We start from the raw sequence: 54,700 nt of genomic DNA, 5'->3' as shown, positions 1-54,700 counted from the left end.
ATGGGTTCGTGCGGTCGATTGCTTGTCGCACCAGGTTGGCCTCGTAGCGGGGCGTATACTCTTTGGCAGGTTTCGGAGCCTCCTTCAGTCCATCTAAAACAGAGGGCTCGTAGTTGATATGCTTGTTCTGGCCAGGGGCGAAGTCTGTTTTGAAAGACATCTTGCCACCGCGCTGGTTAGTGTATACTTTATTTTTTGGTGCATTAATTGGCAACTGCAGGTAGTTCGCCCCCACACGGTAGCGCTGTGTATCGGAATAGGAGAAGGTACGGCCCTGCAGCATCTTATCGTCTGAGAAGTCCAAACCGTCTACCAGCACCCCTGTCCCAAAAGCAGCTAGCTCTACTTCGTTAAAGTAGTCCTCAGGATTTCTGTTCAGGGTCATTTTACCCACCGGATGCCATGGGAACTGTTCTCTTGGCCAAAGCTTGGTATCGTCGAGCGGGTCGAAATCCAACTCGGGGTGCTCATCATCGCTCATGATCTGCACATTCAGTTCCCACTCCGGGTAGTCGCCGCGCTCGATGGCCTCATACAGGTCCTGGGTAGCATGGTTGAAGTTCTTGGCCTGGATTTCCATCGCCTCCTTCTTTGTCAGGTTACGAATGCCCTGCTTGATTGGCTCCCAATGGTATTTCACCAGTACCGCTTCGCCGTTCTCGTTCACCCATTTGTAGGTGTTCACGCCGGAGCCCTGCATCTGACGGTAGTTGGCCGGAATGCCCCATGGCGAGTACAGGAACGTGACCATATGTGTTGCCTCCGGAGTACCTGAGAAGAAATCAAAGATACGCTCTGCACTCTGTATGTTCGTGATCGGGTCTGGTTTCTGTGAGTGGATCAGGTCCGGGAACTTCATGGCATCCCGGATAAAGAAGATCTTCAGGTTATTGCCTACTAAGTCCCAGTTCCCGTCTTCTGTGTAGAATTTCACAGCAAAACCGCGCGGGTCACGGAGCGTTTCAGGAGAACCAGAGGGGTGACCTACCGTAGAAAAGCGCACAAACACCGGTGTTTGCTTTCCTTTTTCCTGGAACAGCTTCGCACGGGTGTACTTCGAGATAGGCTCATCACCTACTTTGCCGTAGGCCTCGAATACGCCGTGGGCACCGGCACCCCTGGCATGCACTACGCGCTCCGGTACACGCTCACGGTCAAAGTGCGAGATCTTTTCAATGAAGTGGTAGTTCTCCATCGTGGCAGGCCCGCGGTTGCCGACAGTCCGGATGTTCTGGTTGTCTCTTACCGGGTGGCCCTGTCGGGTCGTGAGGATCCTTTCCTCCTGGCCATTGTTGCCTGACTTGGACGGGCTGCCGTTAGCGCCCTGCGGGTTTTTGTTGTTTTCAATCATTAGTACTCCTACTTATGTTAAAAATGGGGACAGTCTTTACACCTTTACTCTATTAATTTCTAATAGGTTATAGGGATATTTATAACTATTATCTATCCCTTATAGAGAAATACAATGAAGCGTGAGGATAGACAACAGTTGCTGAAGTGTGGCAGGCGTGTATAGCTTTTTTCGAAATCTTTGTGGGGTGCGCTATGCCTGCCTCTACTTAATTAACGGGTTTGCTATGAATAAGTTGAAGCGATGCGGGGAAAGGTGAAAGGAGAAGCACTTGTACAATCCGGCCCCAACACTGTAGCGAAAGAATCAGGGCGAAAAGAAAGACAGAGAAGGAGGTGCTAAATTAAAGAGGAGCGTTTAAAAGTACAGCCTGAAGACGGTGCCTACGCCCTCGGCTGACTCTACTTGTATGCTGCCTTTGTGTAGCAGCATGATGTGCTTGGCCAGGCTGAGGCCAATACCGGAGCCATCTTTATGGGAGGTGAAGAAGGGAATGAAAATGCTTTCCTGCAGTTCCTCCGGTATGCCGGTTCCGTTGTCCTGTACCTCAATGAGGGTTTTGCCGTTCTCGCGGCTGGCTGTAAGGGTAACCTTTGGTTCCGGACGCCCCTGCACAGCTCGCTTCGCGTTCAGGATCAGGTTAATAAGCACCTGCTCCAGCAGGTTCACATCGCCGTTTAAGGTGAGGTTAGGCGGTGTTACGTTGCAGCTTAAGGTAATGCCCTGCTCCTCCAACTGCGGGCGCATCAGGCCATTGATGCTTTTAAACAGCTCCTGCACATATACTGTCGTCATCATCAACTCCTGCGACTTGTTCAGGTTGCGGTAGAAGTGAGCAAAGCGCAACAGCCCCTCGCTCCGCTTTTTAATGATGGAGATCCCTTCTTCGGTATCCTGCAGCAGCTCCGGGTCTGGTGTGGCCTCGGGGTCCTGTTCGCACTTTTCCCGTTCCAGGTGCAGGTGGCGGCCAAGGGTATCGGCCAGCGAGGCGATGGGCGCAACAGAGTTCATAATTTCGTGCGTCATCACGCGCAGCAGCTTTTGCCAGGCCTCGGTTTCAGTGGCATCCACGGTGGCACTCACGTTTTTGAGCGCAATAAGCAGCAGGTGGCGCCGCTGCATGGTAAAAGCCGTGGCAGAGAGCAATAGCTGTGACTGCCCCGTCTGTAGCTTTAGTTTCAGGAGTTTGCTTTCGCCGGCTTTTATGAGGGTCAGTGCTTCATACAGTACGGGGTAACGCGGGGCCAGGCTGTCGATGCTTTTCAGGTAGGGCAGGCTCAGTAGCTTTTGAAAAGCCTCGTTCACCCACTCCACTTCTTTCGTTTCTTCATCCACGGCCATAATGCCGCTGTCGATCATCTGCAGGATGGTCTGCATGTACTGGAACTGGGCCTCTTTCTCGATATGGAGCTGCTTATACGTATCGTTGATGAGGTTAAAGGCTACGTGCAGCTGCCGTAAAGAGCTGTTCGTGGTGCACTCATTGAAACGCTGTGAGAAGTCCCGCTGCTTCACGGCCTGCAGGAACTTGGCCAGTTCGTTGTTGCTGCGGGTGACGTACATGGCCAGTTCCCAGACCTGCCCTAGCATGACCAGTATGCCCGAAGTTATCTGTAGCCAGGTATACTGCGTCAGGTAGTGCAGGGTCACGTACATCATGCCCAGCAACAGCACAAACCGGACAAACAGTCCGAACTCGAGGCGCTTAAATATCATGCTTGTTCAGTCGGCGGTAAAGGGCGGTACGGGTCAGGCCCAGTTCTTTAGCGGTTCTCGAAATATTGCCTTTGTTCTTCTCCAGCACCCGGACGATGGTTTCACGCTCGATCTCGCTCAGGGGCACCGGCGTTTCCGGTATGTAGGCAGCGGCAGGGGTAACAGGCGCCATTTCCATGGGCGAGAAGCTAAAGTCCTGTGGCTGCAAAACATTGTTCTCGGCCAGAATAATAGCCCGCTCCACGGCATGCTGCAGTTCCCGCACGTTGCCCGGCCAGTTGTGCTGCTTCAGTTTCTGCAAGGTTTCGGGGGCAAAGTCGGGGGCAGCTTTGTGGTTCTTCTGGGCATAGACGGCCGCAAAATGGCGCGCCAGCAACTCCACATCACCGTGGCGCTGGCGTAGCGGAGGCAGCGTGATCTCTACGGTGTTGATGCGGTATATTAGGTCTTTGCGGAACTGGTTGTGGGCTGCCAGTTCGTAAATAGGCTCGTTGGTGGCGGAGACCAGGCGGATGTCCACGGGCACAGGCGTATTGGAGCCAAGGGGCGTTACCTGCCGGTTTTGCAGTACTGTAAGCAGCTTGGCCTGCATGGCTGGGGAGATGTTCCCGATCTCGTCCAGGAACAGGGTGCCTCCGTTGGCCGCCTCAAAACGGCCGGCCCGGTCTTCCCGGGCATCGGTAAAGGCTCCTTTCTTAGAGCCGAACAGCTCGCTTTCAAAGAGAGAGTCGGTCAGGGCTCCCATGTCCACGCTCACAAAAGGTTTGCTGGCCCTAAAGGACTTCTCGTGCAGGGCCCGGGCCACGAGCTCTTTGCCGGTGCCGTTTTCGCCTAATATGAGTACATTGGCTTCAGTGGGGGCGATCTTCTCTATTTTGTACAATACCTCCTGTATCGCGTCTGACTGGCCCAGTATGGTGGTGCTGCCCGCACTTTTAGCTGTTGCGGCTGTGTTACCTTTGGCCTTCTGCTGCCTTTTGTCCAGTGTCTGGTGCAGCGTTTCCAGCAGCTTCTCATTGTGCCAGGGCTTCACGATAAAGTCCGCGGCGCCCTCTTTGAGCGAGCGCACAGCCAGTTCCACATCGCCATAGGCGGTGATCAGGATCACCGAGGCGTCCTTGTCTTTCTCCAGCACCTGGCGCAACCAGAAAAGCCCTTCGTTACCGGTGTTCAGGGCGCTTTTGAAGTTCATATCCAGGAAAATAACGTCGAACTTCTGCCGCTCCAACAAACCAAGCAGGTTATCGGGATTCTTTTCTGTTACTACTTCTTTTACCTCGGTCTTGAGCAGCATCTTCAGGGCGAACAGCACGTCCGTCTCGTCGTCTACCACCAGCACGCGGGCATTTTTTGCAGTGGCCATAGGTACCTAAAATTCAGATTGAGAAACCGAATATAACTATTCTATCTGATAAAAATAAAACCGGAACGAAAGGGCGGCTAGAGGTAGCTGCAGCCTGTGTTTATACCTGTAGCGGAAGCGCACAGGTGTAACGCGTGCAGGTGTATCGAAAGCGTACACTTATCTTACAAGGTATGGGTGTAAGTAACTGTAAAACAAGTTGTTGAAGTTTTGGCATCTTAATTTCTTGTAGGAAAAGTGTACACGAAAGAAAAAACAGAAAAAATTTCAGCGCCACGCTTTTTCTCTATAACGCCTACAACTATGTATAAGAACTACCTCAAAATGGCCTACCGCAACCTGATGCGCCACAAGGTCTTCTCGCTGATTAATATTTCCGGCCTTGCCTTAGGCATGACCTGTAGTATCCTCATCCTGTTGTGGGTGAAGGATGAGGTGAGCATGAACCGCTTCCACGAAGACATAGACAACCTGTACCGGGTAATGGAGGTGCAAAGTTATCCGGGGGCTGATGACCTGACCACCGATGCCAATCCGGGTCCACTCGCAGAGGCACTGGAACAGGAACTGCCCGAGGTGAAGCACGCTGTTCGCAGCACTACCTGGGAGTGGAAGCAGCTGTTTGCCTACAACGACAAAGTATTAAAAGTGGGCGGGCGGTACACTGACCCGGAGTTCTTCGAGGTGTTTTCTTTCCCTTTGCTGCACGGTAATGCCGCACAGGTACTAAAGCAGCCGAACTCAGTGGTTATTTCAGAAACGGTGGCAAAGCAGTTCTTTGATTCTCCGGAGGCCGCGATGGGTAAAATGTTTAAGGTAGACAATAGCAAGAGTTATAAAGTGACCGGCGTAATGCAGGACGTTCCAAAGAATTCTACCATGCAGTTTGACTATGTTATGCCGCTGGAGGACTGGATAAGCACGCCTGGTGGAGGATGGCTGAAGGACTGGGGGAATAACGGTATACGCACCTTCCTGCAACTGCAGCCAGGCACTGACATGGCTGCCTTTAATGAGAAAATAAAGCCCATCGTGAAGCAGCACGAAAAAGAATCCAACATCGATTTATTTGTGCAGCCTGTAAGCGACATGTACCTGTATGGCGAGTTCCGCAATGGCAGCCAGGCAGGCAGCGGAAATATTGAGGATGTGCGTCTGTTTTCGGTGGTGGCTGTTTTCATCCTGATCATTGCCTGCATTAACTTCATGAACCTGGCCACAGCCCGATCAGCCAAGCGGGCCAAAGAGGTGGGGGTGCGCAAGGCCATTGGGGCAAGTAAATCAGCGCTTATCCGCCAGTTCATGACGGAGTCGGTGTTGGTGGCTTTTCTGGCGCTGTTTGTCTCTGTTAACCTTGCAGGCATTCTGCTACCACACTTCAACGACCTGACAGGTAAATTTATATCGATAGACCTGACAGATCCGCTGATGCTTTTACTGCTCTTCGGAGTGGCCTTGCTGACAGGAATTATTTCTGGTAGCTACCCTGCGTTCTTCTTGTCGTCTTTTGATCCGGCGGTGGTGCTGAAGGGAACAACGAAGCTCAGCAAGCGTGTCTCTGTGTTCCGCAAAGGGCTGGTGGTGTTCCAGTTCATGCTCTCTGGCTTGCTTATCGTCAGTACCTTAGTGGTGTACCTGCAGCTACACTACATCCGCACGAAGAACATTGGTATGGATCGTGAAAACCTGATGTACCTACCACTGGAAGGGGAACTGCAAAGAAAGTATGAAGTTGTAAAGCGGGAGCTGGAGGGTATACCCGGCATTATGTCGGTGTCCTCATCAAACCAGAACCCGATGATGGTAGGTAACTCAACAGGCAGTGTGGAGTGGAAAGGCAAAGACCCAAATGCAAACATTCTCTTCAGCATGATGACGGTTGATTATGATTTCCTGGAAACTATGGGGATAACGCTGAAGGAAGGGCGCGACTTTTCTAAGTCTTTCGGTACAGACACCGCCGCTTTCATTGTGAACCATGAGGCCGCCCGCCTGATGCAGCTGCAGGAGCCGGTTGGGGAATCACTGACTTTGTGGGGGGAGAGGAAAGGACACATCATCGGTGTGGTGAATAACTTCCACTCAAGCTCCATGCATGTAGCCACACAGCCACTCATCCTGGTGCTGCTGCCGGAAGAGGATAATACCTTGCTAGCCCGCATAGCCCCGGGTAAAACGACAGAAGCGGTGGCGGCAGTAGAGCAGATTATAAAAAGGCACAATCCGGCTTTTCCGTTTGAGTACCATTTCCTGGACGAGGACTTTGAGATGATGTATAAGAGTGAGGCGATCATGGGCCAGCTAACGAAATATTTTGCTGGTATTGCCATCTTTATTTCCTGCCTGGGCCTGTTTGGCCTGGCCCTGTTCACCGCTGAGCAACGAACCAAGGAGATTGGGATCCGCAAAGTGCTCGGAGCATCCATCACAAGTATTGTGTACATGCTATCCAAAGATTTTCTGAAGCTGGTGCTCATCGCCAACCTGATTGCGCTGCCACTGGGCTGGTACTTTATGAGGAGTTGGCTGAACGACTATGCTGAGCGAACAGAGATGAGCTGGTGGATTTTTGCCGTCGCATTTGTCTCCACTGTTCTCATCGCCATGCTCACACTCAGCTTCCACGCTGTGAAAACGGCGGTCACCAATCCGGTTACATCGCTCAGAACAGAATAGCCAGGCCTACGATAATCAGTGCTAAGCAAGCATGAATAGAGGGTTATAGACGGATATGTTTTAAAGCTTATCCTTTGAGCTGCAAGTGAGCCTTGCCAGCTTCTGAAGCCACTCGTTTTTGCTTATAAAACTTAAACATACTCTAATCTAAAATTAACAGCGGCAGCCTTGCAAGCAAACGAGCTTGCAAGGCTGCCGCTGTTATACAGACTTGGGTGCCTAAATGAACAATTCTTAAGTTTTTACAGGCTAGCAAGGGAGTGTTACAAAAGCGCACAGGTGTATCATGTACAAGTGTATCAGAAGCGTACATGTATAAAGATGTACTTTGATTAAGTAATTGATTGTTAGTGTGTTGCGTTTTTGGCATTTAAATTACATATAGTTTTTTAGCAAGGGTGCAGGCATGAAGCAAATGCTGCACTTGCTAAGAAAGAAGCCGAACCACAAGCTGTTACTACAAAATAAAACTGTTATCCATTACTCATCTAATAAAAATAAAACTATGAAAAAGTCATTCAAAATCTTGTTCGCGCTGCTGTTACTGGCCATGCCAGGCTTCGCTCAGGAAACATATAAAGGCTTACCTGTTATAAAAGCCACCGCTAATGTGGCAGACTATAAAATAGGAGGGGAGTTGGTAAAAGGCACCTGGCAGATTATGCCCGAGCTGGCACCGGATGTGCTACAGGTACCCGTACACGCGCAGCAGGAAAAGGTAGTGTTCTACACGAACCTCGATTCTATCGTGTTTCATGTTCAACCGGGCGAAAAGCACCAGTTTTATGTGATGCTTAACGGAAAAGACTATGCTTTAACAGAGCTGCAGGGCTTTGGATTTGATGGCCTTAAGTTTAACGAGTTGCAGGTGAATCCCTCTTACAGTTTTACCTATGAGCAGAATGTAAACAACATTTTCCTGAACACGCTCCGGGGCAAGTATCAGTTAGATGAAGTAGTGAAAGGAGCCTCCAATGACACCGAAAGGGCACTGCGCATGGTAAACTGGGTGCATAACCAGTGGAAGCACAACGGGGCTAACGAACCTTCCAGACCAGACGCGCTTACAATCCTGGAGGAAGTGAAAGATGGAAAGCAGTTCCGTTGTGTGGAGTACGGCATAGTAGCCACCTCCTGCCTGAACTCGATCGGCTTGCCTGCCCGCGTAATGGGTTTAAAAACAAAGGATGTGGAAACCACTGAGTACGGCGCAGGACATGTGCTGCTGGAAGTGTTCCTGCCCGACTTACAGAAATGGGTGATGCTGGACGGGCAGTTCGACGCCATGCCTGTGCTGCATAATATTCCGCTGAACGCTGTGGAGTTCCAGCAGGCCATCGCCAGTAACTACGACGAGCTGGAGATCAGAAGCCTCTCTGGTACCAGCAAAGCACAATATGTGAACTGGGTATACCCTTACCTATACTACTTCGACGTGCGCTTCGACAACCGGGAAGGCATGAACATCGCAAGAGAAACCATCAAAGGAAAATCCTCGCTGATGCTTGTTCCGGCAGGTGCCAAAAAGCCAAAAGTGTTCCAGGTAAAGTACCCGATGAAAGACTACCTGTACACGACTTCTCCCGCTGATTTATACCGGTCCCCAGAGATCAACACGCTTCAGTACGCAGAGCCGATGCAGTTAAGCGTAACGGGTTTCTAACCTGCCTTGGGCAGTTGGTAGGGCTGGCTATGATCCAATTTATTAGGAGGGAGAATTGCCCTAGCCAGCCCTTCCGCTCAACTAATAAAACGTGCTTATTCTCAAATAGTAAAAACATTCACAATACAGAAAAATGAAGAAATACCTATTTGCTCTGCTTTTGCTGGTAACTTTCTCAGTCAAAGCGCAAGTGCCTAATACCTTGAGTCCGGCCGATAAGGTGTATGGTTTGTCTAAGTTCTGGCAGGAGGTGAACTACAACTTCGTGTACCTGGACAAGGTGGACCGGGTGAAGTGGGAAAACGACTACCGGGAAGCCATCATAAAAGTACAGAACACGAAAAATGATTACGAGTACTACCGGGAGCTACAGAAACTCTGCGCTACGTTAAAGGATGGCCACACGAATATTTACATGCCTAAAAGCGTGGACAGTCTGGTGTATAACGACATGTTCGGGAAGTACAGGATCTACCTGAGCAACATCGATAACAAAGCTATCATTACCCGCACCAACCTAAGTATAAAAGACGAAGTGCCGGTGGGCAGCGAGATTGTGGAGGTGAACGGCTTGCCGACAGCGGAGTACCTACAGCAAAACGTGCTGCCCTACCTTGCTTCCTCCACGGATTATGTGCTGATGGACCTGGCAGTTAAAGACATGCTGAAGGGGCCGAAAGGAGAGCAGTATACGATCAAGTATAAAACACCGAAAGGCAAGGTGAGGTCGCTGACGCTGACACATGCCAAAACTACGGAGCAGGAAGTATACCCTGCACTTGAAAAACGAGAACTGTTGGAGCTAAAGTGGTACCCGAACCAGACAGCCTACCTGGCCCTGAACGGTTTCCATGACCCGAAGATAAACGAGCTATTTCTGGAGAAACTGCCGGAACTGCGCAAAGCCAAAGCGCTTATTATCGACCTGCGCTACAATGGCGGCGGCTCTACCACCATAGGCCGTGAAATCCTAAGTTATCTGTCTCCGGACACGCTGCTATATGGCTCCAAAAACTCTACTCGTCAGCATTTAGCAAGTTATAAAGCTTGGGGTGTGTTTACACAACCAAAAGACACTGTAGGTGACGAATGGGCGACAAAATCGTTGATGGCTTACCAGGATAAACTGATGCATGAATTTGACTACAGCCCAGCCCAAAACAAGGTGGAGGCAAGTGAGAAGCTGATGATCGTGCCTACGGCCATACTGATCGGGCATCGTACCGCCTCTGCCGCCGAGGACTTCCTGATCTACGCCGATAACCAGCGGCACATGATCAAGATCGGGGAGAACTCCTTTGGCAGCACCGGCCAGCCCTTTATGTTTGAGATGCCCGGCGGCGGTGTTGCCCGCATCTGCACCAAAAAAGACACCTACCCCGACGGCCGCGAGTTTGTGGGCTACGGCGTGAAACCGGACATCGAGGTGAAGATGACGCTGCAGGACTACATCGGGAAAAAAGACCCGGTGCTGGAGCGCGCGCTGATGCAACTGAAAGGGCAAAAACGGCATCTAACCAGTAAAAGCAACTTTTAGCAAAACTATGAAGAAGAGTGTACCCTATGTAACAGCTGCGGCGCTGGCCCTTGGCTTTACGACCTGCCTTGCGCAAAAGACGCAGGAACTGCCAAGTATAAACTCGAATGTGGAGACGATTACCTATGTGCTCAACAGTACGGACAGGCATGCCGGCTGGAGGATCTCCCCAGAGCAAAAGCCCGACCGGCTGTCTGTGGAGTGCAAGCAGAAAGTGACCAAGGTAGCCTTTGTGACGGATGTAGACTCTATCGAGTTCCTTGTTAAAGAAGGGGATACCGTACGGTTCTACGTGCAGCAGGCCGGGCGCGAGAAAGCGCTGACCGAGATCGTGGGCGTGCCGAAGAACGTGAACTTCAGCAAGAAGTACATCCGCGAGAATGAGGGTAAGTTTGCGGTAGAGGTGCCGGAGGTGCATGAGCTGGCGAATATATTGGTGGCCATCTCCAACATCGGGCAGCAGGACTCGAACATGGTGGACATGACCACGCCTTACCACAAAGAGGTGATGGCGCATTTTTCGCCATACAAGAACCACCCTATCATGGATGTGGTGAACAAGCACATCACCAAAGTGTTCGACAAGGATAGCTACTGGTACTACTATGCCATGAAGATGAACGCCTGCGCCTACGTGTTCGACAAGAACGGCAGCATCAAGAACGCGGGCATCATCCGGAAAATGGGCTTTGATAACCAAGGTGACCCCATCTTGGCCAACCTCGCGCTCCTAGAGGACTTTGCCCGAAAATCAAACTTCCGGGAGTTCTACAAACAGCACCAGCCATACTATAACGACCTGGTTAAGACGTACCATGCTTTAAACCCGATTGACCAGCAGCAGGCATGGCTGGAGGATAAGTTCAAGTTCAAGTATGGCAATTACCTGGTGACGTTCTCGCCGCTGGTAGGTGGTGCCCACTCCACCATGAGTTTTGAAGACAACGGCTTTGAGCAGACCGTGATGTTCGTGCGCCGGGCAGACCTCAAACCTGAGTATAACGAGAAGGTAAATGAGATGCGGAACTCGCGCGTGGTGTTCACCGAGATCGACCACAACTTCGTGAACCCGACATCCGACAAGTATGCTGCGCAGATAAACGAGGTTTTCGGGGACAGAGCCAAGTGGGTGGTAGAGGGCAACGGCACCAGCGCCTACAGTTCACCTTACAACGTGTTCAACGAGTACATGACCTGGAGCGTCTACTCGCTTTACTGCCTGGACAAGTTCTCCGCCGAGGATAACGCCACTTTCATTCCGCTCATGGTAAACCAGATGGAGAAAAAGAGGGGCTTCGTGCGGTTCGGAGATTTTAACCAAAAGCTGCTCTCGCTCTACAAAGCGAATCCGAAGATAAGCATAGATGAACTGTACACTTCCATGCTGGACTGGAGTAAAGTGCTGCAATAGGCTTTCAATTAGAACCAATTACATTATTAAAAATGAAAAGGACCTTTGTTGCTCTTGGGGTGGCTTTTGTAGCAACGGTAGCTGCGTGTGTAGCACCTGGCAAAGTAAGCGAGCCGACAACTGACACGCCTGCCTGGATTCCCTTTACTTGGATAAAGGGCGAAGTGAGCGGTAAGCAGTTTGATAAGATGGCAATGAACGTGCCGCTCCGGCTTGAGAGCATTCCGCACGCCTTCGAGGCCCAGTTCGACATGGGGGCAACAGGCACGGTTATTCTGTATGAGAAGAACCTGGCAAACTACTTTAAGCGCTACCCGGCTCTGCTGCAGCAACTGGATACGACGGCGGTCGTTTATTTGAACAACACCAAGAACCCCGTGCTGAAAGACATCAGCTTTAAGCTGGGCAATGTGGCGTTTGAGAACAGGCATGCGGTTCTTTTCAAGAACTACGGCGAGGAGATACCCCTGGACTCTGTCCGAAGCCCTACGGCAAAACACGTGGGCACGGTAGGCGCCGGCATTGCCAAAGGGAAGTATCTGATCATCGATTACCCGAACCAGCGCTTTGCGGTGCAGGATTCTATCTCGCCACAACTGGCAGCCAAAACAGCCTTTGTGCCGGCTAAAGTAGGAGCAGATAACCGCATTAAAGTGCCCCTAACCATAAACGGGGAGGTGCATGACGTGATGTTTGACACTGGGGCCAGTCTGTTCCCCTTGTCTGTGGGTACCAAGGACTGGTATGCCTATGCCGACACGGCCCAAAAAGACTCCATGGAGATTACCTCGTGGGGGCAGAAGGTTTATATGTATGGAGCACCAGCCAAGGTGGATGTGTACCTGGGCAAAGCCAAGCTGCCTCCTACCAAAGTTTACTCGCTCCTCAACAACACCAACTTCGATAACTTTTATAAGCAGGAAGGCATTGTGGGGCTAATAGGGAATGCCTATTTCCTAGATAACGTAGTGGTGGTCGACTTCAAAAACAAGCGCTTTGGCGTCGTGCAGGAGTAGTGAATGCAAAGGAGAGTTTCTGGCCGATGGTGAAACCTAAAAGAGCATCTGGCTGTTTACTACACAAGAGAAACAGATAGGAATATGACATAAATTGTTTACATTTGTGGCATACTTCTTGAAGTATAAACAGTAAGAATTCGTTCTTTAACTTAATGGGGATGACCGGAATTGACAGCTTGTGCAGATTGCGTGTAAGCATGTCGGGTGATGAACGTACCACCTGTTAAAAATCCGTTCAAACAATAATCGGCGAATCTAATTACGCCATGGCTGCCTAATCTAGGTATTAGGTAAATAGCCATAGTCTCGTGCAGGTTCCGTGGAACTGCTTGCATATATGAGGCTTCGATCCGTTTCACTAGTCTGTGTAGCGATGCGATGCACAGGCGAAACTAAAGCATCTAAGGAGTGCGCATAGGCTTGACCTAGGCCCGCAAGCTCCCGACAATTCAACTAGCGTCTAAACATGTAGAAAGCACGACGGTTTCCTTGTCTGGACCAGGGTTCGACTCCCTGCATCTCCACATTCACTCCAGCGCCACCCGGTACGAAACCGGGTGGCGCTTTGTTTTTCAGCCCTTTTCGCTATTTTTGCTTTGTTAGAACGGGTACGGTAACAGGCCGTAACAGGTGTTTTTACGTCACAACTTACGTTACCATTTTCGGCACTACCGCAAAACCCTTACGTCACAAGCACGTCACAAGTCACAATAGCTATGATCTACGTCACCTTCTACCTCCACCGCGCCAAGTCCCCGATATCCCCCATCTACGTCAGGGTACACCCCGGCGACTTCCGCGCTTCCACGCACCTTTCCGTTGAGCCCAAGTACTGGGCGCTGAGGGGAAAGAAAGTACCGCGCGGCACGGTGGTAAACAAATGGCTCACGTCTTCGCACCCCTACGCGCTGGAGTGGAACCAGCACCTGCGGGAGCTCAACGACAAAGTGCACAGCGCCTACTATGAGGCGCAGCGCGAAGGCCGCCCGCTGGAGGAGGTGGACCTGGCAGGCATCATCGACCCGGGCGCCCGCAAGGCCAGGAAGAAGGAAGGGCCGCGCACTGTTCGGGAGTACCTGGAGCGCTGGGCAGAAAAGTACGTGGAGAAGAAGCTGCGCGGCATCAAGGATCCGGAGGAACGCGCCACACGCAAAGGCAAAGTAGAGGACTACACCCGCAGCTATAAGCAGGTGGTGGATAAGCTGGAGGAGTATATGCCCGGCATCCGGCCTGAGCAAATCAACGAGGAAACGGTGGAGGCCTTTGAGGAGTGGGTGCTGAACCACGAAGAGTATAATGTGCAGTACTCCACGGTGCAGCGCTACCGCAAGATTCTGCGCACGGCCATGAAGGAGGCGGGGCTACCGTATGAGTGGCTGCAGGTAGGAGCCGGCGAGGTGTCCACGAAGTACGACCTGACCTGGGAGGAGGTGCTGCAGCTGCGCGACGCTTCCTACTCCAAAGAGTCGCTTCGAAGGGCTGCCCATACCTTTGTTATCCAGTGCCAGCTGGCGCTCCGCTTCGGGGACGTGTCTTCCCTGAAGCCGGTCCACTTCGAGCAGATCAAACTGGAGAAGTACGGGGAGGTAACCGTGGTGAACCGCACGCAAGGCAAGACGGGAGATTTGGTGTATGTGCCGATCCCTTCCGTTGCCGCTCAGCTGATGGAGGAGCACGGCGGCATACCGGTGCTGCGTACCCGCTCGGGCAAGATCAGCCTGCAGAAATACAACGAGTACCTGAAGGATGCCGCCAAAGAGGCGAAGCTTACCAGGTTGGTTAGGCAAACCAAAAGCTATGCAAACGGGCGAATTGAGGAGTCGCAGGTGCCGCTCTCTGCGGTGATCAGTTCACACGATGCCCGGCACACCGGGGCAAGCCGGGTGCTGGCCGTAAGCAAGGACCCGGCGCTGGTGAAGAAGCTGCTGGGGCATAAGGGGCGCGACGTGACGGAAAGGTACTCGCACTATAACCCGATGGACGTAGCGGAGCGCCTGCTGGACGCCTGGCAGGTAATAGAAGCAAGCAAGAGTAAAGCGTAATGGAGTTTGTTGATCTGGAGACAGGGTTTGGACTGCTGGGCTTTGCCGACTATGCGGAGTTTAAGCGGGTGCGGCAGCTCTGCCAGGAGAAGCGCCGGCACGTGGCCTATGCCGGGGAGTGGGGCAAGCTACGGGAGATTCAGGCCAGGCACTGGGTAAAGCCCTCGCACTCGGGCTACATCGATTATCATTACCCCTGGCAGGACTTCTTTATGACAGCGAGAAACACCCCAGTTAGGCCGGGGCTTCGCTCAGGCCTGGAAAGCCTGGCTACCGCTGTGAAGGTGCTGGGGGAGAAGTGCGGCTATGAGGTGAAGTATGTGCTGGTGGTGCGAAAATGAAAAAGGGAAGCAGAAGCCTCCCTTTTTGTCTATGCTGTAGTCTGTTGCCTTCTGACTGGCGTTTTTTCTTCAGCAGGCAAAATGAAGAAGTATTTGTAGACACGGTAAAGAGTTTGGCCTAGAAGGTAATCGAATGCCGCATAAACTGCTTTAGCATAAATGTCTGGGTTGACCAGCATGTGGTACAGAATAATGAAAAAAGCGACTAATGCGCAGATTATCAGCACGGCCTGCACTCCCATATGAAAAAAAGCTTTCACAACATAAATGCGATCATCTAATTGCTGCCTGTTACTATCGGACATAACTCGCCTCCTTTCTAGAAGAAGCCCTCTCCCTGCTGATCTGATAATAAGGTTCAATCTCTACTTCATCATAACTGAAGCAATATTCATCCCTTTCAAGAGCCTCACATATGTCACATTCAATGTAATCAGGAACATCTGCGGGCGAATCAACAGACACTATGATACGGCCGCACTCTTGATTAGGACACTTAACTGCAAAGCGTTTTTTAAAGTACCCTTCGCGTACGGCCATTTCACAAAATACTTTTGCTACAGAACTTGGCAGGTTGTAGAACCGCCTTACATTTTCAACATAGAACCTATCCGGGTTAATACTTTTCAATACATTAACCTTATCATCGATAATTCTCCCAATGAAGGTATTATCAATTGTTTGCAAGAATTTTGCTAATAACATTCTGTATCTGATTTGCAGTGAGCGGATACTTGTTGAAGCTGATCTCTCCTTTTGAGGGGTCAATTGTAAAGAGGTCACACAGTTCGTCATCCTGAACCTTATACTTTAGCACCGTCCGGTGTAACGGATCTTTCATGGTTTCTCTATACTCCTCGGGGTAAACTTCCTTATATGTTTCCTCTTCGTCCATGGTTACAGTGGCAGTAGATTTAGCTCTTTTGAATTTTAGGGCTTTGCCGTCCAGCAGGCCGTTGTCCCAAAGATACTTAACCCCTCTGTTCATGTCGCACACATCAACCTGGTAGTTTCTGCCGAAGTGGTTGAGTATCTCGTCTTTGATAGCTGATTCTTCAAGCATCCTTTTGCTATAGACACACCTATTTCTTTCAAAATGGGCTTTGAGGTTCTTTTCCAGGATGGTGAACTGCAATATAAGCCGATTCCCGTCCAGAGTAATTTTTATCGGCTGATAAAAGTCAATCGTCCTCGTTTCGAAAGGTTCAATTAGCACGACATTGTGGGTAATCTTTGGCAGGCAGTGAAGCACCCAGCCATTCGAGGTGCGGACGCTTCGCAGCACTTCTATAGGGAAGTCTCTAGCAGAGAAAGAGCCTGAATCGAAGGCACGGTTAAGAGTGTATATATACACGTGCTGCTTTGTGCAATCTATTTTGTCAAATGCGAACTCCCTGAGCGTGTGATCTGTATTACCATATACTAAGGTATCGATAAGCTCCGGTTGTGTACTGGCTGTTACTTGAAATTCTTCCTTAAGTAGCTTAACAGGAAAGAGCTTAAGCAGCCTTCTGTTTAGGATCTCTGATTCGGTGCTGGACATTGTAAGGGTGATTTATTATTAGAATATAGGCTCGTTTAACATTTTTAGAGTGGTTTGGGCTAAAGCCGCTCCTCGTACTCCCTTCTCAGCTTCTCATACTCCAGCCAGTACTTTATCATGCTTTTTGTTTTTTTCTGCTTTCTTGTTAAAACTGGCAAGGAACCCGACGAGGGTAAGTTGCACCAGTGCGTTTAAAACATAGTTCCACGTCCAAGAACCGAAAAGCATGTCCGGGACCAATTCTAAGACTATGTAATGCACATAGGCAATAGTGGAGAAGAGAACAATAAATCCCAAAGCGCTCACAAATCTCTGCAACAGTGTCAAGCTAGACTTTGCCACTAATATTACAGGTACACCAAAAATGATGAATAGCAGGTAGAGCCCTCCTGAAGATAATAGATGCCATAGGTCATAAGAAACGGTCCAGCTATCAGAGTTATCCAACATAGCTACTTTTGTTGTACCGTATTTAAAAGTGGATACATCCCTCCAAAAAGCAACAACATGGTCTGCTACCGTTTTATGGGTTACAACTTCCTCCCGCAGACGTTCAAGTCCCAGTCTTGTTGTAGATGATAAGGTAGTGTCTTTGAGCAGCTCTGAAATGTTTCTTGCGTTGCTAATACTCCGGTCAATAGTATAGTTGTAGGAAAAGGCAAACATATTATCAACCAACACAAATAGTAGGAAGCTAAAAGCAGCAACTATGACACGAGTAGTGATGTGTCTTCTGTTGTCGCTAATGAAGTCCAAAAACCTTTCGATGAAATCCAATATTAGAAGGATGTTGAGTTATTCTTATACAATTTTTTTCTAAAACCGCTACCTGTACTTCCTCCTTAGCTTTGAGGAGTACACTAGTGAATCAAAGGGAGCTTAAGCCGATTTGCTAAGACCTGTACTCTTTATAATTTCTATTATTTTGTTTGGCGAATCTGAGTCAGCATCAACATTCATATATCCAGTATGTTGATTTGAAAAGATGGTTCTAGTAGCTTCTAAGAGTACAGCGTTTTTAATTTGCTCGTCATCAGTGGCACTTGTAAACGCTTGAAAGGTCGCTAAAGCATTTTGCCTATGCTTATTTAGCACGTAGTTATGTCTATGTGCCTTATAGTTCTTAGAACACACAGATAAAAAATAAAATAAAGCACTTAGGATAACTATTTTATTAAGAATGTATTGAATCGTGTGAAACCTTATTGTTTCGGGAACTAATGTTTCTGGCACTTTGATAGGAAAGGTATAGGTTGAATTAATGATATCTCCTAGTTTGATCACAGAAACAACAGTAGTAATTACCATTATTATGAGGCAAGCTAGCCACAGAAGCGATTTTCTTTGATGACTTGTTGCTTCTTTTTGGAATACAGCATAGTGATTGGCAACTCCAGCCTGAAGAGCAGCGCTTTTCGCATTCTCAACGGCTTCCTCAAGACCCTTAATCAACTTATTCTTGTCTTGATTAAAGGAGCTCTCAAACTCTGTTCTCTTAGCCTTCACACCTTCTTCGAAATCAAAAAAACTTTTCTTTAGTGCGTTTATCTCTTTAGAGAAGTAGGGAGCATCGACTAAATCAAAGACCTTCTGTAAAAGAATGTCTCTGAGGCTTCTGTTTAAATTCGCAACATGACTGATGAAAACGCTATGGCCCTCGCCATTTTTATCGTTTTTAAAAACAGTAGGGTAGAAAGTCTGCTTAAGGCTTCTGATGTTGTTATCTGCGCCTAAGCGGGGTATTTCTGTAACCAGCGAATGACGTTTATTGTGATCTACATTTATGTTTCGCTCGTAGTAAAGGTCAAGTTGGGAACTGAACAAACATAGTACCTTATCAATATTTTGGTGTAAGCTTTGTAGTAACTGGTAAGGGAAGTCGGACAAGTTTAACTTCTGAACACGTGAGGTGAGCCGGAAAAGTTGTTTAAGCTCGTTTTGGGCTTCTGGCTTTTGTATAAGTGACAGAAAAAAAATGCCTCCCGACCCTATCAGTGAAGGCTTTATAAGTTCAATCATCTTAAGCTTAAAGTTAAGGTCATGTATTACATGCCCTTTTTGTCGCGCTATGTCCTCGCTTGTTTCCTCTAGTTCGTCAAAATTTATCATAATATTGTTAGTGAAGTCTTAGTATTGAGGCTAAGAGTACTTTTGTTTAAGCTGTTTCGTTAATAAAGCAGCTCCTTATACTCCCTTCTCAACCCCTCCTACTCCCAGCGCACCTGCCGGGGGTGGGGGGTAGCCTTTTTAGCACAGGTTACTGCTCTTGCAATTTCACCCGTTTAAACTCCATTGTGTACTCCAAGTCTTCATGAGATTTAGGGACACAGTCGAATGCGCGGCAATGCCACAGCATTCGGTCTTCCGATGGGAAGGAAATGCCGATTCGGTGAGCCGGGTGGTTCCTGGTGAAAGTGTAGGCCAGGAGGCTATCCTTGCCCCCGTCCTCCTTCAACTCGTAAGGAAAAGCAGAGGGCTGCAGCAGTGTTTTGACATCTACAATGGTGTCCTTAAACGTGTAAATAATATGGTGCCTTCCTGTAGAGTCATGCACGTAAGGGTTGTATGTGGTTACCTTACCCAAAGAATCGAACCAGGTGCTAGTGTCTTTCAATACGAGCCACTCGCCTTGAAGACGCTCGCGCAGGGGCTTTCGTTTTTCCAGGATGCCGCAGGAGGACAGCAGCAGGACAGTTAGGGAGAGGAAAATTATGTGTTTCATAGTATAGGGGGTTTATGGGTTTCATAGTGTAGGGGGGTAAGGTATACAGGCGTACTCTATTGCTAAAGGAGGAACCTGTAGAAGAAGCTGCCGTATTAAAAGTAATTCCATACGTTAAATGAAGTGTTGTACTGCTCAGCCTCGCTGTAAGTCTTCGTTCTAAGAGAAGAGCGCCTCCCCAAGGGCGCTCTTTTCGTTTATAGTTGTTTTATAGCTTGGGAAGGGGGTGTTGGGGCTATTGCTTGCTGTGGTTTATACAACACCTGCAGAAACAAAACTCACATTGGGCAGATGTATCTCAACTAAGTGCTCTCTGCGCTTCATCATAGCAGCAAGCCTTTCTAAGTTAGCGGCTCTGTCTTCTCCTAACTGTTCCAGGTTGTTTACTTTAACGGCTGTGCCTGTCATGCAAACCATTAACATACCCTGTGCTCCACCTACCTCGGCATAATCAATGTCAGTGCCTATTACTGCATTTCCACCGGCTGCAAGGCATTTGAGCCGTAGCTGTGCGAGGCAAAGCTTTTCACCGTTGCTTATCTTGGTGTTGTAGGTCTGAGACTGCATGCCGAAAAAGTCCGTGATGCTAGACTTAAATTCAGCAAATACCCCCGTTCCGGTTGTCGATTGTGCTGTCACCATATCCAGGACAGAGTAATCCCAGTGAAGAGGGGCGGGGATGGAAACAACTTGTACGTTCTTGAGCAGGTTGCTTACCTCTACGTTAAGAGCGGCAATCTCTTTGCTGCATTTTGCCTTTGCTTGTTCAAATGGTGCTTGAGCACATTTCTCGCAAAAGTCTTCATGCTGAAGCGTCGTAAACTCTCTGATCAGTGCACCGAACTTTTTATTTACGAGTTTATTGCTGCTCAGAATGCCAGTAGTCAGTTTAGCATTGCAGTTAGGGCACTCGGTAAGGGTAGGCGTTTCCATAAGCTGTAGGGGTTAGGGTGTATGCAATTATTTTGTACAGTTAAGCCATGCTGTTAATTCTGATGCTCGCTTTTATGTAGCCCAGCGCCCTGATGTTCTTCAGGGGAATGTCTTTGTCCTGGTGGTGCTTGTTCTGGCTTACCAGCTTCACGTAATCATCTCCCTTCTCAGACTTCTGGATGTACTTTACTAGGGTAAGGTCCTCATCTCCGATTGTGGCAGAGAGCAGGTACATCTCACCATATAGTATTCCGTTGGCGATATCATGGATCTGCTTGTACATCACAATATCTCCGCTCTTCAGCAGTGGGTACATGCTGTCTCCCGATATATGCACTGCCCCGTCGCACTTCGGTAGGTTAGGCACTCGGATAAAATCTAGGACGTTTTCTGAGTTGCTGAAAAGCTTCTTCAGGCCTGCAGATGCCTCGAAGTCATAAAGTGGGATGTCCTGTTCTTCTACTCTTGTGTCTGTAGGTTTTGCGAATTCTTGAATAGATGTTTTAAACATATCCCCTTCCCCTGTTAACAACCACTCGGGAGATAAGTTGAATGCGTTAGTCATGTTGACTAGTATCAAATTGTTTGTTTTCCTGTCACCGTTGTAGTACTTCTTGAAATTCCCCTCATTTATACCTGCTTTTGCGCAAAACTCTCGCTGGCTGTCAACCTTCTTAAGTTCGACTAGCTTATCGTATGCGGTCTTAAACCTGTGGTTTATAGCTTCTTGAAGGTTTTCTTCAGAAATCATTAAAAAATAGTTAGTCAAACGTATTGACTTAATTAGTCAAATGACGTATGTTTGTTGTGTAATCAATTGCTAATCGAAATATAACGAAAAATGAATACTCAAACGCAACAGCAGCCAAAAACTGTGCGACAAATGATGCCGCCCAACTACCTGCCGGAGCTGGTAAAGCGCACGGGTATGGCCACCAATACCATCTACCGCGCGGTAAAATATGAGCAAAAGAACTCCAAGGCCTGGCCCCACATCCTCAAGCTGATCAAGGAGTACCAGGAACAGCAGGAAGAAGAAAAGCGCCTGCTTAGCGCCTCCTAGGCCTACTGCCTGATGCCCACCCCGCTTTAGGTCATACCAGAAGCAAAGTTCATTTGTTGCTTTAACCGCAACAACGCGAATGAGTTACGTCTTTAAATATTCGAATCTCCATATATAACAATTCAATGTTAACACCGCACAAGACCATCTCTGTCCCCCAGCAGCTCGGCATCAAGCTCAGCTACCTGGCAGAGCAGCTCGACTGCACCAATGAGACGCTGCTAAACAACATCAAGCGCGACCCCAAGCACCGCCTTTACCTGAAGGCCTTTAAGATCGGACCGAAGGAGTACCGCGTGAACTGGGAAGACGCCGTGGATTTCATCAGACGCAACACGGTGGGTGTAGAGATCAACCTGCAGCAGCCGGAGTTTAAGAAGAGCGCCTAAGCAAGAGAGGTTCTTGCCCGCTCTTCCCGGAGTACGCTTGCCCGTAGTTGGAGGGCAGATTCAATCGTTTTGTACTGATCGATTTTCAGTGGATGTGAGGCTTTCTTGAGCAGCTGATGGATGTAAAAGAGCCCTTCAACCGTCTGTCTCTTATCAAGTGTTTTGATGTCAATGGTCTCAAACATCAGTTCTAGCATCGTTCCCATCGGAGTTCCTGCTTTAAGTGGTTGGGTGTAAGAGCAAAATAACAGGATTGAGACAAAACAAAGCTTACGGGGAAATACGGAATTACAGCACTACAAACACTTAAAATTAGTACGGTCAAACACTAAGCATTCCCTTTTATCACCCTTATACTTTTAGCCCTTATGAAAAAACTTAACTACCGTCCGCTCCGCAAGACGGACGAGCACCTGGTGTGCTTTCAATCCCTTGATGGCAACGGGCAGGACCGCGAGTACCTGGTAATGCTGGACCAGCACACCATGCAGGAGGTAAACCTTACCTCTAACACCACCTGGCTGTACCACAACAGCGAAAAGCCACTGCCGGAGTATGCCGCCTGGAAACTGGGCAGGCTACAGGTGCTGGGCTACCGCATCTGCACCTTTGAGGCCTACCTGTTTGCCCAGGACACGCTGGACAGCAGGCTGAAGCCTAAGCCTGCCCCGGTAGATGTGAAGGTTCGCTTCACCCACTTCAAGAACCATCCTTTAACAGAAGGGACGGTGCCGGTATGATGTGCCAGTGGTGCGGGGACCTGAAGCCCATCGAGAACAGGGAGCTGCAGCTCTGCGGCACCTGCAACAAGGCCAGGCGCAACACCGGGAAAGCAGAGCTGCCGGACATGCCGCTCTCCCTGAAGAGCAAACGCCAGCTGGCAAATGAGCACAAAAGCAGGAAGCGCCAGCAGCTGAGAAGCAAGTACAAGAGGCGCTAATAACACAGCCTACACTTAGAGTAAACCATGAAGGCATTGTTTTACAGCAAGACGGGAAGGGTAGTTTGGAGGTGCACCAAAGACGCAAAATTTGAGCTGGAGAACGGCTCGAAAGCCAGGCGGAAAGGTGCTGTGAGAGGGGTTCTGTTTGATGCGGAAGGCAAGGCCATCGACAAAGCGGAGTACCGCTGACAAATCTTAAACCTTTCATCTTTTAGCCAAAGAAAATGAAGATCAAGTTCTCACCAATCGCCGCCCTCATTGCGCTCTTCCTGATCGCTTTGCTGGCCAGTTGCAACCCCTTAAAGCAAGCCCGTAAGGCACACCTCAAGTGCCCGGCCTACCGCTACGACAAGTACTTAAAGCCCAAAAGCGAGCGCAAAGGGCTCCTGAACCTAAGAGGGGTGAAGTAGCCATGAAGACGCTGGCCCCTACTGTCCGGATCCGCTGCAAGGCAGGGGAACGGGTAAAGAACAAAGTTAGACGCCTGACCATGACAGAGCAGTTCTTCCAGAACGAAATGCTCGACCAGATGGGCCTCACTAAATTGCCTAAATCAAATTGCCAACCCTATAATTCCACCCTTTTATGTTAGAAAAAGAACTCTTCCCCCACGAAAAAGACCCTAACGCCATTCGAGACTCCCTGATGGGCTGGGCAGACAAAGTGCTGCCGGACGAAAGCTATTACAAGGATCTGGAGCCGGATGAGATAGCTGGCTTCCGGGCCGAAGTGTCCGACAAGCTGATCAAGGTTAACCAGATCAAGCAGGACATCAAGAGTTACACGGCCCTCAAAAAAGAGCAGATGAAGCCCCTGGAGCAGGAGCTAAGCGATGCCCTGGACGCCGTGAAGACCGGGCAACTGCGTGTAAAAGGCACGCTTTACCTGATAGCCGACCACGACGAGCGCATGATGGGTACCTACGACGAGTCCGGCAAGCTGATAAGCTCCAGGCCGCTTAAGCCGGAGGAGCGCCAGACAAGCATTCTAAGCATCAGCGCCAGAAACAGAGCCGCAAACGACACTACTTACTAATCACCCTTATATCCTAAACCAATGAAAGATCAGGAGATCAACATCAACGTAACCGGCGAAACGAAAGAGCTGGTAATCCGCAAAGGCGAAGCGGCCATTTTACGGGAGCCGGAGATTGTAGACGTAAAGGGAGCGATCACAGCCCCTTGGGAATACCTGGAAAATAAGATGGATACGCTTGCCACTCATGATGAAACTCCCTACAAACTGTACTACCCTGAAAACTCCACTCTGTACGTTGACCGGGAAAACAAGAAGCTTACCCTGCTACTCAACGAGAAGTGTCCTTTAGGGGATACCATCACTGGCCAGCTGGTAGCAAGCCAGGAGCTGAAGCTTCTGGAGATCAACTCCGAAAAGCGCTGGAGTGTGCAGGAGTTAAAGCGCATGCTCAAGCAGGTCCGCTTTATGTTCGCCAACCGCGACGAGAACCTGGCTATTATCGCTGCCCTCGATAAGTTCAATGCCACTGTCACGACCAATGTAGCGCAGCACTCCAGCAACAGAGGCGACAGCCTGAACAGCATAGAGCGGGTAGTGTCCGGCATTAACTGGAACAACACCTTTAACCTGCTGGTGCCCATCTTTAAGGGAGGGGAGAAGAAGAAGTTCCTGGTGGAGATTGCCGTGGATGCCACAGACGCGAACGTGCGCTTCTTCCTGGACTCGCCGGACCTCTACGACCTGCAGGCGCAGGTACTGGAGCAGGCGCTGGAAGAGGAGGTGAAGTACTTCCGGGAGTGGGGGTGCTCCGTGGTGACCATCAGCTAAAGTAAAAAGGGGGAACCATACGGAGTCCCCCCTTTCGCTCACACTTAAATAACAACTATTCATTATCAATATTTAAACGCTCTAATATGAATGGTATTGCATCTGTAGTGAAGAATAAGTTGGGAGGGGCGGTCAGCTAAAAGGAAAAGGGCCGCTAAAAACGGCCCCCTTTCTCTCAACTTAACAAATCAGATATCAATTAACAATCATAAAACGCAGCTATATGGCAGGTATTGCCACAGTAGAGCAGAATAAGTTAGTAGTGGAACTAACGGTCAGCTAAAAGAAAAAAAGGGCCGTCAAAAACAGCCCTCTTTCGATTGTTTAGAAATTCATTTCAATGTAACGACTCTGTATGGTTCAAGTTGCCACAATAGAACAGAATAAATTCGGCGTGGTGGTTTGCTTCCCGCCCAGGGCAGACATCAGCAGGCAAGTGTATAAGCTTCTGATCAGCGGAGGCTTCACCAGAGCCGGCTGCATGAGCTTTAACCACTGGATGGCAGAGGCCACCAACAAAAGCATTGCCCAGGCTGGCCAGATCGTGGCCCTGTACAACACACCGCAGCCGAAAAGAAAACAACTCCTTTACCCTAGACGCAAGACAAGATGAATACAGCAGATCCTAAACCAGAGGTTCACAAGTCAAAAAGTATAGAAGTTCTCAGCGATACCAGGTATAAGGCCGCTCAAAAGCATGCGGCCAAACTGGTGCTGGTCAGCAACGGACTAAAGATCACAGTAACGCTTTATGGTGCCACTCCGGAAGTGCTGGAGCGGAGAGTGAAGGAGTTCTTTGGAGAGGAGGTGAAGGCATGAGCGCTGAAAGCAAAAGGCTCAATCCTGCCTATGTCCGCAACAGGGATAAGCCAATCCTGAAAGCCTACCTCAAGCACTGCCCTATCTGTGATCAGGTAAAGGACCGGGACGATTTCTGGAAGCACCCAACGGCTTCAGACGGCAGGCACCCCAGGTGTAAGCAGCGCGAGAATGAGAAAGCCAGGCAGAAAGGAGGCAAAGCATGAGTGACCAGGAACTACATAAAAAGCTGGAGCATGCTACCCGCAAGATGCGTGAGGCACAGAAAGAGTACTTCCGGATAAGGTCCCAGCAATTCCTGCAGCTTTCAAAGCAATGGGAGCGGGAAGTAGACAAGATCCTTCAGGAGCTGGAGAACAGCAAGCACGGCAGGCAAATGAGCCTGCTGTAGCTAAAGCAGGTTTGCAGCCAGTAGAAGCATAACTACGAGAAAACAACATGAATTATATAGAGCTAATCAACCAGTTCTGGCGGCTGCGCAGAAAGGTGCGATTCACCGCACACGAAGCCGATTTGTACTTCTATCTTTTGAATGAAGCAAATGAGCTTGAGTGGGAGAACCCCTTTCAGCACGCCACAACGCTAATCTGCGCGAATCTCGGCATCAGTCGGAAGACATTTGTCGACTTACGCAACCGATTAAGGCAAAAGGGACTGATCGATTTTACAGAAGGGCAAAAGAATAAGCTGGCCGCAACCTATATGCTCTTGTATGTTTCCAAAAGCACCCCTCAAGGTAACATACAAGGTAACGTAAAGGGTAACATACAAGGTAACATAGATGGTAACATACAGGGTAACGTACTCGGTAACCATTCTACTAAACTAAACCAAACTAAACTAAAAGAAGGGGATGATGACGCTGCCGCGTCTCCCCCGAAAAAAAAAGGAGAGGAGGGGAAAGCTTCTTCCGCTAAACCGCCAAAAAGTAAAAAGCCCCCCAGTGCCGCGCAACCCCCCAAAGCAGAAGAAGACCCGGTGCACAAGGATTTCGTGGATGCTTACTGGCAGTGGTACGTGCAGAAGGTAGGAGAGCCGCCCCACTTGCTGGAGTCGGACTACAAAGCCCTCAAGAAGATCAGGCGCTACCTGACGGAGGCAAAGAAAGGGGATGCGGCAAAGGCCCTGGCCAGTTGGCAGCACATCCTCAACAACTGGGGCAAGCTGGAGGACTTCCTACAGAAGCAGATGCGACCTGCTCAGATAGACAGCAACATGACGAATATTCTAGCACAGTTACGGACAATACATCAAACAGTTACAAAAAATGCAGGCAATCAAGGAAATAGCAGCAGACAACCAGCTCAGCACCGGGAATCCCCGGAAGAATTCGCAGCCCGCTACGGTATTACCATCGAAGGGCCAGTACCTGCAGGTGGTTAAGACCGTGATCCACGGCTTTGAGCCCGACAGCTACACCAGGCCCCTGCTCAAGCTGCTGTACGCCTACGCTACCCGCTCAGAGGAGTTTGAGGAGGCAGGCTTCAGCCTGAACAAGGGAATCCTGCTCTTCGGGATGGTGGGCACCGGCAAAACCGACCACATGAAGGCCCTGCAGCGGGTACTGGTGAGCATGCACAGCCCCTTGGCCTTTGCCTATACCACCTTGCCCCGGGTAGCGGCTAACTACGGCAGCGACGGCTACGATGCCTTCCTGCGCTACTTCAAAAAGCACTGGCTGTTCGATGAACTGGGAGACACCGTGAAGGAAACGGTAAGCCACTACGGCAACAAGGTGAACGTGGCAGAGAACCTGATCCATAACCGCTACGAGGCCTTCAAGCATGGCTACCTCTCACACTTCACCACCAACCTGGAGCCTGGTCAGCTGGCAGACCTGTACGACGGCCGCATGTGGAGCCGCCTGCAGGAGATGTGCAACCTGATACCCGTGTTCGGTCCTGATCGCAGGCCCGATGCTGCCCCGCGTCCGCTTTACGTGGCAGGTCCCGGCTATAGCAAAGCCCCGGCGCCGGCCCCGGTGTTCGACAATGCCCGGAAAAGGCAGGTGGTACTGCAGGAAGTGGAGAAGCTGAAAGCAGGGGAGAATTACAGCTTCCTGGATGCAGGCGGCATCATCTTCGAATGGCTGCAGGAGCAAGGCCTGATATCCGGGCAGATACCGGAGGAGATCGAGGCAGAGGAGATGCACAAGCTGCTCACTTCTGCCAAGTACAACGACCTGAACGCTGCCAGCCGCAAGGAACTGCGCCGGTTCCAGGAAGCAGAGGAGCCGCCCCAGGGCAACCACTACACCCGGGAGCTGCGCTACCGCTGTGAGAAACGGATGCTACGGGAGTGCCTGGAGCAGCTGGCGAAAGGAGAGCATGAGCTATGAACATGACTACCAAGATCCATGAGCTGCAGCGGCAGATAACGCTGTTGAGTAAAAGGGCGCGGACAGCCCGCTATCAGCACACCAAGGATAAGTACCTCGCCGTAGCAGCTGCCAAACGGCAGCACCTCCGAGACCTGATCAAGTTGGATAACAGCCTGAGAAAGGTAAGCAAGAAACAACCCTGTAGGGCTAAATACGGCTTTGACGAAGAAGCGCTCTTTTAATTTCATTTAATGGCACAGAAAAAGACAGAGGTAATTTCTGTAGAAGAGGCAAGGATACTGCTGGCCAACGGTACCAAAGCGAAGGTAAAGGTCAAGCGCAAGAAGTCGGAAGCAGACAGGCAACTGGAGGAAGCCCTTCAGCAGCATCGCATAAAGGAGCTAAACAAGGCAACAGGAGAGGAAGTGGTGGCAGAGCACAGGTTTCACCCTGAACGGGAGTGGCGCTTTGACTTCTACCTGCCCCAGAGCCGGGTAGCGATAGAGGTGGAGGGCGGCGTGTGGACCCAAGGCCGGCACACCAGGGGCAAGGGCTACATCGGAGACATGGAAAAGTATAATAGCGCTCAGACGATGGGCATAAAGGTGCTGCGCTTCACGCCCGATCAGCTGCTCAAGCCGAAGGCGCTAAAGGTAATTAGGCAAGCATTGAATCAGCAATGACAAACATCTACATCAATGGGCTGGGGTATCGCAACCCTGTCACCGAGGCCGATCAGGTTATCTGGTTTTGGGATCAACTGGCTAAGACTACTTATCGGAAGGTGCCGACAAGGTTCTGGAACTCCATCAAGGAGGGGTATAAAAGCAGGCTACTTAAGCTGGAGGCTTACGAGGTGCTGGCATTCATCAACGATAAGACCACATCAGCGCAGGAGAAAAGAAGGATTCTAGCCAGGGAAAAAGCCCAGGCCAGAGCCAAGATTGAAATGAGGAATTTCGAAAGGGACTGGCGAGAAAGGCGATTTAAAATTTATCTAATCAACTCTATAAACTACAACTAACCATGAATCAGGAAACAGAGAAATTCGAGAACTGGGCCATCGTCGAAGTGATGGGTCACACCAAAGTAGCTGGACTGGCTAAGACGGTATCATTCGGCAATACCGTCATGCTCCGGGTAGACATTCCGGAAACGGCAAAACAACCCGCCCACACGAAGATGTACGGCATGAGCAGCATCTTCTCCATCAGTCCGGTTACGGAGGACGTGGCCCGCTCCCACGCCGAAGCCTGGAACCTGCAGCCGATACTTGCCTATGAGGTGCAGCGGGCCTACCAGAAGAAGTTTGACGAGGCAGTAGAGAGGGCGGTGGAGCGGAAGACGAACCCGCAGCTGCAGAGTAGCTACCGTGACGAGTATGAGGATGGTCCTTTCTAAGCAGTGACCAGAGTAGCCATCTACGTCCGTGTCAGCAAAGAGCAGCAGAGTTACACGCGCCAGGTAAAGGAGCTCACCGCCTACAGCAAATCCCGGGGCTACAAGGTGGCAAAGGTGATTGCCGAGAAGATTAGCGGTGCCAGGAACAACAAGGACCGCGGCGGTATACAGGAGCTGGTGGAGATGGTCCGGCAACAGGAGGTAAGTAAGGTGCTGGTAAGCGAGGTGTCCCGGCTGGGGCGCAAGACCTCGGAAGTCCTGCAGGTGCTGGAGGAGTTGACGGAGCAAGGGGTTTCGGTTTACGTGCAGAACTTCAACATGGAGACGCTGAACCCGGACGGAAGCCGAAACCCCATAGCCCAGTTCCTTTTCACCATCCTGGCAGAGTTCGCCCGCATGGAGCGCGAGAGCCTGATCCAGCGCATCAACTCCGGTCTGGCAGAGGCCAAGCGAAAGGGCATTAGGTTGGGAAGGAAGCCGGGCAGCGTAGTTCCCCCTGCTAAATCCCTGGCCAAGTACAAGGACGTGGTGCAGCTACTGCAGGAAGGCAAGACAATCCGGGAGGCAGCAGCCATCTGCAAAGTAGGTACAGCTACGGTCCTGAAAGTGAAGAAAACAATGTATTCAATTAATTCTAACTAATGAATTTATAAGCACATGGAGGCCAAGTTTTACCACGAGAAATGCGAAGAAGTAATGAAGCGGTATCCAGATGGCTATTTCGATATCGCAATAGTTGATCCTCCATACGGCATAAAGGAGTCAGCTAAACGAGCTCGTTCAAGAACGAAGCTTGCAAAGACACGATGCTATAGTGGCTCTACATGGGATCATGCTATTCCATCTGAGGAATACTTTCAAGAGCTATTCAGAGTAAGCAAAAACCAAATCATCTGGGGCGGCAACTACTTCATTGAGCATCTGCGAAACACGCGCTGCATGATCATTTGGAGAAAGCTGACAACGGGCAACTTTGCTGACTGCGAATTAGCCTGGACAAGCTTTAACAGCTCAGTGCGAGAATTCACCTTTATGTGGAATGGGATGCTGCAGGGTAAAAGCATTGCTGAAGGGCATGTGATGCAATCGGACAAAAGCAAAAATGAAGCTCGCATTCATGAGTGCCAGAAGCCGGTTGCCTTGTACAAGTGGTGCTTGATGAACTATGCCAAGCCAGGGATGAAGATGCTTGATACGCACATGGGCTCTGGATCTAGCGCCATTGCAGCTTATGATTTTGGTATAGAAGAATTTGTTGGCTGCGACACTGATGCTGAGCACTTCAAGAATGGCACCACCAGGTACAACAATTATGCTTCACAGGGAGTGTTCTTCACGCCTGCAGAAGTAGTAACCAAGATTTCACTTCAATTAAACTAAGGATAAAAACACAGAAGCCACACCCCTTACAGAGCGTGGCTTCACAGCTAAGACTTTAGGTAACCTGATTAACACTCACCTTAAGCAGGTACCGCGTTTGCCTCATAGCATCCCAAAGTTAGTGCTTAACCTGAGCCCTGCGTCGCATTTTCGACGAACAGTGGGGTTAGCGTGCTCAACAGTTGATAGAAGCGGAACAGGAGGCATTTGAGGTTAAAAAACGGTGCTTCTCAAAAAACACGCCTAAAGCATGGGCAAAACCACGGCATGCGGCGGGAAAAAAACGTCCTTGATGCGGGTAAAATCCCCTTTAATCCTTTATGCGGGAAGTTTCACTAGCACGTATTAGTATCAAAAAAACGAGCTACTATGAACAAAAAGCAGTTAGGAAGAGAAATGTATATGCAATATGCAAAGCGCATGGGGTTGCAGCACACAATGCCAGCATGGGAAGAGCTGTCAAAGCTGGAAAGAAAAGCTTGGATAGGCGTTGCCCGCTACGTTATCATGGACATTGTGCTATAAACTTCAAGTAATTATGTATCAAAAACTGACAAATGGAATCAATAATTGACGGGTCTCAGCTAGGTCACATCATGGTGGATCTGGAGACGCTTTCCACGGGCTCTAACGCTGCTATCCTCTCGATAGGAGCGGTAGAGTTCGACCTCACCACAGGCCGGACCGGCCGAACCTTTTACCTCAACGTGGATCTGCAGAGCTGTATGGATGCCGGCCTGAAGATAGACGGCCGTACCGTGTACTGGTGGTTTAAAAGAGAAGCAGAGGCAAGGCTACCGCTCTTAGAGAACCCGGTCCATATAGCGGCAGCGCTGCAAAGCTTCAGCGAGTTTGTGTTGACATGCGGCGGTAAGGAAGCCCAGCTATGGGGTAACTCCGCGCGCTTTGACCTGGGCAAGCTAGACGATGCTTATAGCGCCTGCACCCTTCCTGTTCCCTGGAGCTTCCGAAACGAGCGGGACGTAAGAACACTGGTAGCCTTTGCCCCGCACATCAAAGACCAGGAGCCAAGGATAGGCACCCACCACCACGCCGTTGACGACTGCTATCACCAGATCAGCTACTGCGTCAAAACATGGCGCTACCTGCAATCCCCTCTTTAAAAATTTTTATTCTCCCCTCGTACATGATTTGTTATATATAGTAATAGTGGTATCTTTGGTTACTGTATAACATAGGATGTAGGTAAATGAGCGTAGCCACAGCGCCCCCTCCCGTTAAGCCGACCACGGCACAGATCATCAGCAGCTATGCGCTTCAGCCCGGCGAGGCAGAGGTAGTAAGCTGCCTGCTAAAGGACACAGACAAGTTGCAGAACTACTGGAGGGCAAGGGCGGCGCTGGAGGAGCTGATAAAGCAGGAAGAAAGAACTTTGGCTTAGTATATAGGGGAATTGAATAACAGTTGTTTTCATAGCTTGGAGAGAAGCGGGGTTTTGCCCCGCCATCTTTTTCTTTTTATCCGATGAAGAAGTGCAAAGCTTGTAAGAATGATCTTCCCCTGAGTGATTTCTATCCCTGCGGTTCCACCGTCACTCCCAGGTGCAAGCCCTGCCATCGGGAGGAGATGAAGAAGCGCAGAAGCGGCGAGGCCTGGCAAGCTTACTACCAGAAGAACAGAGCCAATATCCTGCAAGCCTGCAAGCGCTATTACCATAAGAAGAAGGACAATGCCCAACATTCAGAAGAGCAAAGACAGGCCCTGGAATAGCCGGCCGGTAGCCCGGAAGAACCAAGGCAGGGAAGAGCGCTCCAGCCTGTACGACAGTGCCAGGTGGCGCAAGCTACGGGTGCAGCACTTTATGGAGTATCCTTTATGTGTGCATTGTGAGGAAGCCGGAAGGGCTTCTCTTGCTGTTATTCTGGACCACATCATACCGCACAGGATAGACAAGAGCATCGACTTCTTTGACCGCCGTAACCATCAGGGCTTATGCAACAGCTGCCACAATAAGAAGTCTGCCTTAGAACGGCGGGTGTATGATTACCAGTCCGGAAGCTTCCTTGGGGAAGTGACAGTTGTTTACGGTCCTCCTGGCTCTGGTAAGACCACATGGGCCGGCCGGCAGGGTCCTGATCTGCTGATAGACATGGATGTGATCTGGATGGATGTAACCGGCTTAGGCTGGTATGAGAAGCCGGAAAGCTATCTGCCTCAGGTATACCAGGCGCGTGATCAGCAGATAGACAGCATAGTCCAGCTGAGGAAAGGGCAGAAGGCGATAGTGGTCACCACGAACCTATCTGTCTATAAGATACAGGAGGCGGTCCTGCGCTATAAACCTAAGCTGGTACGCATGGAAGTAACCGAAGAGGAATGTATCGAGCGGATCATGAAGGACCATAGAAGGCAGGATAAACAGCACCACATAGCCCTGGTGCATGAGTGGTTTAAGAAGCATAAACAGTAAGCTTAACAGAGATGAGCGACATGAGAGACTGTATTATTTGTAAAGAGAGCTTTGCACCTAAGACGGTTAAACATTTAACGTGTTCAGCTAAATGTTCTAAGGCTAATAAGCTTGCTAAGTGGTATGCTAAAATAGGTAAAGCTACATGTGTTACTTGTGGGGTAGAGTTTCAGCCCAAGAGCCCTGTTAATCCAGAGCAGGGCAAACTAAACAGGTACTGTTCTTTAAAATGCAGAAGTAATGATCCTGCCTTCTTTGAAAAGCGTGGTCATGCCTTAAGGCTTATACCTGCAAGAAAAGGGCAGAACTACTCTTATGTACACTTTAATAAGTGTAGGGTTTGTTTTAACCTTTTTACTGCTAAGTATAAGGCTAAGGCTCTTTGTTCAGATGAATGTAGAAAGGTAGAATATGCAGCATATTTAGAATCACAGAGGCAAAGCCAAAGACAGTATGCGGAGTCTGTGTATAAGCCTAAGGAATTCAACTGTAAAGAATGCGGTAAAGCATTTACTACCGTGTATGGTGATAAAAGGAAGGAGTACTGCTCTACCAGATGCAGTAAGAAGCACTTAGGTAGAGTTGCCAAAGGCAAGAGAAGAGCCCGTATCAGGGGCCAGGATTATGAGAGTGTAAACCCATTTAAGGTCTTTATAAGAGATAAGTGGAAGTGCAGGATCTGTGGTATTAATACTCCAAAAAAGCTAAGAGGAACAATCGAGCCTAACGCTCCTGAGCTTGACCACATCATTCCTGTTGCACAAGGAGGCTCACATACATATAGCAACGTGCAATGCGCATGCAGGGCATGTAATAGCAAGAAATCAGATAAAGTAATAGGGCAACTGCCTTTAATACTGCCAGGGGGTAGGGGTATCCAAAGTTCGGCACTTTTTGCCCACATAACCGTAGCCCCAGCAAGAAAAATCGGTGTCAGTTCAGCATAAACAGGGGGGGTATGGCCAATCCACGAAAGTCAGACGAAGACAAAAACATTCAGGGAACAGCCCGCAGGGACCGTTCCGCACCGGAGTCCGTTTCTCCGAATCTTGTGACGAAGCTGCCAAAAGCGCCTTCAATCCTGGGAAAAATCGGAAAAGGTTTGTGGAAAAAGTATACCAAAATTCTGCACGAGCAGGGAGTACTTGCCACAACGGACCTTGACATGCTGGCCCAGTACTGCATGCAGCTGCAGATAGCAGAGCAGGCGGCGATAGAGCTGAACAACGGCCTGGTCGAGACCCTGAACAACGGGAAGCAGAAGATGGAGGTGAAGTCAAAGTACCTCTCCATCTTCAACGATGCCAGCGACCGCGCAGCCAAGCTGGCCAAGGAGTTCGGCTTCACGCTGCTCTCCAGAAAGAACATCCCTGCCCCGCCTAAAAAGAAGGAGGGCAGGCTAGTGGCCCTGATGGGCGGCAAATAGCCTATGAATTACAACCCTATCGCTAAACAGTATGAAGAAGACATTCTTTCCGGCCGCATCAAGTCCGGCAAGCTTCTTCGTTTGGCGGTGGAGCGGCACCGCAACGACCTGCTGCACGGGCACGAGCGGGGTATTTACTTCAGCCATGAGGAAGGGCAGAAGATCCTTGACTTTGCAGAGGTAATTTGCCTCTCCCCGGAGGAGCCGATTCAGCTGGCGCCCTTCCAGGTCTGGGAGCTGTACGTATTCTACGGGTGGAGGAGAGCGGATGGCAGGCGCAGGTTTCGGGCCAAGTACAAAAGCAAGGCCCGAAAGAACGGTAAGACTCCGATCGAGTCGCTGCAGATTCTGTACCACCTGACAGTCGAGGGCCTTTTCCGGGCAGAGGCTTACGTCTCGGCAACCAAGGAAGACCAGGCGAAGATTGCCTTTGAGGATGCCAAGTTTATGGTGGAGTACTCGCCGGACCTGCAGGAGTATCTTTCCTGTAGTGCCACGACCATCTTCAACAACGAGAACAAATCCAAGTTTCAGTTCCTTACCTCAAACCCGAAAACAGCGGACGGTACCCGGCCTTCCTATGCTGTGATCGATGAGTACCACGAGTTCGACAACGATGACATGCTGGGCAAGCTGCGTACCGGTATGATTCACCGGAAAGAGCCGATCTTTAACATCGTAACTACCCGGGGTACCGATAAAAGCAAGCCGCTTTACGCCAAAGAGCAGAAGATCTACATTCCCATCCTCAAAGGCATCGTGCAGGATGACTCCATCTTCGTGCTGATCTTCGCACTGGACGAAGAGGACCTGGACGCTGAGGACGGAAAGGGCTGGATGAATCCGGAGAACTTCATTAAGGCCAACCCCATGATCGGGCACATCCTGAGCTTGGAGGACATGATTCAGGAGATGAACAATGCCATCCTGGAAGGGGAGGAGGCGATTGTGAAGTTCAAAACCCTCAACCTGAACATGTGGTGCGATGCGGCAAAGACCTGGGTAGAGGATGACGTGTGGGTAAAGGCCGGCAGCAAACTGGAGTTGAACGATTACGAGGGCCGGGAATGCTACGGGGGGCTGGATATGGCCAAGCGGGAAGACTTTATCAGCTTTTGCCTGGCGTTCCCGAAAACGGTAGGGGGTGAAGTGGCCTTTGACCTCTTCTGGTGGCACTGGATACCAGAGGATACGGTGAAAAGGCGCGTCTCCAAGGGCATGCACAACCTCCGGGACTGGATCAAGAAGGGCTATGTTTTCACCACGCCGGGCAACGTGACGGATTATGACCCGATCGAAACCTTCATAAAAGAGTGTGCAGATAGGTTCAGCATACGGGGCATCAGCTACGATAAGCACAACATCGGTAACATGGATACCAACCTGATCAATTATGGGGTGGAGATGAACGTGTTTGCCCAGACGATCATGAACTTCTCTGAGCCGACAAAAACCTATAAGAACCTGATCCTGCAAAACCGGCTGAACCATGGGCAAAACCCCGTCATGCGCTGGCAGATGTCGAATGCCGTGGAGATCAACGACACAAACGAGAACGTGCGGATAAGTAAAAAGCACTCCCGTGAGAAGGTGGACGGGGTAATCTCTGGGATCATGGCCATAGGGGAGTACCAGACGCAGAACTGGGCCGAGCCCGAACCGGAGCCGCAAATTTTCATTCTATAACATAGCCTAAACGTTGTACTATGCTGCTAATTTCTACGATTCAACCCTACCCACCAGAGCTTTTGAAACTGCTCAAACCGGGAGGATTTGACGAAACTTTCTGGGATATGTGGGGAACAGGCGCTTTCCGCACGCATGAGGCCTGTTATGAAGTGCTGGAAACGACCTACGAGAAGTATTTTGGGGAGCGCAAGTACGCTGATTTTGGCAGTTTTAAGGCTGCCAGAAGCTACCAGCGCGCCAAGAACCGAAAGGCTGCGGTAAAAGCGTAAATAGTTAAAGACTTTACCCTATATTCTGTTTTTGCAATATTACCTTTCTGCCTGAATCCTAAAGGGCAATCTTATCAAACTTTTCGGCTACACTATCAAATGGGAGAAGCGGTCCACCCTGCCCAGCGTGTCTGTAGATAACGCATCGGGGTGGTTTGGGCTGTTCAATACTTCTAGCACAGTGGTAACGGAAGAAAGGGCCCTGACTCTTTCCACGCTTTACTCCTGCGTGAAGGTAGTTGCAGAAGGCGTAGCCGCATTGCCGTGGCATACATACCGGAATGTAGAGAAAGGGAAAGACATTTACCGGTCGCACCCTTGCTACAATCTGCTGCACACACGACCCAACCCTTTCACGACCTCTTTCATGTTTCGTGAGACGATGATGGTCTGCCTGCTTCTGTGGGGCAACTTCTACGCTTGGATAGAAAGAGACGGGGCGAACCGCCCTGTAGCTCTCTGGATGCAGAAGCCCTGGGAAGTGCAGGTGCTCATGCAGGATGGTAAGCTGTTTTACAAGACCTCTGCCGGTATCATCCCTCACTATGATATGATCCACGTGGCAGGGATGGGTTTTGACGGCATCGTGGGCAAATCCCCTATCCGCCTGCAGGCTGAGCAATTGGGTATAACGCTTAACTCTCAGAAGTACGGGGCAGACTTCTTTAAGAACGGGGCAACCTTGGGCGGCATTCTGACCAATGATTCCGGGGTGGTTTACAGGCCGGAGCAGGTAGAGCAGCTGAAGAAAATGTGGTATGGCGACACGCATGGACCGGACAATAACCACAAGACAAAGATTCTGGGTGGAGGCCTGAAATACCAACGTATCGGTGTGCCACCTGAAGAGGCCCAGTTTCTAGAAACAAGAAAGCTAGGTGCTGTGGAGATCTGCGGCATGTACCGCGTGCCTCCTCACATGGTAGGCATCACAGACAAAAGCACAAGTTGGGGTAGTGGCATAGAGCAGCAGGATATCGGCTTTCTGAAATACACGCTTCTGCCATGGCTGGAGCGGATAAAGCAGGAATTTGACCGCAAAATATTCCGGGAAAGCGAGCTAGGCGAGGTCTATAACGACTTCAACGTGAACGGCCTGCTACGGGGGGATATCAAGTCGCAGACAGAGCACATTCAGAACATGATGGATAGGGGCGTTTATTCTATTAACGACGCCCTGAGCTTTCTAGGGCGAAATACCATTGGTCCGGAAGGAGAGCGTCGCCTGGTACAGCGCAATATGGTTCCGCTCGACCGGGTGGACGATGTGATAACCTTAGAACAGAGCAAAAAAAGTGAGCAAGGAAAAAAGAATACTAAGTAACTCTGGCCTGCAGGTGGAAACCCGCGGAGAGGGAGACGCCAAGCGAGAGGTTATTGTGGGTTGTGCCATTAAGTACAACACACGCAGCCAGCTTTTGGGATGGTTTTTTGAGCAGATAGACGAGCGCGCACTGGATGAAGCGGACATGAGTGATGTGGTGGCGCTTTTCAATCATGACATAAACCAGGTGCTGGGGCGCTCCACGGCAGGCACCCTTACCCTGGAGAAGCGCTCCGACGGGCTTTACTACGTGATAGACCCGCCCAAATCAGCGGCCAACCTACTGGAGTCCATCCAGCGCGGAGATGTGCGGGGCTCTTCCTTCCAGTTCTCGGTGGCGCCCGGTGGCGCTGACTGGGACATGGACCCCGAGACCGGCGCAGAGGTACGCACCGTGAAGAAGATCAAGCGCTTGTATGATGTTTCACCGGTCGTTTTCCCGGCTTACCTGGACACTGACACGGAGGTAGCTAAGCGCGCCTATGAGGAATACAAGCAGGAACAGCGAGAAAGCAACAGGTGGGAGATAGAGGCTGCTGCCAGAAAGAGAAAATTAAGGTTAAACCAAATATAAAGTTCAAATGAGCAGATTAAAGTCTTTGCGCGATGAGCGCGGTCAAAAGATGGAAGCTATGCGCGATATCGATGCAAAGGCTTCTCAAGAGAAAAGAAGCCTTACAGCCGATGAGCAGAACGAATGGGACGCAGCAGACCAGCGCGTTTCAGAGCTTGATGCCGAAATCCGACGTGTAGAGCGTCAGGAAGAAATTAATGCTCGCATGGCTGCCACAAGCGGTGAGCGTCTGGACAATGGCGTAAACGAGAATGACCGAAGAGACATTCAGAAGTACTCTTGGTTAGGGGCCGTTCGCAGAGCCGCCGGCTATGAATCTATGGATGGCATCTACAAGGAGATGCACGAAGAGGCGGTAACAGAGGCCAGATCTTCCGGTATCTCCACTTCTCCCAAGGGTATTATGATCCCCTCTGTGGTGCTTAATGAAAAACGTGATGTGACTGCCACTGGCGGCACGGGCGGTAATCAGGGGGGAGTAGCCATTGCTACTAACCTGATGAACTTCATCGAGGCGCTGCGCTCGCAGTTGGTGCTGGCTGGCCTTGGTGCCGACTTCATGACCGGCCTGGTGGGTAACCTGGACTTCCCTGAGGAAGACGGATTGTTTGCGCCTACCTGGTTAACAGAGAACCAGACTTCGAACAAGAGCGATGCTACCTTCAAAAAGAAGAGCATGTCTCCGAAGCGTTTGGCTGGTCACATGGACGTGTCTGAGCAGATCCTGCTGCAGACTTCGCCATCAATCGAAACACGTCTGCGCAACCAGATGGTACGTGGCGTGCAGCAGGCGCTGGACCTTGCCGGCATCAACGGTAGCGGATCAGGCCAGGAGCCAACCGGTATCCTGCAGACTGTTGGTATTGGTGAAGTAATTGGTGGCGCTAACGGTGCCGCTCCTACTTACGACCATATCGTGAAGCTGGCTGGTGCCGTGGACGCAAGCGATGCCCTGTTGGGTAACCTTGGCTATTTGACAAACACCAAGGTGAGAACAGCCCTGAAGCTGACAAAGAAGGATGCGGGTTCCGGCCTCTTTGTTTGGGGAGATAGCCAGAACGAACTGGCAGGTTACAAGGCAGGTGTTACAAACCTGGTACCGAGCAACCTTGCCAAAGGAACAGGCACAGGCCTGTCTCCGATCATCTTCGGCAACTTCAACGACCTGTTGATCGGTCAGTGGGCTGGTATCGAGATCCTGCCGGATCCATACACCAAGGCTGCCGAGGGCATGATTCGCATGCACGTGAAGACCTTTGCTGACGTGCTGGTGGCACGCGCGAAGTCTTTCGCTGCCATGAAAGACGCCATCGCTCAGTAGTAATTAACAGCGCAGGTCCTCCGGGGCCTGCGCTTATCCTTCACACAATCATATCAGCATCATGAAAATTAAATTCTTAAAGCCACACCCGGCCTTCGGGTACTTTCCTGGTCAGTCCGGAGAAGTGGAAGATGAAAAAGCAGCAGAGCTTATCAAGGATAAGTTTGCTGAGGAATCAAAAGAAGAAGAGGAATCAGACAAAGGCAAAAAAGCCGATTCCAAAGAGAAGAAGGAAGATAAATAAGTAACCCATGCGCCTGAAGTACCCACTTGTCGTTTCCGCCGAACCGCTTACCCTGTTAGAGGCTGCTCAGCAGTGCCGCCTGGCAGACACGCAGGCAGAGGTGGACGCTTTGCCGGATAAGGACTTGCTCGCAAGCATTATCACCACGGCACGCGAGACAGTGGAGAACTATACGGAAAGGGCAGTGGCGGTCAACAGCTTTGAACTGTTCGGGGAAGTTTTGCCAGCAGAGGTAAAACTTCCCAGACCGCCTTTCATTGAGGTAGTGAAGGTGGAGTACTGGAACGGCACAGAGCAGGTAGTACTTCCGGCGTCCGAGTATGAAGCAGAGATAGGCTCTGAACCTGCCTGGCTCTACATCAACCTGCCTGCAGACATGGTAGCCAAGCGCAACAGCGCTCGGATCACCTATAAGGCAGGCTATGCTCCCATCATTGAAGGAGCAGTGGAAACGCCCACGGTGCCGGCTTCTTTAAAGGCAGCCATGAAACTGCTGGTGGAGCACTACTACAATAACCGCGAGGCCGTGATGATCGGCACGACCAGTACCATTGGTACCACCATGCCTTTGGGGGTGGAGTACCAGATGAATTTTTACAGAGTCTATAGCTGATGGTAAGAACGGGGAACATGGACCGGAAGATCACCATTCAGCGGGCTTCCATAACACACGACGCAGCATTTAACGAGCCGCGTGAGACCTGGCATAACCTGTACCCGAACCTGTGGGCAAACAAGCGCTCCAAGTCAGGCAAAGAGGTGTTTTCTGCTGATCAGGAGATAGCAACAGAGGTAATGGTTTTCACCATCCGCTATAAACCGGTGCTGGTAACAGACCGCATCGTGTACGAGGGCAGGATCTATGATATCCTGCCTCCTTTAAACGAGCTGGGCAGGAGAAGATACCTGGAGATAACAGCCAGCTGGAGCGGCGAAACGGAGGAGATTCCGGAGGGGGCTATTGTCCTGGAAAATGGCGCTTATATCGTGACGGAAGGCTAATGGCAAAAGGAGTACAGCTAAAAGGAGGCAACCAGGCAAAACTGGTGCTGCAGGCCCTGCAGAAAAACCTGGATGCCGACACGCTGCGCAAAAACATGCGCAAAGGCGCCAAGGTGATCGCTGATGAGGCCAGGCAAAACACCAATGCCACGGACCCTAGCGGGGAGCTGGGCAAAGCGGTGGGGGTAATCAACGATCCGGACGACCGGACGGGCGTGCAGGTAGCAGCCCGGCGTGGCAAACGATACGAGAAGGGCTATATCGCGCACATTGTGGAGTACGGAGCTGCCCCGCACATCATCAGGGCCAAAAAGGGGAAAAAGCTCGCCTTCAAGCATGGTGATAAGACGGTGGTAGTGGATGAGGTAAGCCACCCGGGCATTAAGGCAAGGCCTTTCATGCGTCCTGCCTGGGAAACAAAGAAGGACGCAGCGCTAAACAGGATCAAGGAAGGGCTGAAGAAGGAGATAGGCGACTTTGGCAGCAAGTATAAAAAGGCGAAGATGCGATGATGCAGTTCATAATAGACAAGCTGCTGGCTGATGCGGGTGTTTCAGCCATTGTCGCGAACAAGGTCTACCCGCAGGTAGCGCCGCAAACAACCCTTCTTCCTTACGTCACCTGTCAGGTGGTAAGCGATGTGCCGGTACGGTGCCGGGAAGGTATCGCCACAGAGGAAGTACTGATTCAGGTAAACGCTATTGCCGCTACTTATACCCAATGCCACGACCTGTTCCTGGCTGTCCGGAATGCGCTTGATGGCGCAAAGGAAGGAAACCAGGAGAGTGAATGGCTGAATGCGCAGGACCTGACAAGGCAGGAGGGAAGCGCACACGGAAAAGCAATCGATTTTAAACTAATAATAGGCTAAACAATGGCATCAAGAACAGTAAAGGGCAAAGACCTGGTGATCTCTGTCAACGGAGTAGCAATCCTCTGTGCCAATAACGTGACCTTCAATTCAACCTACACCATGATAGACGCTGCCTGCCGTGAGTCCGGGGGCAACGCTGACGCAGAGTACGGGGAGAACTCCCACACACTGGAGGTATCGGGCTGGTGGAAGATAGACACGCCGGAAGACGCTACCCAGATGCGGGGCATAACACTGGCAAAACTGCACAAGCAGAAGGCGCGGGTTGACTGGACCTTCGGAACTGACGTTGCAGGCGAGGAGGAGTTTTTCGGGCAGTGCCTGATACCGGACCTGACGGTTAACGCCCCCCAGAAGGAGAATGCCGACTACTCGGTTACTTTCCAGGGGGTAGGCGAGTGGGACATCAGAACGATCGTCTAAAGCATTTGGGGCACCCCTTGGTCTTTGTGTTTAGGACCGGGGGTGTACCCATCTTATTTCATATTCCTTATTCCTTATTCCTAACACAATCCTAACACGATGAAAAACCTTGGCGAGTACCGCATGCAGTTCGGCGGTCAGGAACGAGTATTTAAGTTCGGCAACAATACGGTCCGGCTCCTGGCTGATCACTACAACATTCAGGAGATTGACAGAAGCTACTTCAAACTTATACCGGCCTTGCTTTGGGCAGGGCTGAAAGTGCGAGAAGCTGTAAATGATTTACCGGAAGACTTCTCTGTAGAGCATGTGTGCGACTGGATGGATGAGGCAGGGGAAGAAGCATGTGCAGCACTCTGGCTGGAGGCAGAGAAATGCATGGGTTTTATCAGCCGCATGGCGGCAATAACCAGCAAACTGAAGCAGGAGAGGCAATAAGCTTCGAGAAAAGCTGGCAGCAGGACTTAGAGTTAGCCTATGGAGAGATGGGCCTGCTGCCGGATACTTTTCTAGAGATGCGCCCCTGTGACTGGCAGGCCCGGAAACGCGGATTTTTCAGAGCAGAGGAAAGGCAATGGGCACACACCCGCCTGATCGTTGCCGCACTCACCGGCCAAAAGCCAACAAGTATCATCAAGCTTTCTTTTGACAGAGTAGAGAGCAGCATCACCACCAAAGAGGACGCTGATCGCATCCTCAAACAGTGGGAAGAACGACAAAAAAGACTAAAGCAGCAGCATGGCCAATAATGTTCTAGCAAGCATGGTAATCTCCCTTGGGATGAACTCCCAGGGGCTTGATTCGGGCATTAACAATGCGCAGAAGTCGCTGCTTAAGTTCCAGAACTCTGCTGATAAGCTGAAAGGCGTAGACCTGAACAGCCTGAAGGTCAACTTTGACAAACAGGTCACCTCGCTTTCCCAGCTTCAGAAGGAAGCAAGGGAGTATGACAAGGCCTTGCGCTATGCTACCGATGAGAAGGAGATAAAGGCGCTGAACAGGCAGCTGGAGGAGACCTATGCGGAGATGAACCGCATTAAGTCGCTTGGTAAAACAAGCCTTACGGGTATCGCTTCCGGCAGCAACTCAGCAGCCAAAGGGATGGGGAACCTGGCTGGCTCAGCTGGTCAGGTTAACATGGAATTTGCCCGAATTATCCAGGATGCCCCGTACGGCATGATGGGTATCGGCAACAACATTCAGCAGCTGACGGCAAACTTTGGCCAGTTGCGGCAGCAGGCAGGCTCAACACGCGCAGCCTTGGGTGCCGCCCTGTCTTCTTTAATCACCCCGGCCTCTGCCTTAACCTTAGGCATAGCTGCCCTTACTTCTGCCTGGACTGTTTACCAGATGTGGTCGCAGCGTTCTGCGAAGGCTACAAAGGATACAGCCAAAGCTTTAGGTGATGCAGAGCAATCTGTAGACGATTATATCGATTCGCTGGGCAGCTTAGCGCAGGCACGACTGAAGGGGGAAAGGGAAGCCCAAAAGGAACTTACTACCCTGCGCTTGCTCTATAAGCAGACACAGAATACGTCGCTGTCAATAAACGAGCGCAAAAGGGCAGTGGACGAACTGCAGAAGCAGTACCCCAGCTACTTCTCCAATCTGAAGGATGAGGATGTGCTGGCAGGAAAGGCCGCTAGTGCCTATGACCGCCTGAGCAAGTCTATCCTGGATACGGCAAAGGCCCGGGCAGCGCAGGAGCTGATAGCAGAGAAGGCCCGGCAACAGCTGGTAAACGAGCAGAAGATAGCAGATCTGCGCCGCAAGGAACAGTCCATGCAGGCCCAGGCCATCAAGCAGCAGGAGACACTGGCCAAAGTGCAGGAAAGGCTGCGAGCCCAAGGAGATAACAGCCAGGCGGGGAGTGGAGCCGCGTTGCAGATCAGGCAGGGGAAGGAGCTGAACGCCATTATTGGTGAACGGCAAAAGCTGGAGCTGGAGAATGTTCAGATCATGGAGCAAATAAGAGCCTTAGAGCCGACTGCCACCCTTGATCTGTTCTCTGAAGATTCAGCAGCAAAGGGTAAAGCAGCAACAGACTTCCTGGCGCAGTTGCGGGAAGAGTTCAACCTGGCAACAAAGCAGGCTATCCTGTTCGGGAGCTCCTATGATGAGATGGGCACCAAGGCAGAACTGTTCAAGACTGCCATGATCGGCCTGATGGAGCAGGGCCTGAAGCCTCAGGACACCCTTATTCAGAGCCTAAAAGCTTCTTATGATCTTTTTGCCGGCACTACCCTCCCAAATGTAGGAAGTGCCATTGATAAGCTCACAAAAGCCAACCTACCGGCCCTACGGGAGGAGCTTAGCGGAATGGCAACCGCTTTTGAGCCGGTAAGCGTGGGCCTTATGGAAATGTCAGAGTCTGCCAGGGCTTTCTTTCAGCAACAGGCAGACGCGGCAGCGGCCGCAATGGGACAGATAGAGATCAGCGCAGAGGAGATGACTTCTTTTATGCAGGCCTCTATCGGAAACGCCATTGCAGGCTTTGGCGAGGCCTTGGGGCAGATGATCGCAACAGGAGATGTAGCAGGCTTTTTTGACAGCATCATGATGATAGTCGCAGACTTTGCCGGCAACTTCGGTAAAGCCCTCATTGCGGCAGGTGTGGCAGCGCTGGCCTTTGAAAGCTTACTGGCTAACCCTATTGCAGCCATCGCAGCCGGTACCGCCTTAGTAGCTGCGGCAGGAGTGGTGAAGAGTGTTTTATCTAAAGGGCCAAGCGGAGGAGGTGCCGGAGGTCCTTCTCTTGGCGGCTCCGGAGGCTACAGGTCTCCAAACCCGAACGGCTTCAGCACAAGCTTTGAAGGAGAGAAAGAGCGGGAATTTGTGATACGTGGAGAGGATCTGGTTCTCCTTGTAGAGCGCCACAACTATAAGAAAATGAGGATTCGTGGCTAGGATACAGTTAGCAAAAGTTTGCGGCACGGCCTCTCAAAACCCGGGCATCACCAGGAGGCACTACTGGGATACGGTAGCCCGAACGGAGGTGATGCTGGAAGAGGCGCAGGGCAGCACCTGCTCTAATGAGGTGTTGCCAAAGGGAACGCTGGTGGACAGCTGGTACGAGGGCAGCACCCTGGTAGAGGTGAAGACTGTTTGGGACGGTACCGGCCGGGCACCCAGGGCAGGAGGCTATACCGAACAGATCCGCACCGAAAATGCCGGTGGAGGCGGGGAGACGGTTTGCGGCCTGAAGATAGACGATGTGATCGTGTCCGGAACGGGCAGCGAATATACCATCACCGTTATCATTTCCGGCTACTCGGGAGCCGTGGAGTACAGTTTAAATCAGTTTGTGGATGTGCAGGACAGCAATGTGTTTACGGGCCTTCAGCCTGGCCAGTACATTGCCTATGCCAGAGCGAAGTAAACCATGCCAGTAATAGGGGAAGATCCGGTATACAACATAGGGGGGCACTCGGAGGGCTGTAACAACGGCGCCGGGTTTATCTCCCTGTTCGGCATCAGCACGGCAGACAACACAGAGCTGGACGTAAGGTTGCAGACCTTTTCGGGCACTGTGCTGGATAGGTTCACCTGCCCTCCCGGCACGCGTGACGCGGGCAAGTCCTATACAGACTTAGCCAATGATAACTATACAGTAGTCTATACCCCTAAAGTAGACGGGCTGGCTCACGTTGGCGACCAGGTGAACATTGCCATCTCCTGTGAGGCGGTGCCGCCGCCTCCGGAGGAGGAGCAGCCGGTTTGTGTGGCCACGAAGGCTTTCACCATTGAGCCGCGTAGGGGGCCGCGCTTCTTTATGGTCTGGAAGGACGATAAGCATCAACAGCACCGGGTAGAGTGGATGCAGAAAGGCTATACTGGAGAGCCGGAAGAGTTGAGGGGAGAGGGCAAGCCTTTTACAGTGGAGTATCCTGGCCTGAGAAACAAACTGGACGTTCTGAGCGGTAGCGGGGCGAAGGTGGGCATTATCGTGCAGCGCTACGGCCTGATGCAGGACCTCTATACCGTGGACGAACGGGAGTACCAGGTAAACCACTACATCGACGGCGTGCTCAACTGGCGGGGCTACCACATGGCAGATGTGTACAACGAGCCTTGGATCAGCATTCCCTTTGTGGCCACGATACAGGCCTACGACGGCATCGGCTTACTTCAGAACCGCCCCTACCTGGACCCGCACGGGGAGCGCTATTACGGCCGGGCCAGAAGCATCGACGTGATCTTCCGTTGCCTGCGCCTGCTAGATCTGGACTTGCCTGTGTGGATGGCGGTGAACGTCTGGGAAACAACCATGGACCTGAACGTTGAGCCTTTAAGTCAGGCTTACGTGGATCAGTCCGGCTATTATAACGACGAGAACGAGGCGCTGACCTGTAAGGAAGTGCTGGAAAGGATACTAAAGCCTTATAATGCTTTTATCAAGCAGGCCAAAGGCGCTTTGCATATCATCCGCTTCACAGAGACGCAGGACGTGTACCAGCGCCGGCAGTCCTCCATGGGCAAGGGAGATGCGCAGGTGCAGCTGGATCTGAAGAAGGAGCCGGAGTTTGAGGACCTGTACGAGATACGCCGTTTTGGGGAGGTGTCTTACCGGGAGGGCAGCCAGTACATGACCTCCATGCCTGCCTACAAGCTGGTGACAAGCGTCACCAATTACGGCCAGTACGAGAACTTCGTCTTTAACGGCGACTTCGAAAGGTGGGTGGATGGCGAGCCCATGTTCTGGAATCTGGAGGAAGGCCTGCAGGTAGAGCAGATACTGGACGGGGAGAAGTTCCGGCTGGGCTTTCCGCAGCCACGCATGGCTGGGGATATTGATGTGAAGTACCTCAGAAGCGAGGCCTATGAGTTCCTGGTACAATCCACCAGAGGCTTTACTGTCTCTTTTGACTATACCATCACCGTAGAGGATTACCCGCCAAACGAGACGTTCAACTGGCTGGAGCTGCCTGTCTTCTCGCTGGAGAACGGCAACCTTTACCTGGCAAACGATGCCGCTTACCCGGCAGTAGGCAACTTTAACGGTACGGTGGTGACGTTCCAGAATGCGCTGATCAAAAGCGGTGTGGCCAATGTGAGCAACCTGGAAAAGCGCATTGACATGGTGTATGCCAATCAGAACGGCAGCTTTACCTATCAGCAGGGAACAACGGTAAGCGCGGCAGCCCCTGATACGGTACCCAATGAGCCAGCCGGCACCCTGATCGCTACTTACCTCACCTTTGACCAGGGAGAGGTCACGTTCGGCTCTGTCTCTTCTGCTACCAAAGTGATGTTCGACGTGAAGCCGGGCATTGGGGAGTACTACGGAGAGCAGCAGTCCAAGCTAAGGGCTACAAGACGATACAGGGGCTACTACCCTTATGACATAGATCCGGAGAACAGGATCAACATTGCCGGCTGGGACACCCTGGACAGAAGGTTTGGGGTAAGCATCGGAGACCTGGAGGGAGACAACGGCTTCTTTACCAAGAAAGGCACGTTTACAGTGCACTTCGATCCGCTGTCCGTTGCCGGCAAGCCCAGGCTCTTTATCGGCAACCCACAGGTGTACCGCGACAACCTGCGCGGCGTGCAGATCACTATCGATAATGTGCGCTTTCAGGAGCGGCAGCTGGATGGCATTGAGCGCATGAAGATCACAGGGGAGAACGAGGGGCAGATCAACACAGCGCCGCTGGAGCTCGACCTGTACCATGGCTCAGGCATACCCCGAACAGAAGCGCTTATAACACTGGCTGACGGTACGCCAGCCTACAAGTTTAACACTGGCTACCTCTTGCAGGAGCTGACAGTGCGGGATATCCTGGCGCAGCATCCAAGAGCCCTGCTCGTGATGTCTGCCAGGCTTGCCGGTCCTGTGTCGCCTATTTCTGTGCTCAAAGACCCTTTCCTGCCTAACAGCAGGTTCCTGGTCGACAGGTACTCTTACAATGCCAAGAGCGGCCTGACAGAGATAGAGGCCATCGAGATCTTCGGCGGGCCGGAGGAGCTGGTACCGGAAGACGCCATTTTCACAGAGGATTACAACGGGATAGCAACAGAAGACTTTACATACATCACCATCGAATAATGGCAGAGAAAAAACGCATATCGGACTTTCCAAGTGTTACGGGTTCCGTGCAGGGGCACTTCCTGGTGCCTTTGGTAGACCTGAACGAGCCGAACGCAGCAGACCGGAACAAAAAGGAGACCCTGGACAGGATTAAAACCTTTATCACCTCAGGCATCCCCATTCCTCCTTCCGGGGTGGAGTGGGATGTGATGCCCGGGATAACGGTTACGGGTTACGATATCGCCATCGACGGAACCGGCGCTGTTGATTGGAACGGCACACCTGTGCCCTATGCAGCTATCACCTTTACGGTGCTGCCAACCGATACAGGTCTTTTGAGGTTTGATTTGATTTACGCCAAGGCAGACGGCACTTACGAGATTGTAACCGGACCGCCCAGCCAGAACCCTGTTGTTCCTCCTTACCCTTCATCAGGTTTGTATGTGTCGCACTTCCTCGTGTCTCCTACTGCTGTTGAGCAGCAGGAGCCTGTTTCATACATCACCCGGGAGGAGTTGCTGGCAGAGTTGGCGGGATACGTGACGGATGAGGAGTTGGCAACCGCCCTGGGCAACTATGTTGTGAAGGAAGCTGGGAAGGGCCTTTCGACAAACGACTATACCACGGCTGAGAAGGAGAAGCTGGCAGGGCTGGACGGGCCGCACTTTAAGGGGACTTACACGACCCTATCGGCCCTTCAGACAGCCCACCCAACAGCAGTAGCGGGGGATTACGCCCATGTGGATGGTGGCGCTGGGGCCGATGTTGCGGAATATATCTGGGACACGGACGACAGCAAGTGGGTCCTTCAGCAGGGTAATTCCACATCTGAGACCGCGGCCTCTATCAAGACCAAGTACGAGTCTAACCCAGATACGAACGCTTTCACCGACGCGCTGAAAACAAAGCTGGAAGGGATCGTTACCCGGTTTTCGGAGTATGTCGGACTGACAAGCGGGGAAGCCGACACGGACCTTTTGGCGGTGGAGCGGACAGACGGCACCAAGGCCAATTGGACGCTGGCCCGGTTTAAAGCCTACCTGTTTGCGAGCTTGGGCTTTGCAAAGACGGTGAATAACATAGCACCAGACGAAAACGGGAATATAACAGTAGCCAGCGGCACTTCTTACTATTATAATGTTAAGGACTATGGGGCTAAAGGTGATGGAGTGGCAGACGATACGGTAGCCATACAAGCGGCTATACAAGCGGCTTTTGATGCAGGGGGTGGGGTTGTGTTTATACCAAGAGGCAAGTATTTAATTAACGGCCCGCTAGACGCTGCCAGTAATGCGCAGCTTTATTTCCCTTTGAGCAGCTATAGCGATTCCGCTAACATGCGAACGGTAAAGATATTGGGAGAAGTCGCACCGCATCAATTTTCTAACCCGTTCACAGCCACAGGGTCTAACACACCACCGCAAAAAGGGGTAATATTAGAATCTAACTTACTGGCAGCAGGGGATGTTATAGGAACAAGGTCGGAAACCGTAAGCTGGGGCACGTACAACTTCTTGCATGCGCAAATTCAAAATGTTTGTGTAAGGGTTAGAAGCAAGACAGATGGGGTAGACGTGGCACCACAGGCCACAGGCATTAACGCCACAAAATTAGCATATTTTAACGGGGATAGTTTGGAGGTTTCCACAACGTCTAACCAGAACGTAACAAAGCAACCCGCATCAACTGCTTACGGCATCCGCATGCCGAAAACAAACAATTTCGCTTTCTGTACCTTAAGTAACTGCTTTACCTATGGAATGTATGTGGGCATTGATGCCTATGAGCATACACGAATATACGGCACATTGATAGACGTTTGTTGGATAGGCTTAAAACTCAACGCGGTAAACCACGCCATACATGCAGACAATATTTGCATACAGCGCTCTAGGGTGAACATTCAAGCCGTTGGAGGTACTTATTTCTCGATTGACAGCGTAAGCTTTGAGGATGACCCTAGTAATTCAATCGGTTCGCCAGGTTGGAACGCTACAGTATACGACCTGGAAGAAGTGGCAGGCTCAGGCACAGGCGATGGGGCAGACGGAGTGGCGCGAGGCTTTATACGTTACCACAGATGCCGCACCAAATACGGGCCAGATTACAGCACGTTTGCAAAAAGCAATGCTTATAGTGCGATTGCCCTGTTAAAGCTTTACGAGGTTGGCACAACAAGTTCAGGCGGAACAGCTACCACGTTCCCAACCGATGCGCTGGCATACTGGAAGTTTGAGGAAGCAACAGGGGATTTTGCGGACAGTTCAGGCAACACGAAGGTTGCTGTACGAGTGAATGGCGTAACGACAGGTGCGGCAAAGGTTGCGAACGGGGCAATACTTGTAGCCTCCTCAGCCCAATATTTAACCGTGGGGGCATCAGGGTTAAGCGCCGGTACAACTGGCTTTACGCTTGCAGGCTGGTTTAAACTCAACAATACAGCGGCAGATTATCAGGTACTTTTCGTTAAAGGCGAGGGCACTCAACGGGAGTATTCTTGCTACTATAGTAAAGCAACTGGTAAGATTGTGGCGGAATTTAACAACGGCAGCACCTTAGCGGGGCAGGCAACAATAACATTTACACCAGCTGGCTCTTACGTGTTTGTGGCAATGGTGCTTAATGAGAACACTTTGCGCCTAAGCATTAACAACGGAACAGCGGTTACAGCAGCAACAGGAGCCATTCTAAGAAACGGTTCAGGGGTGTTACATTTAGGTGCGCAAGGTGCAGGGACAAACCCAGTAGACGGGGGGCTAGACGAGATCGGCGTTTGGGGTAGACCTTTAACAGCAGACGAATTAACCTACCTCTACAATAGCGGAGCCGGGAGAACCTGGAACAGTTAATAGCGGATACTCACTTCATATTCATACCGATGACCTTTAACTACACCATTCCCCTTTGGGGCGTTATTGCCTTCTCCGTGCCTTTCGTCTTCGCTCTCATTGGGGGAGCCTACAGGCTTATCTACAAACAGAAAGAACAGGATAACCAGATACTGCAGCTGACTACGAAAGTGAGCCAGCTGGAGGAAGACCTGAAACAGGAGCAAAACCAGCTCTACAAAGAGATCAAGAGCCTGGACGTTAAGTTCTCCGACCAGCGCCTGGTGCTGGAAGCCATTAAAACCACCCTTGAACTTATGTTAAACCAAAAAATAAAAATCAATGCAGGTAATTAGAGCAATGACCGGCTTCCTGAAACGGTGGCCTGAGCTGTTGGGCCTACCCTTAGCCCTTCTTATTTTCTTCACGTCAGCCCCTTTGTTGCGCTGGCTTGACCCCACTTCGGCAGTGTTTGACCTGGGCATACTTCAGAAGATCTTTCTGGGAGTGCTCACACTGCTGGCTATTAACGCAGCAGTCTTCCTTGGGATAAAGTTCAACTTCCCGGTAGTCTACTCTTACTACAAAAACTTAATGAAAGTCGACTTTTTAACGCTAACAGCATGGCAAAGATTCTTACTCTTCTTATCACTTTATGCCTTATTGTTTCTGTCAGGAGCGCTCATAGTCAGCCTGATTTAAGGAACAACGTAGCGGCTGTGTACAACAGCCAGATCGGAGTCAATGAGCGGGGCGGGAACAACAGAGGGCCGGAGGTAAAGCAGTACCTCGCCTCTGTAAACCTCTCGGAAGGTTACGCCTGGTGCGGGGCTTTCGCTAACTGGGTTATGAAGCAATGCGGCATGCAGGCACCTAAGGGTGCTGCTATGGCCATGGCCTGGTTTCCGAACAGCAAGACGATCTGGAAACGTTCTCGTAAGGACAACGCAACACCCCAACGAGGCGACCTCTTCGCACTATATTATAATAGCCTTGGCCGGATCGGGCATGTGGGCTTTATCGAGAAATGGGATTATGGTGACGGGTATGCTATAACGGTTGAAGGTAATACCAACGATGCTGGGAGCCGCGAAGGTGACGGTGTTTACCGGAAGCGTCGCCTGATAAGGCAACTGTACGCGGTTTCGGATTGGATTACAGCTAGTGGAGGAGGTGCGCTGAACTTATGAAGGTAGAACCAATATTAAACGGATCTGTACATACGCACCTCTTCTTTTGTCCTGGCTGCAATACGGCGCATGGTTTCTCTGATAAAGTGCACACCTATAACGGAGACGGGAACAAGCCCACCATCAGGGCATCTTTGCTGATCGGGAGCCAGGGAGGTGCAAAGTACCTGTGCCACTCCTTCGTGAGGGATGGTAAGATTCAGTTCTTAAGCGACTGCACGCACAAGCTGGCAGGCCAGACAGTAGAACTCCCAGAACTATAAAGATGAAAAAGCTATTCACCCTTTTACTGATGTTCGGGACACTCCTGTCCTTAACATCCTGTACCTTGCTAGAGTCAGTCTTTAAGCCTGATGGTCAAATAACCGCGCAGGTGATCTCTCTGGACAGCCTAAGTTTTACGCCTGCTGATTCCGCACAGCTGGCGGACCTGGGCGTTTTCACCAAAAGGCTTTCAGCAAAAGAGCTGCTGGTGATCACGAAGGGGAGAGGGGGCAAAGTGAAGATCAAGAACTCGTTTAACCAGGACTCCTATAATAAGGAGTCCGGCAACAAGGACAGTTACAACGAAAGCAAGAAGTCCGGCAACATCGACAGCTACAACGATAACAAGAAGGCTGGCCAGCAGCAGGACGTGGGCAACTCCAAGCTAAAGGACGTGGGAAACGTAACAGAGGAAAAGCAAAGTCTCTGGTGGCTTTGGTGCCTGATCATACTGCTTACCCTAAGCTTCAGCTGGCCGATCATAAGGAGGTTCTTGCCGTTTGTCTAATGTTTTTTATAAGAGCTAGTTATCGCTGAGCTTGCAAACCTTGTTCGTAAAAGGCTTTATTTATGTGTGGTAATATACCAGTCTATTAGAACGCATATCAAAGAAGTTATAAAGGAGAGTGCAACGACTTTGATGACAAGAAGAGGCGATACCGATTGCTTGTTCAAGTATAGAACGATCAACCAAACGGCAGCCAAGCACAGCGAAAAGACCATACTAGACTTCAGGAATCTTTTCTTTGTGCTCACTAGATAAATGTTAAAGGTTTAAGGTTTTTCTGTATTATTGTAGGTGTTCGTTTAAACAAAGTTAGGATGTTTTGGAAAGAGATACAGACTACATAGAGAAAATAGATGTAGTGAGGGCGGTTGCTTGCCTTATGGTCTTTCTTTACCATGCCTGTCAGGTTGCGTTCCCAAGCTTCCTGACTGTCTATGATGGCCTCTTTCTGGATTACCAGAGTATGCCTAAGCTAAGTTTGTTGCTTGCCTTTTCGCCAGTCGGGTTCGGGTGGTCAGGCGTTCCTCTTTTCCTGCTCATTAGCGGTTTCCTAATTCATTATGGTTACTTACAGAAGGGAACGCCTTTAGACATAGCAGCCTTCATTAACAGGAGGTTCTGGCGCATATATCCTGTCTATCTACTCGTGATGCTCTTTTTTGCCATCACGGTAAGTAACCCAGTAAACAGGTGGGATATTGTCTCTCACTTGCTCCTGATCCACAATTGGGATCAAACTACCATCTTTTCTATTAACCCCTCTCTGTGGTCATTAGCGCTGGAGTTTCAGCTGTATATGTTGTTTCCCCTCTTCCTTTATATCAGGAATAGGGTGGGGATAAACAAAACGTTATTACTGCTGTCAATCCTGGCCGTAGTCTTTTCCTTTGGGGATATGGAGGATTGGACAACTCGTCTTTCTCTGATGCGCATGTGGGTTATATGGGGTATGGGCGCATGGTTAGCAGAGCGTTATGTTTCAGGTTGTGGTATCCCGCGGTTGAACAGGTGGCAACTGGCAGGGGTGTTGATGCTTGTCGTGTCTATAAAGTTCTTCAATTTTTATAAGGTATGGGACTACCACGCCTTCTCCTGTTTCTATCTCCTTGCCCTGGGGGCTTACCTTTCTAAACCTGTCAAAAAGCTTAATAGGGTTACAAGGCCTGTCTACAAAGTAGCTGTTTGGTTCGGCTTAATCAGCTATAGCGTATATTTAATCCATCAGCCCTTCCTGCCACAGCTTATTCGATATTTCGTGGATCAGTGGCAGGACAGATTTTCTTTGCCTCCAACTGTGACATTTTATTTTTCGAAAGGCATGGCAATAGGGTTCATTTTATTAATTGTGTCGGCTGTGGCTTATACCCTCTACACTTTCCTGGAGCTGGAATCTGTGAAATGGGGGCGGGCTTTCTTTAAGAAGTTTATCCTGCCGTACAGAAAAAAGGCCGCATCAGCGAGGGATTTAATCAAGGTTTGAGAAAACTTACTTTTGGCGCCCAGTAAGATTGGCTTCATTTGTTTTGTTACGGCACCTTATACGTCACACGTGTAAATGATACTGCTAATAATCAATTAGTTATGCTTGTTTGGTGAATCCCTGCATCTCCACTTAGTAAAAATTAAAGCCTTGTAACAAAGTTTGTTGCAAGGCTTTTTTTGTTTGTATCACCTCCCCAGAACATTCATTGGGCAGCAGTTGGTGCTGTGTCATCCGAAGAAAAGTGTAGCCCTTGACACAGATAGGCACCTGAGCTCGTTGTAACAGTACGTGAATTCGAGATAAGCTGGTCTAACAAAAAACATGGCTATTCAAGTAGAAAGGGTTGCAAGACACCTAAACCTGAAAAGCCATGAAAACCGT

69 protein-coding genes and 1 other RNA gene (1 of these 70 cut by a window edge) are annotated in these 54,700 nt (G+C 50.6%); 58 read left to right on the top strand and 12 right to left on the bottom strand.

The genetic code is table 11. From position 1 onward, the window contains the following. From CHB92_RS15320 to CHB92_RS15310, 3 genes are all read right to left on the bottom strand, one after another. On the bottom strand, positions 1-1,351 hold the 5' portion of the coding sequence (locus CHB92_RS15320) for a catalase (protein ID WP_089320108.1). It extends 302 nt beyond the left edge of the window; 1,351 of the gene's 1,653 nt are visible here — the first part of the coding sequence; the start codon lies at positions 1,349-1,351; the stop codon falls past the left edge of the window. A gap of 357 nt (positions 1,352-1,708) precedes the next feature. Then, the gene (locus CHB92_RS15315; protein WP_089320107.1) at positions 1,709-3,067 is read right to left on the bottom strand and encodes a sensor histidine kinase; all 1,359 of its coding nucleotides are present in this window, start codon (positions 3,065-3,067) and stop codon (positions 1,709-1,711) included. After that, on the bottom strand, positions 3,057-4,430 hold the full coding sequence (locus CHB92_RS15310) for a sigma-54-dependent transcriptional regulator (RefSeq protein WP_089320106.1): 1,374 nt from the start codon (positions 4,428-4,430) through the stop codon (positions 3,057-3,059). The genes CHB92_RS15315 and CHB92_RS15310 overlap by 11 nt, the downstream gene beginning before the upstream one ends. 303 nt (positions 4,431-4,733) lie before the next feature. On the opposite strand from CHB92_RS15310, the gene CHB92_RS15305 reads away from it, so the two are divergent. From CHB92_RS15305 to CHB92_RS15270, 8 genes are all read left to right on the top strand, one after another. Continuing rightward, positions 4,734-7,106 carry an ABC transporter permease gene (locus CHB92_RS15305; RefSeq protein ID WP_089320105.1) on the top strand — a complete coding sequence of 791 codons (2,373 nt, stop codon included), beginning with the start codon at positions 4,734-4,736 and terminating at the stop codon, positions 7,104-7,106. Positions 7,107-7,611: 505 nt separating this feature from the next. Next, entirely contained in the window at positions 7,612-8,769 is a 1,158-nt protein-coding gene (locus CHB92_RS15300; RefSeq protein ID WP_089320197.1) for a transglutaminase-like domain-containing protein, read from the top strand. A gap of 133 nt (positions 8,770-8,902) precedes the next feature. After that, a complete protein-coding gene (locus CHB92_RS15295) occupies positions 8,903-10,306 on the top strand; it encodes a S41 family peptidase (protein ID WP_089320104.1) in 1,404 nt (467 codons plus the stop codon). A gap of 7 nt (positions 10,307-10,313) precedes the next feature. After that, entirely contained in the window at positions 10,314-11,717 is a 1,404-nt protein-coding gene (locus CHB92_RS15290; protein WP_089320103.1) for a DUF4932 domain-containing protein, read from the top strand. A 32-nt stretch (positions 11,718-11,749) separates the two neighbouring features. After that, positions 11,750-12,733 carry a hypothetical protein gene (locus CHB92_RS15285; protein WP_089320102.1) on the top strand — a complete coding sequence of 328 codons (984 nt, stop codon included), beginning with the start codon at positions 11,750-11,752 and terminating at the stop codon, positions 12,731-12,733. Positions 12,734-12,890: 157 nt separating this feature from the next. After that, positions 12,891-13,263: a transfer-messenger RNA gene (ssrA, locus tag CHB92_RS15280) on the top strand. A gap of 189 nt (positions 13,264-13,452) precedes the next feature. Next, complete coding sequence (locus CHB92_RS15275; RefSeq protein WP_089320101.1) at positions 13,453-14,778, top strand: tyrosine-type recombinase/integrase; 1,326 nt, start codon at positions 13,453-13,455, stop codon at positions 14,776-14,778. Then, positions 14,778-15,119, top strand: a complete 342-nt coding sequence (locus tag CHB92_RS15270) for a hypothetical protein (protein ID WP_089320100.1) — start codon at positions 14,778-14,780, stop codon at positions 15,117-15,119. The genes CHB92_RS15275 and CHB92_RS15270 overlap by 1 nt, the downstream gene beginning before the upstream one ends. Before the next feature lie 29 nt (positions 15,120-15,148). Here the strand turns inward: CHB92_RS15270 and CHB92_RS15265 are convergent, their stop codons facing one another. The 8 genes from CHB92_RS15265 to CHB92_RS15230 all read right to left on the bottom strand — a co-directional run bounded on the left by CHB92_RS15265 (position 15,149) and on the right by CHB92_RS15230 (position 21,068). Further along, positions 15,149-15,424: a hypothetical protein gene (locus tag CHB92_RS15265; protein WP_089320099.1), complete on the bottom strand. Its 276-nt coding sequence runs from the start codon at positions 15,422-15,424 to the stop codon at positions 15,149-15,151. Beyond that, the gene (locus CHB92_RS15260) at positions 15,414-15,806 is read right to left on the bottom strand and encodes a hypothetical protein (protein ID WP_144266326.1); all 393 of its coding nucleotides are present in this window, start codon (positions 15,804-15,806) and stop codon (positions 15,414-15,416) included. The genes CHB92_RS15265 and CHB92_RS15260 overlap by 11 nt, the downstream gene beginning before the upstream one ends. Next, the gene (locus CHB92_RS15255) at positions 15,793-16,662 is read right to left on the bottom strand and encodes a hypothetical protein (protein WP_089320097.1); all 870 of its coding nucleotides are present in this window, start codon (positions 16,660-16,662) and stop codon (positions 15,793-15,795) included. The genes CHB92_RS15260 and CHB92_RS15255 overlap by 14 nt, the downstream gene beginning before the upstream one ends. A gap of 93 nt (positions 16,663-16,755) precedes the next feature. Then, positions 16,756-17,439, bottom strand: coding sequence for a hypothetical protein (locus CHB92_RS15250; protein WP_089320096.1), 684 nt, complete (start codon positions 17,437-17,439; stop codon positions 16,756-16,758). A gap of 102 nt (positions 17,440-17,541) precedes the next feature. Next, positions 17,542-18,771: a hypothetical protein gene (locus CHB92_RS15245; protein ID WP_089320095.1), complete on the bottom strand. Its 1,230-nt coding sequence runs from the start codon at positions 18,769-18,771 to the stop codon at positions 17,542-17,544. Positions 18,772-18,919: 148 nt separating this feature from the next. After that, positions 18,920-19,384, bottom strand: a complete 465-nt coding sequence (locus CHB92_RS15240) for a hypothetical protein (RefSeq protein ID WP_089320094.1) — start codon at positions 19,382-19,384, stop codon at positions 18,920-18,922. Positions 19,385-19,636: 252 nt separating this feature from the next. Continuing rightward, the gene (locus tag CHB92_RS15235) at positions 19,637-20,317 is read right to left on the bottom strand and encodes a YbjQ family protein (protein WP_089320093.1); all 681 of its coding nucleotides are present in this window, start codon (positions 20,315-20,317) and stop codon (positions 19,637-19,639) included. Positions 20,318-20,357: 40 nt separating this feature from the next. Then, positions 20,358-21,068 (bottom strand): S24 family peptidase, encoded by a 711-nt coding sequence (locus CHB92_RS15230; RefSeq protein ID WP_218824267.1) that lies wholly within the window; start codon positions 21,066-21,068, stop codon positions 20,358-20,360. A 90-nt stretch (positions 21,069-21,158) separates the two neighbouring features. On the opposite strand from CHB92_RS15230, the gene CHB92_RS15225 reads away from it, so the two are divergent. Both CHB92_RS15225 and CHB92_RS15220 read left to right on the top strand, forming a co-directional pair. Further along, positions 21,159-21,380 carry a hypothetical protein gene (locus tag CHB92_RS15225; RefSeq protein WP_144266325.1) on the top strand — a complete coding sequence of 74 codons (222 nt, stop codon included), beginning with the start codon at positions 21,159-21,161 and terminating at the stop codon, positions 21,378-21,380. A 125-nt stretch (positions 21,381-21,505) separates the two neighbouring features. Beyond that, on the top strand, positions 21,506-21,769 hold the full coding sequence (locus CHB92_RS15220) for a hypothetical protein (RefSeq protein ID WP_089320091.1): 264 nt from the start codon (positions 21,506-21,508) through the stop codon (positions 21,767-21,769). On the opposite strand, the gene CHB92_RS15215 is transcribed toward CHB92_RS15220, so the two are convergent. Then, positions 21,766-21,975 carry a hypothetical protein gene (locus CHB92_RS15215; RefSeq protein WP_089320090.1) on the bottom strand — a complete coding sequence of 70 codons (210 nt, stop codon included), beginning with the start codon at positions 21,973-21,975 and terminating at the stop codon, positions 21,766-21,768. The two genes, CHB92_RS15220 and CHB92_RS15215, sit on opposite strands and share 4 nt — an antisense overlap. 162 nt (positions 21,976-22,137) lie before the next feature. Here CHB92_RS15215 and CHB92_RS15210 point away from each other — a divergent pair, with 162 nt between their 5' ends. The 48 genes from CHB92_RS15210 to CHB92_RS14985 all read left to right on the top strand — a co-directional run bounded on the left by CHB92_RS15210 (position 22,138) and on the right by CHB92_RS14985 (position 54,316). Continuing rightward, positions 22,138-22,509: a hypothetical protein gene (locus tag CHB92_RS15210; RefSeq protein WP_089320089.1), complete on the top strand. Its 372-nt coding sequence runs from the start codon at positions 22,138-22,140 to the stop codon at positions 22,507-22,509. After that, entirely contained in the window at positions 22,506-22,709 is a 204-nt protein-coding gene (locus tag CHB92_RS15205; protein ID WP_144266324.1) for a hypothetical protein, read from the top strand. Before CHB92_RS15210 ends, CHB92_RS15205 begins: the two co-directional genes overlap by 4 nt. A gap of 27 nt (positions 22,710-22,736) precedes the next feature. Beyond that, positions 22,737-22,901: a hypothetical protein gene (locus tag CHB92_RS25880; protein WP_179223066.1), complete on the top strand. Its 165-nt coding sequence runs from the start codon at positions 22,737-22,739 to the stop codon at positions 22,899-22,901. Between the two features lie 35 nt (positions 22,902-22,936). Continuing rightward, the gene (locus CHB92_RS15200) at positions 22,937-23,122 is read left to right on the top strand and encodes a hypothetical protein (RefSeq protein ID WP_089320087.1); all 186 of its coding nucleotides are present in this window, start codon (positions 22,937-22,939) and stop codon (positions 23,120-23,122) included. 2 nt (positions 23,123-23,124) lie between these two features. Then, positions 23,125-23,304: a hypothetical protein gene (locus tag CHB92_RS15195; protein WP_089320086.1), complete on the top strand. Its 180-nt coding sequence runs from the start codon at positions 23,125-23,127 to the stop codon at positions 23,302-23,304. Then, on the top strand, positions 23,298-23,747 hold the full coding sequence (locus CHB92_RS15190) for a hypothetical protein (protein WP_089320085.1): 450 nt from the start codon (positions 23,298-23,300) through the stop codon (positions 23,745-23,747). The genes CHB92_RS15195 and CHB92_RS15190 overlap by 7 nt, the downstream gene beginning before the upstream one ends. A gap of 21 nt (positions 23,748-23,768) precedes the next feature. Continuing rightward, a complete protein-coding gene (locus tag CHB92_RS15185) occupies positions 23,769-24,518 on the top strand; it encodes a hypothetical protein (protein WP_089320084.1) in 750 nt (249 codons plus the stop codon). 355 nt (positions 24,519-24,873) lie between these two features. Next, a complete protein-coding gene (locus tag CHB92_RS15180; RefSeq protein ID WP_089320083.1) occupies positions 24,874-25,131 on the top strand; it encodes a hypothetical protein in 258 nt (85 codons plus the stop codon). Then, entirely contained in the window at positions 25,128-25,337 is a 210-nt protein-coding gene (locus tag CHB92_RS15175; protein WP_089320082.1) for a hypothetical protein, read from the top strand. The genes CHB92_RS15180 and CHB92_RS15175 overlap by 4 nt, the downstream gene beginning before the upstream one ends. Then, complete coding sequence (locus CHB92_RS15170) at positions 25,334-25,543, top strand: hypothetical protein (RefSeq protein WP_089320081.1); 210 nt, start codon at positions 25,334-25,336, stop codon at positions 25,541-25,543. The genes CHB92_RS15175 and CHB92_RS15170 overlap by 4 nt, the downstream gene beginning before the upstream one ends. Next, positions 25,540-25,728 (top strand): hypothetical protein, encoded by a 189-nt coding sequence (locus CHB92_RS15165; protein WP_089320080.1) that lies wholly within the window; start codon positions 25,540-25,542, stop codon positions 25,726-25,728. Before CHB92_RS15170 ends, CHB92_RS15165 begins: the two co-directional genes overlap by 4 nt. Before the next feature lie 47 nt (positions 25,729-25,775). Further along, complete coding sequence (locus CHB92_RS15160) at positions 25,776-26,720, top strand: hypothetical protein (protein ID WP_089320079.1); 945 nt, start codon at positions 25,776-25,778, stop codon at positions 26,718-26,720. Next, on the top strand, positions 26,605-27,675 hold the full coding sequence (locus CHB92_RS15155; protein WP_179223065.1) for a P-loop NTPase family protein: 1,071 nt from the start codon (positions 26,605-26,607) through the stop codon (positions 27,673-27,675). The genes CHB92_RS15160 and CHB92_RS15155 overlap by 116 nt, the downstream gene beginning before the upstream one ends. Then, positions 27,672-27,899 (top strand): hypothetical protein, encoded by a 228-nt coding sequence (locus CHB92_RS15150; protein WP_089320077.1) that lies wholly within the window; start codon positions 27,672-27,674, stop codon positions 27,897-27,899. Before CHB92_RS15155 ends, CHB92_RS15150 begins: the two co-directional genes overlap by 4 nt. 9 nt (positions 27,900-27,908) lie before the next feature. After that, complete coding sequence (locus CHB92_RS15145; RefSeq protein ID WP_218824266.1) at positions 27,909-28,340, top strand: PDDEXK family nuclease; 432 nt, start codon at positions 27,909-27,911, stop codon at positions 28,338-28,340. Continuing rightward, positions 28,337-28,681: a hypothetical protein gene (locus tag CHB92_RS15140; RefSeq protein ID WP_089320076.1), complete on the top strand. Its 345-nt coding sequence runs from the start codon at positions 28,337-28,339 to the stop codon at positions 28,679-28,681. Before CHB92_RS15145 ends, CHB92_RS15140 begins: the two co-directional genes overlap by 4 nt. 2 nt (positions 28,682-28,683) lie before the next feature. After that, on the top strand, positions 28,684-29,058 hold the full coding sequence (locus tag CHB92_RS15135) for a hypothetical protein (protein ID WP_089320075.1): 375 nt from the start codon (positions 28,684-28,686) through the stop codon (positions 29,056-29,058). A gap of 3 nt (positions 29,059-29,061) precedes the next feature. After that, complete coding sequence (locus tag CHB92_RS15130; protein WP_089320074.1) at positions 29,062-29,700, top strand: recombinase family protein; 639 nt, start codon at positions 29,062-29,064, stop codon at positions 29,698-29,700. A gap of 15 nt (positions 29,701-29,715) precedes the next feature. Beyond that, the gene (locus CHB92_RS15125) at positions 29,716-30,438 is read left to right on the top strand and encodes a DNA methyltransferase (protein WP_089320073.1); all 723 of its coding nucleotides are present in this window, start codon (positions 29,716-29,718) and stop codon (positions 30,436-30,438) included. Positions 30,439-30,807: 369 nt separating this feature from the next. Continuing rightward, positions 30,808-30,963: a hypothetical protein gene (locus CHB92_RS25875; protein WP_179223064.1), complete on the top strand. Its 156-nt coding sequence runs from the start codon at positions 30,808-30,810 to the stop codon at positions 30,961-30,963. Between the two features lie 32 nt (positions 30,964-30,995). Then, on the top strand, positions 30,996-31,562 hold the full coding sequence (locus tag CHB92_RS15120; RefSeq protein ID WP_089320072.1) for a 3'-5' exonuclease: 567 nt from the start codon (positions 30,996-30,998) through the stop codon (positions 31,560-31,562). Positions 31,563-31,648: 86 nt separating this feature from the next. Continuing rightward, the gene (locus tag CHB92_RS15115) at positions 31,649-31,840 is read left to right on the top strand and encodes a hypothetical protein (protein WP_089320071.1); all 192 of its coding nucleotides are present in this window, start codon (positions 31,649-31,651) and stop codon (positions 31,838-31,840) included. An 83-nt stretch (positions 31,841-31,923) separates the two neighbouring features. Next, positions 31,924-32,169: a hypothetical protein gene (locus tag CHB92_RS25525; protein ID WP_144266323.1), complete on the top strand. Its 246-nt coding sequence runs from the start codon at positions 31,924-31,926 to the stop codon at positions 32,167-32,169. Continuing rightward, positions 32,129-32,869, top strand: coding sequence for an AAA family ATPase (locus tag CHB92_RS15110; RefSeq protein WP_089320070.1), 741 nt, complete (start codon positions 32,129-32,131; stop codon positions 32,867-32,869). Before CHB92_RS25525 ends, CHB92_RS15110 begins: the two co-directional genes overlap by 41 nt. 11 nt (positions 32,870-32,880) lie before the next feature. Then, the gene (locus CHB92_RS15105) at positions 32,881-33,816 is read left to right on the top strand and encodes an HNH endonuclease (protein ID WP_144266322.1); all 936 of its coding nucleotides are present in this window, start codon (positions 32,881-32,883) and stop codon (positions 33,814-33,816) included. A gap of 11 nt (positions 33,817-33,827) precedes the next feature. Then, complete coding sequence (locus CHB92_RS15100) at positions 33,828-34,295, top strand: phage terminase small subunit P27 family (protein WP_089320069.1); 468 nt, start codon at positions 33,828-33,830, stop codon at positions 34,293-34,295. A 3-nt stretch (positions 34,296-34,298) separates the two neighbouring features. Further along, entirely contained in the window at positions 34,299-35,981 is a 1,683-nt protein-coding gene (locus tag CHB92_RS15095; RefSeq protein WP_089320068.1) for a terminase large subunit, read from the top strand. A 20-nt stretch (positions 35,982-36,001) separates the two neighbouring features. Then, positions 36,002-36,253 (top strand): hypothetical protein, encoded by a 252-nt coding sequence (locus CHB92_RS15090; RefSeq protein WP_089320067.1) that lies wholly within the window; start codon positions 36,002-36,004, stop codon positions 36,251-36,253. Positions 36,254-36,380: 127 nt separating this feature from the next. Then, entirely contained in the window at positions 36,381-37,577 is a 1,197-nt protein-coding gene (locus tag CHB92_RS15085; RefSeq protein ID WP_179223063.1) for a phage portal protein, read from the top strand. Beyond that, positions 37,549-38,151, top strand: a complete 603-nt coding sequence (locus CHB92_RS15080) for an HK97 family phage prohead protease (RefSeq protein ID WP_089320065.1) — start codon at positions 37,549-37,551, stop codon at positions 38,149-38,151. The genes CHB92_RS15085 and CHB92_RS15080 overlap by 29 nt, the downstream gene beginning before the upstream one ends. Before the next feature lie 7 nt (positions 38,152-38,158). Beyond that, complete coding sequence (locus tag CHB92_RS15075; RefSeq protein ID WP_089320064.1) at positions 38,159-39,472, top strand: phage major capsid protein; 1,314 nt, start codon at positions 38,159-38,161, stop codon at positions 39,470-39,472. 61 nt (positions 39,473-39,533) lie between these two features. Continuing rightward, complete coding sequence (locus tag CHB92_RS15070) at positions 39,534-39,716, top strand: hypothetical protein (protein ID WP_089320063.1); 183 nt, start codon at positions 39,534-39,536, stop codon at positions 39,714-39,716. A 7-nt stretch (positions 39,717-39,723) separates the two neighbouring features. Continuing rightward, positions 39,724-40,329 (top strand): head-tail connector protein, encoded by a 606-nt coding sequence (locus CHB92_RS15065; protein WP_089320062.1) that lies wholly within the window; start codon positions 39,724-39,726, stop codon positions 40,327-40,329. Then, positions 40,329-40,718 (top strand): phage head closure protein, encoded by a 390-nt coding sequence (locus CHB92_RS15060; protein ID WP_089320061.1) that lies wholly within the window; start codon positions 40,329-40,331, stop codon positions 40,716-40,718. The genes CHB92_RS15065 and CHB92_RS15060 overlap by 1 nt, the downstream gene beginning before the upstream one ends. Beyond that, positions 40,718-41,230, top strand: a complete 513-nt coding sequence (locus tag CHB92_RS15055; RefSeq protein ID WP_089320060.1) for an HK97 gp10 family phage protein — start codon at positions 40,718-40,720, stop codon at positions 41,228-41,230. Before CHB92_RS15060 ends, CHB92_RS15055 begins: the two co-directional genes overlap by 1 nt. Beyond that, positions 41,227-41,589, top strand: coding sequence for a DUF3168 domain-containing protein (locus CHB92_RS15050; RefSeq protein ID WP_089320059.1), 363 nt, complete (start codon positions 41,227-41,229; stop codon positions 41,587-41,589). Before CHB92_RS15055 ends, CHB92_RS15050 begins: the two co-directional genes overlap by 4 nt. A gap of 3 nt (positions 41,590-41,592) precedes the next feature. After that, positions 41,593-42,015: a phage tail protein gene (locus tag CHB92_RS15045; RefSeq protein ID WP_089320058.1), complete on the top strand. Its 423-nt coding sequence runs from the start codon at positions 41,593-41,595 to the stop codon at positions 42,013-42,015. A gap of 99 nt (positions 42,016-42,114) precedes the next feature. Continuing rightward, the gene (locus CHB92_RS15040; RefSeq protein WP_089320057.1) at positions 42,115-42,453 is read left to right on the top strand and encodes a hypothetical protein; all 339 of its coding nucleotides are present in this window, start codon (positions 42,115-42,117) and stop codon (positions 42,451-42,453) included. Continuing rightward, positions 42,390-42,764, top strand: coding sequence for a hypothetical protein (locus CHB92_RS15035; RefSeq protein ID WP_144266321.1), 375 nt, complete (start codon positions 42,390-42,392; stop codon positions 42,762-42,764). Before CHB92_RS15040 ends, CHB92_RS15035 begins: the two co-directional genes overlap by 64 nt. Further along, positions 42,754-44,922 (top strand): hypothetical protein, encoded by a 2,169-nt coding sequence (locus tag CHB92_RS15030; RefSeq protein ID WP_089320055.1) that lies wholly within the window; start codon positions 42,754-42,756, stop codon positions 44,920-44,922. Before CHB92_RS15035 ends, CHB92_RS15030 begins: the two co-directional genes overlap by 11 nt. Beyond that, entirely contained in the window at positions 44,915-45,394 is a 480-nt protein-coding gene (locus CHB92_RS15025; protein ID WP_089320054.1) for a hypothetical protein, read from the top strand. Before CHB92_RS15030 ends, CHB92_RS15025 begins: the two co-directional genes overlap by 8 nt. A gap of 3 nt (positions 45,395-45,397) precedes the next feature. Then, a complete protein-coding gene (locus CHB92_RS15020; protein WP_089320053.1) occupies positions 45,398-48,064 on the top strand; it encodes a hypothetical protein in 2,667 nt (888 codons plus the stop codon). After that, positions 48,064-50,895, top strand: a complete 2,832-nt coding sequence (locus CHB92_RS26390) for a LamG-like jellyroll fold domain-containing protein (RefSeq protein ID WP_089320052.1) — start codon at positions 48,064-48,066, stop codon at positions 50,893-50,895. Before CHB92_RS15020 ends, CHB92_RS26390 begins: the two co-directional genes overlap by 1 nt. A gap of 29 nt (positions 50,896-50,924) precedes the next feature. Then, entirely contained in the window at positions 50,925-51,230 is a 306-nt protein-coding gene (locus CHB92_RS15010; protein ID WP_089320051.1) for a hypothetical protein, read from the top strand. A 267-nt stretch (positions 51,231-51,497) separates the two neighbouring features. Continuing rightward, a complete protein-coding gene (locus CHB92_RS15000) occupies positions 51,498-52,064 on the top strand; it encodes a CHAP domain-containing protein (RefSeq protein WP_218824265.1) in 567 nt (188 codons plus the stop codon). Continuing rightward, positions 52,061-52,327, top strand: a complete 267-nt coding sequence (locus CHB92_RS14995) for a DUF6527 family protein (RefSeq protein WP_089320048.1) — start codon at positions 52,061-52,063, stop codon at positions 52,325-52,327. Before CHB92_RS15000 ends, CHB92_RS14995 begins: the two co-directional genes overlap by 4 nt. Positions 52,328-52,329: 2 nt before the next feature. Beyond that, on the top strand, positions 52,330-52,836 hold the full coding sequence (locus CHB92_RS14990; protein ID WP_089320047.1) for a hypothetical protein: 507 nt from the start codon (positions 52,330-52,332) through the stop codon (positions 52,834-52,836). Positions 52,837-53,155: 319 nt separating this feature from the next. Beyond that, positions 53,156-54,316: an acyltransferase family protein gene (locus CHB92_RS14985; RefSeq protein WP_089320046.1), complete on the top strand. Its 1,161-nt coding sequence runs from the start codon at positions 53,156-53,158 to the stop codon at positions 54,314-54,316. Positions 54,317-54,700: the final 384 nt, after the last annotated feature.

Source organism: Pontibacter ummariensis (assembly GCF_900188175.1).
Taxonomy (GTDB): domain Bacteria; phylum Bacteroidota; class Bacteroidia; order Cytophagales; family Hymenobacteraceae; genus Pontibacter; species Pontibacter ummariensis.
This window is presented reverse-complemented; position numbering and strand designations above follow the sequence as displayed.

Excerpts from the sequence above, each read along its gene's own strand:
- CHB92_RS15315 (WP_089320107.1), bottom strand. The coding sequence starts at position 3,067 with ATGATATTTAAGCGCCTCGAGTTCGGACTGTTTGTCCGGTTTGTGCTG.
- CHB92_RS15310 (WP_089320106.1), bottom strand. The coding sequence starts at position 4,430 with ATGGCCACTGCAAAAAATGCCCGCGTGCTGGTGGTAGACGACGAGACG.
- CHB92_RS15305 (WP_089320105.1), top strand. The coding sequence starts at position 4,734 with ATGTATAAGAACTACCTCAAAATGGCCTACCGCAACCTGATGCGCCAC.
- CHB92_RS15300 (WP_089320197.1), top strand. The coding sequence starts at position 7,612 with ATGAAAAAGTCATTCAAAATCTTGTTCGCGCTGCTGTTACTGGCCATG.
- CHB92_RS15295 (WP_089320104.1), top strand. The coding sequence starts at position 8,903 with ATGAAGAAATACCTATTTGCTCTGCTTTTGCTGGTAACTTTCTCAGTC.
- CHB92_RS15290 (WP_089320103.1), top strand. The coding sequence starts at position 10,314 with ATGAAGAAGAGTGTACCCTATGTAACAGCTGCGGCGCTGGCCCTTGGC.
- CHB92_RS15285 (WP_089320102.1), top strand. The coding sequence starts at position 11,750 with ATGAAAAGGACCTTTGTTGCTCTTGGGGTGGCTTTTGTAGCAACGGTA.
- CHB92_RS15275 (WP_089320101.1), top strand. The coding sequence starts at position 13,453 with ATGATCTACGTCACCTTCTACCTCCACCGCGCCAAGTCCCCGATATCC.
- CHB92_RS15270 (WP_089320100.1), top strand. The coding sequence starts at position 14,778 with ATGGAGTTTGTTGATCTGGAGACAGGGTTTGGACTGCTGGGCTTTGCC.
- CHB92_RS15265 (WP_089320099.1), bottom strand. The coding sequence starts at position 15,424 with ATGTCCGATAGTAACAGGCAGCAATTAGATGATCGCATTTATGTTGTG.
- CHB92_RS15255 (WP_089320097.1), bottom strand. The coding sequence starts at position 16,662 with ATGTCCAGCACCGAATCAGAGATCCTAAACAGAAGGCTGCTTAAGCTC.
- CHB92_RS15245 (WP_089320095.1), bottom strand. The coding sequence starts at position 18,771 with ATGATAAATTTTGACGAACTAGAGGAAACAAGCGAGGACATAGCGCGA.
- CHB92_RS15240 (WP_089320094.1), bottom strand. The coding sequence starts at position 19,384 with ATGAAACACATAATTTTCCTCTCCCTAACTGTCCTGCTGCTGTCCTCC.
- CHB92_RS15235 (WP_089320093.1), bottom strand. The coding sequence starts at position 20,317 with ATGGAAACGCCTACCCTTACCGAGTGCCCTAACTGCAATGCTAAACTG.
- CHB92_RS15230 (WP_218824267.1), bottom strand. The coding sequence starts at position 21,068 with ATGATTTCTGAAGAAAACCTTCAAGAAGCTATAAACCACAGGTTTAAG.
- CHB92_RS15225 (WP_144266325.1), top strand. The coding sequence starts at position 21,159 with ATGAATACTCAAACGCAACAGCAGCCAAAAACTGTGCGACAAATGATG.
- CHB92_RS15220 (WP_089320091.1), top strand. The coding sequence starts at position 21,506 with ATGTTAACACCGCACAAGACCATCTCTGTCCCCCAGCAGCTCGGCATC.
- CHB92_RS15215 (WP_089320090.1), bottom strand. The coding sequence starts at position 21,975 with ATGGGAACGATGCTAGAACTGATGTTTGAGACCATTGACATCAAAACA.
- CHB92_RS15210 (WP_089320089.1), top strand. The coding sequence starts at position 22,138 with ATGAAAAAACTTAACTACCGTCCGCTCCGCAAGACGGACGAGCACCTG.
- CHB92_RS15205 (WP_144266324.1), top strand. The coding sequence starts at position 22,506 with ATGATGTGCCAGTGGTGCGGGGACCTGAAGCCCATCGAGAACAGGGAG.
- CHB92_RS25880 (WP_179223066.1), top strand. The coding sequence starts at position 22,737 with ATGAAGGCATTGTTTTACAGCAAGACGGGAAGGGTAGTTTGGAGGTGC.
- CHB92_RS15200 (WP_089320087.1), top strand. The coding sequence starts at position 22,937 with ATGAAGATCAAGTTCTCACCAATCGCCGCCCTCATTGCGCTCTTCCTG.
- CHB92_RS15195 (WP_089320086.1), top strand. The coding sequence starts at position 23,125 with ATGAAGACGCTGGCCCCTACTGTCCGGATCCGCTGCAAGGCAGGGGAA.
- CHB92_RS15190 (WP_089320085.1), top strand. The coding sequence starts at position 23,298 with ATGTTAGAAAAAGAACTCTTCCCCCACGAAAAAGACCCTAACGCCATT.
- CHB92_RS15185 (WP_089320084.1), top strand. The coding sequence starts at position 23,769 with ATGAAAGATCAGGAGATCAACATCAACGTAACCGGCGAAACGAAAGAG.
- CHB92_RS15180 (WP_089320083.1), top strand. The coding sequence starts at position 24,874 with ATGGTTCAAGTTGCCACAATAGAACAGAATAAATTCGGCGTGGTGGTT.
- CHB92_RS15175 (WP_089320082.1), top strand. The coding sequence starts at position 25,128 with ATGAATACAGCAGATCCTAAACCAGAGGTTCACAAGTCAAAAAGTATA.
- CHB92_RS15170 (WP_089320081.1), top strand. The coding sequence starts at position 25,334 with ATGAGCGCTGAAAGCAAAAGGCTCAATCCTGCCTATGTCCGCAACAGG.
- CHB92_RS15165 (WP_089320080.1), top strand. The coding sequence starts at position 25,540 with ATGAGTGACCAGGAACTACATAAAAAGCTGGAGCATGCTACCCGCAAG.
- CHB92_RS15160 (WP_089320079.1), top strand. The coding sequence starts at position 25,776 with ATGAATTATATAGAGCTAATCAACCAGTTCTGGCGGCTGCGCAGAAAG.
- CHB92_RS15155 (WP_179223065.1), top strand. The coding sequence starts at position 26,605 with ATGCAGGCAATCAAGGAAATAGCAGCAGACAACCAGCTCAGCACCGGG.
- CHB92_RS15150 (WP_089320077.1), top strand. The coding sequence starts at position 27,672 with ATGAACATGACTACCAAGATCCATGAGCTGCAGCGGCAGATAACGCTG.
- CHB92_RS15145 (WP_218824266.1), top strand. The coding sequence starts at position 27,909 with ATGGCACAGAAAAAGACAGAGGTAATTTCTGTAGAAGAGGCAAGGATA.
- CHB92_RS15140 (WP_089320076.1), top strand. The coding sequence starts at position 28,337 with ATGACAAACATCTACATCAATGGGCTGGGGTATCGCAACCCTGTCACC.
- CHB92_RS15135 (WP_089320075.1), top strand. The coding sequence starts at position 28,684 with ATGAATCAGGAAACAGAGAAATTCGAGAACTGGGCCATCGTCGAAGTG.
- CHB92_RS15125 (WP_089320073.1), top strand. The coding sequence starts at position 29,716 with ATGGAGGCCAAGTTTTACCACGAGAAATGCGAAGAAGTAATGAAGCGG.
- CHB92_RS25875 (WP_179223064.1), top strand. The coding sequence starts at position 30,808 with ATGAACAAAAAGCAGTTAGGAAGAGAAATGTATATGCAATATGCAAAG.
- CHB92_RS15120 (WP_089320072.1), top strand. The coding sequence starts at position 30,996 with ATGGAATCAATAATTGACGGGTCTCAGCTAGGTCACATCATGGTGGAT.
- CHB92_RS15115 (WP_089320071.1), top strand. The coding sequence starts at position 31,649 with ATGAGCGTAGCCACAGCGCCCCCTCCCGTTAAGCCGACCACGGCACAG.
- CHB92_RS25525 (WP_144266323.1), top strand. The coding sequence starts at position 31,924 with ATGAAGAAGTGCAAAGCTTGTAAGAATGATCTTCCCCTGAGTGATTTC.
- CHB92_RS15110 (WP_089320070.1), top strand. The coding sequence starts at position 32,129 with ATGCCCAACATTCAGAAGAGCAAAGACAGGCCCTGGAATAGCCGGCCG.
- CHB92_RS15105 (WP_144266322.1), top strand. The coding sequence starts at position 32,881 with ATGAGCGACATGAGAGACTGTATTATTTGTAAAGAGAGCTTTGCACCT.
- CHB92_RS15100 (WP_089320069.1), top strand. The coding sequence starts at position 33,828 with ATGGCCAATCCACGAAAGTCAGACGAAGACAAAAACATTCAGGGAACA.
- CHB92_RS15095 (WP_089320068.1), top strand. The coding sequence starts at position 34,299 with ATGAATTACAACCCTATCGCTAAACAGTATGAAGAAGACATTCTTTCC.
- CHB92_RS15090 (WP_089320067.1), top strand. The coding sequence starts at position 36,002 with ATGCTGCTAATTTCTACGATTCAACCCTACCCACCAGAGCTTTTGAAA.
- CHB92_RS15075 (WP_089320064.1), top strand. The coding sequence starts at position 38,159 with ATGAGCAGATTAAAGTCTTTGCGCGATGAGCGCGGTCAAAAGATGGAA.
- CHB92_RS15070 (WP_089320063.1), top strand. The coding sequence starts at position 39,534 with ATGAAAATTAAATTCTTAAAGCCACACCCGGCCTTCGGGTACTTTCCT.
- CHB92_RS15065 (WP_089320062.1), top strand. The coding sequence starts at position 39,724 with ATGCGCCTGAAGTACCCACTTGTCGTTTCCGCCGAACCGCTTACCCTG.
- CHB92_RS15060 (WP_089320061.1), top strand. The coding sequence starts at position 40,329 with ATGGTAAGAACGGGGAACATGGACCGGAAGATCACCATTCAGCGGGCT.
- CHB92_RS15055 (WP_089320060.1), top strand. The coding sequence starts at position 40,718 with ATGGCAAAAGGAGTACAGCTAAAAGGAGGCAACCAGGCAAAACTGGTG.
- CHB92_RS15050 (WP_089320059.1), top strand. The coding sequence starts at position 41,227 with ATGATGCAGTTCATAATAGACAAGCTGCTGGCTGATGCGGGTGTTTCA.
- CHB92_RS15045 (WP_089320058.1), top strand. The coding sequence starts at position 41,593 with ATGGCATCAAGAACAGTAAAGGGCAAAGACCTGGTGATCTCTGTCAAC.
- CHB92_RS15040 (WP_089320057.1), top strand. The coding sequence starts at position 42,115 with ATGAAAAACCTTGGCGAGTACCGCATGCAGTTCGGCGGTCAGGAACGA.
- CHB92_RS15035 (WP_144266321.1), top strand. The coding sequence starts at position 42,390 with ATGCATGGGTTTTATCAGCCGCATGGCGGCAATAACCAGCAAACTGAA.
- CHB92_RS15030 (WP_089320055.1), top strand. The coding sequence starts at position 42,754 with ATGGCCAATAATGTTCTAGCAAGCATGGTAATCTCCCTTGGGATGAAC.
- CHB92_RS15020 (WP_089320053.1), top strand. The coding sequence starts at position 45,398 with ATGCCAGTAATAGGGGAAGATCCGGTATACAACATAGGGGGGCACTCG.
- CHB92_RS26390 (WP_089320052.1), top strand. The coding sequence starts at position 48,064 with ATGGCAGAGAAAAAACGCATATCGGACTTTCCAAGTGTTACGGGTTCC.
- CHB92_RS15010 (WP_089320051.1), top strand. The coding sequence starts at position 50,925 with ATGACCTTTAACTACACCATTCCCCTTTGGGGCGTTATTGCCTTCTCC.
- CHB92_RS15000 (WP_218824265.1), top strand. The coding sequence starts at position 51,498 with ATGGCAAAGATTCTTACTCTTCTTATCACTTTATGCCTTATTGTTTCT.
- CHB92_RS14995 (WP_089320048.1), top strand. The coding sequence starts at position 52,061 with ATGAAGGTAGAACCAATATTAAACGGATCTGTACATACGCACCTCTTC.
- CHB92_RS14990 (WP_089320047.1), top strand. The coding sequence starts at position 52,330 with ATGAAAAAGCTATTCACCCTTTTACTGATGTTCGGGACACTCCTGTCC.